Origin of the sequence: Nonomuraea salmonea (assembly GCF_042428605.1) — a bacterium.
Taxonomy (GTDB): domain Bacteria; phylum Actinomycetota; class Actinomycetes; order Streptosporangiales; family Streptosporangiaceae; genus Nonomuraea; species Nonomuraea salmonea.
Window position 1 is genome coordinate 55,032 of the sequence record NZ_JBHMCF010000041.1, and the last position, 56,420, is coordinate 111,451.

A 56,420-nucleotide genomic window follows, 5' to 3' on the forward strand; every position below is an offset into this window, starting at 1 on the left:
AGGCGAGCAGGAAGGCCGCCACGCCCGCCACGTTGCGGGCGTACCTGGCGCGGGCACGGCGGCCCGCGGCAGGCGCCGCCGTCATCCCTTGGGCGCCGCGTAGATCATGGAGCTGACGTCCATCTTCTGCTTGAGCAGCCCCGCCTCCAGCATCAGGTCGGCCACCCGCTGGATGTTGCGCGCGTCCAGCGTGGTCGGGTAGGCGCCCAGGTTGATCGTCGCGGCCGTCTCGGCCGGGATCTTCGTGTACGTCGGCAGGATCGCCGTCACCGCGCTCTTGTCCGTGGCCGCGATCTGCTGGGCCTTGGCCATGGCGCGCTGGAACGCGGCCAGCGTCTCGGGGTTGTCCTCGGCCCACTTCCCGGTGGCGGCCCAGCCGGTGATCGGCAGGTTGGCGGTCGGGCCCGACATGGTGTCGAGCAGCATGGTCGCGCCGAGCTGCCGTTCTGCCTGGCTGAGGTACGGGTCGGTCATCCAGACCGCGTCCACGCTGCCCTTGTCGAGCGCGGACAGCCACTCCGTCGTCGGGATCACCACGTACTGGACGTCGTCAGGGGCGAGGCCGGCCTGCTTCAGATGCGGGCTCATGGTGAGCGTGCCGAGCCCGCCGATCACGTTCACGCCGATCTTCTTGCCCTTGAGGTCGGCGACCTGCTTGATGGGGGAGTCCTTGGCCACCATGACGCCGAACGCGCCGGGCGCGCCCTGGTAGGAGTCGGCGATGTAGACGAACTTCTCGGTGCCCTGCTCCTGGATCGTCAGGATGGTGGCGTAGCTGCCGAGGACGACGTCCATCTGGCCGTTGGACAGTTTCGGGAGCACCGCCTGCGGCGCCTGGATGGGCTCCTGCTTGACGTCGAGGCCCTCTTCCTTGAAGAAGCCGCGCTCCATGGCGATGAACAGCGGCGCGGAGTCCGCGCCCGGATATTGCCCGACCAGCAGGCTGGTCTTCTTCTGCGGCGGGCCGCCCTCGTCGCCCGAGCCCCCGCCGCACGCGGTGAGGGCGAGTGCCATGGCCACGCCTGCTAACACGCTGAGTGCCGTACCACCTGGTCTCATGGCCTGACTCCTTGGGGCAAGGGAAAGTGACCGAGCTCGTGGTGACGCTGAGCCAAGAGTAGGCACGATCGGCGACCCCCGGTGTAACGATCATGTTCCATCCGGGGCCGCCGGGTCAGGTGACCTTGCGGCGGTAGGTGGCCATGGCGAGGACGTAGACGACGACGAGCAGGCCGGCGCACCAGGCGACGGCGGTCCAGACGTCGGCGGCGGCCGGATGACCGGCGAACAGGCCGCGGATGGCGTTGACGATGGCCGTCACCGGCTGGTGCTCGGCGAAGGCGCGCAGCGGGCCCGGCATCGTGGCGGTGGGCACGAAGGCCGAGCTGATGAACGGCAGGAAGATGAGCGGGTAGGAGAACGCGCTGGCCCCGTCGGCGCTCTTGGCGGTGAGCCCGGGGATCACCGCGAGCCAGGTCAGCGCGAGCGTGAACAGCACGAGCAGCCCGGCCACGGCCAGCCAGGCGAGCACTCCGGCCGGCGAGCGGAAGCCCATCAGGAGGGCGACGACCACGACCACCGCGAGCGAGATGAGGTTCGCGACCAGCGAGGTCAGCACGTGCGCCCACAACACCGACGAGCGGGCCACCGGCATCGACTGGAAGCGCTCGAAGATGCCGCTCTGCATGTCGAGGAAGAGCCGGAAGGCGGTGTAGGCGATGCCGGAGGCGACCGTGATGAGCAGGATGCCGGGCAGTAGGTAGTCGACGTAGGCGACCTGGCCGGTGTCGATCGCGCCGCCGAAGACGTACACGAACAGCAGCATCATCGCGATCGGCATGATCGTCGTGGTGATGACGGTGTCGGGGCTGCGGGAGATGTGCCGCAGTGAGCGGCCCAGCATGACGGTGGTGTCGGAGAGGAAGTGGCGGGTCATCTTGCGTCCTTGGAGTCAGCGCCGACGAGGGTGAGGAAGACGTCTTCGAGCGTCGGCTGCTTCTCGACGTACTCGACCTCGGCGGGCGGGAGCAGCCGCCTGAGCCCGTCGAGGGTGTCGTGCACGAGGATCCGGCCCTCGTGCAGGATGGCGATGCGGTCGGCGAGCTGCTCGGCCTCGTCCAGGTACTGCGTGGTGAGCAGCACCGTCGTGCCCCGGCCGGCCAGCTCCTTGACCGCCCGCCACACCTCGATGCGGGCCTGCGGGTCGAGCCCGGTGGTGGGCTCGTCGAGGAAGATGACCGGCGGATCGCCGATGAGGCTCATCGCGATGTCGAGGCGGCGGCGCATGCCGCCGGAGTAGGTGCCCACCCGGCGCCCGCCGGCCTCGGTGAGCGAGAACCGGTCGAGCAGGTCGTCGGCGATGGCCGCCGGCCCGTCGAGGTGGCGGAGCCTGGCGACCATCACGAGGTTCTCCCGCCCGGTGAGTATCTCGTCCACGGCGGCGAACTGGCCGGTGAGGCTGATCGAGGCGCGCACGTCGGCGGCCTGGGTGACGACGTCGAAGCCGTTGACGGCGGCGCCGCCGGCGTCGGGCTTGAGCAGCGTGGACAGGATCCGCACGATCGTGGTCTTGCCGGCGCCGTTCGAGCCGAGCAGCGCGAAGATGCTGCCGCGCGCCACCTCGAAGTCCACGCCGCGCAGCACGTGCAGCTCCTTGTACGCCTTCTCCAGGCCGCGCACGCTGATGGCCGGCCCCTGCTGAGCTGTCATGTCAGGTCCCTTCCGCGTCGGGCCTGTCGTCCGCGACGCCGTCGATGGAGGTGGTCAGCCGGGTGCGCTCGCGGCCCAGCCACTGGCCCTCGGGGTAGTTGCGCAGGAACGTCTCGGCGAACTCGACGGGGTCGTCCCCGACGGTCTCGCGCACCGACGTCCCGCTGGCCGCGCTCTGCTCGAAGAGGTCGGCGAGGTCCTCCAGCATCGCCAGCAGGCTCTCGCCGGTGCCGGGGCCGAAGTAGATCATGTAGCGCTGCAGCGCCTCGACGGCCGTGCGGTGGCTGGCGGGCAGCCGTTCGACGCGCGCCTTGTAGTCGCGGTAGCGCTTCTTGTGCTCAAGCGGGCCGGTGACGATTTCGACGTAGCGTCGCAGGCCCTTCCTGGGCTCGCCTTCGGCGGTCATGATGGGTGGCCTCCTTCGCGGAGCTGTTCGAGACGTTCGGCGAGGAAGCTCCAGGTCCTCCAGAACTCGTCCAGGTGGTCGCGTCCCCGCGCGTTGAGGGAGTAGACCTTGCGTGGCGGGCCCTTCTCCGACGGCACCTTCTCCACGTCCACGAGGCCGCGCTGCTCGATCCTGACCAGCAGCGCGTAGACGGTGCCCTCGGCGATGTCGGAGAAGCCCTGCTCGCGCAGCCACGCGGTGATCTCGTAGCCGTACGCGGAACGGCGGGACAGGATCGCGAGCACGATGCCCTCGAGCGTGCCCTTCAGCATCTCCGTCGCTTGTTTGCTCATGGACGCCCTTCATCTACCTAGCAGCGTTAGGTACTGGTACATAGTAACGCTGAATACCGGCGGCGGCGCAAGTCCCGGGCAACACGAAAACGGGCCCGTCCTTCCGGACGGGCCCGTCAGCGGCGGTGGATCAGGAGAGCTTCTCCAGGTCGGCACGGGTCAGCTTGATGGTGTTCTCCGGCAGCGGCGACGGGTTCTTCGCCCCGTCCAGCGGATACTTCCCCTGGACCGGGTTGAGCAGCGCGGCGGGGGAGTCGGGGTAGGTCTCCAGGAACAGCACGTAGCCGCTGTCACGCTGCAGCGCGGTCGTGTTCTCCTCCTTGTACGTCACCCCGCCGAAGACCCCTCCGAGCTCCTTGACCTCGACGGACTGCCCCACCTTGGCCTCGCCCTTGTAGACCTGGAGCACCTGGGCGGTGTAGACGGTGATGACGGTCGCCGGCGGCTCGGGCTCGTCGCCCGTCAGCTTGGCGGGGGCGCCGGCATTCGGGTTGAGCTTCGGATCCGTCGTCGTGGGGTCGGGTTCGGCCACCTCCTGCAGGTAGCGCGGCTCACCGACGATGCGCGCCTCGACCACCAGGTTCGCCCGGTCGAAGAGCGCGTCGGCGCTTTCGTACTGGGGGTAGTCGGCACGGTAGAGTACGGGCTCCTCGTGCATGGAGCACGCGGACACGAACAGCGCAGTCAGGACGAGCGCGCCGAGACGCCTGAGCATGCGGCGGCCTCCTTTAGTAATAGGCGTTGACGTCGGAGACATCGTGTGGCTGCGGCTTGATCATCCCGTTGCGATTGCGGCTGTGATTCATGATGGACGTCACGGAGTTGTGCGCCAGGTTCAGCGCGTGCCCCAGTTCGTGGACGAAGACGCTGGTGACGAAGTTCGCCCAATTGGACGCGTCCCTGTTGATGGTCCTCGAATTGAGCTTGACGTACATGCACATGCCGCCGCAGCGCGTGTAGTAGCCGTACCACGTGTTGCTGTACGACTTCACCGTCAGGGTCGATCCCGAATTGCTGCTCTTGTAGAAGTTGGCCGGGCTCGACGTGGCGTTCCAGTTGCTCAACGCCCTGTTCAGCGGCGTCTGCCAGGTGCTGTTGTAGCTGTACGGATAAATGTGGATGCTGGCGATGTCCTGGCCGGTGCCGTTCCAGTGCGCGAGTGCCGGAGTGGTGCTCGCGGCCATTGCCAGAACGAGGGCGGCCGCCACCGCGGTGCCCCGTCGTGTGATACGCCCTAACGCTCCCGAAGGCATGTTGAATGGTCACCCCTTGGGTGTCGGAGGAGCCGCGCCTGATTTCCGGTGATGCGCCTGAAAAGGATTCCACGGGCCCGTGAATATGTGCGGAAAAATCTGACCGAGGCGCGTTGATCGGAGTATGCAAGTGGGGTGATCTTGTGTCAAGAGGCGAAATCCCGTGCCGCTCGCCGAGTCGGAGGGCGCGGGGGCCGGCCCGCCGGAGCCGTCTCCGGCGGGAGGTGCGGCGACGGCATGACGGTGAAAATTTTCAGTGGAGTCAGGGTGGATGAAAAAATCTGTGAGCAGAAGGAGCAAAACTCTGGACCTACGGCTTGCCGCAGGTGACGATGCGATCACCATCGTGATCGTCTCCTCACCCCCGGCGAGACCCGCGAGGGTCTCGCACCTCCGCACGGTCCGCCGGGCACCGCACACTCGCCCGGCGGCCGTCACGTAGCCCTGGAGAGCCCTCATGGATCTGCCGGACGAGTTATCCCTGCCCGCCTCCCGATGGAACGGCCTGCGCCAGAGACCACCGGACACCCCTGAGAGCGCGGACCCGTCGTGGAACAGGTTCGCGACCGCGGAGGCCAAGCCGCCCTCCCGCTGGCCCCGCAGGCTGGCCCCCCTCCTCACCGTCGTCCTGCTGGTGGACATGGCCTACGCCGTGCCCGCCGAGGCGGCGCCCCGCACGGCGCCCGCCGTCCAGCGGGAGCAGCCCGTGCCCGGTGGCAAGGTCCCGGTCAAGGCCCCGCTGCCCGACCCCGCCGCCAAGCAGGCGTGGAAGGCGGCTCCGGCCGTCAGCTGGCCCAAGCCGCAGAAGGCGGAGCTGGGCGGAACCACAACCGGAACCACAACCGGCGCCACAACCAGTGCCACAACGGGCGACACAAGCGGCGACACCGCGAGGACCACCACGGGCGGCTTCCCCGTGCGGCTGGCCCCCAGCACCGGCAAGTCCGCGAAGGCCGCGCAGGCGGCGGACACGGCCCCGATCGCCGTCGAGCTGCTCGACACCGACCTGCTCGGCCTGGCCATGCGCGTCACACCAGGCCAGGGCGTCACGGCCAAGGCGGCGCAGAAGACCCGCGTGGAGGTCGACTACTCCGGCTTCCGCCACGCCTTCGGCGGTGACTACGGCTCCCGGCTGCGCATGGTGAAGCTGGAGGAGTGCGCGCTCACCGGAGCCGACGGCTGCGCCGCGCCGCAACCCGTCAAGAGCGAGAACAGCGCGACGGCCGGCACGGTCACCGCGGAGGTCGAGACCAACGCCCTGTACGCGCTGACCGCCGCGCCGTCCGGACCGTCCGGCGACCACGCCGCGACCTCCCTGTCGGCGGCCTCCGACTGGAGCGTCGGCACCCAGTCGGGCGACTTCAGCTGGAGCTACGACCTGCGGTTGCCGCCGTCGCTGGGCGGCGAGGAGCCGGAGATCTCGCTCGGCTACTCCTCGCAGAGCGTGGACGGGCGCACGGTCTCCACCAACAACCAGACGTCCTGGGCCGGTGAGGGCTTCGAGCTCAACCCCGGCGGCTTCATCGAGCGCCGCTACAAGTCCTGCATGCTCGACGGCAAGAAGACCGGCGACCTGTGCTGGGACCAGGAGAACGCCATCCTGTCGCTCGGCGACTCGTCGGTCGAGCTGGTCAAGGACGCGAGCACCAAGCAGTGGCGGCCCAAGCGCGACGACGGCACCAGGATCGAGCTGCTCACCGGCGCCACCAACGGCGACAACAACGGCGAGTACTGGCGGGTCACCACGCCCGACGGCACCCAGTACACCTTCGGCCTGAACCGGCTGCCCGGCTGGGCCAGCGGCAAGCCGGAGACCAAGTCGGTGCAGACCGTGCCGGTGTTCGGCAACAACAGCGGCGAGCCCTGCTACAGCGGCACCCCGGCCAACGCCTGGTGCCAGCAGGGCTACCGGTGGAACCTCGACTACGAGGTGGACACGCACGGCAACGCCACCACGTACTGGTACGAGCGGGAGACCAACTACTACGGCCGCAACATGAAGCCGGAGCAGGGCACCCAGTACGTGCGCGGCGCGTACCTCACCCGCATCGACTACGGCTACCTGGGCACCGAGCTGTTCACCAAGCAGCCGGCCGCCCGCGTGGTGTTCGAGGTGGCCGAGCGCTGCCTGCCGAGCGGCTCGGTGACCTGCGCGCCCGACCAGCTCAAGAAGGAGACCGCGAGCCACTGGCCGGACGTGCCGTTCGACCAGATCTGCAACAGCGGGGTGAAGTGCACCGACCGCCTGGCGCCGACGTTCTTCACCCGCAAGCGGCTGGCCAAGGTCACTACGCAGGTGCGCGACTCCGCCGGCCAGTTCACCCCGGTGGACTCGTGGGCGCTGACGCACCAGTTCCCGGCTTCGGGCGACGGCATGAGCCCGGCGCTGTGGCTGGCCTCGATCCGCCAGACCGGCCTCGTGGGCGGCACGATCACGTTGCCGCCGGTGACGTTCACCGGCGTGCAGCTGCCCAACAGGGTCGACTCGGACGAGGGCAGGGCGCCGCTGGTCAAGTGGCGGGTCCAGGCCATCAACAACGAGTACGGCGGCGAGCTGCGCATCAACTACTCGGCCGCCGACTGCAAGCCGGGCGACGTGCCCACGGCCGACAAGAACAGCAGGCGCTGCTTCCCGCAGCGCTGGGCCCCGCCGGACGAGGCCGAGGTCACCGACTGGTTCCACAAGTACCTGGTGACCCAGACCGTCGAGGTGGACCGGGTGGCCGGCTCGCCGAGCGTGGTCACCGACTACGAGTACCTCGGCGGCGCCGCCTGGCACTACGCCGACAACATCCTCGTCAAGCCCGCGCACCGCACGTGGGCCGACTACCGCGGCTACGGCCGGGTCCGCGTCCGCCAGGGCGACGGGCAGGACGGCAAGCGCACGCTGACGGAGTTCCGCTACTTCCGCGGCATGCACGGCGACAAGCTGGCCGACGGCTCCAAGCGCAGTGTCCAGGTGGAGGACTCCGAGGGCGTCAAGAAGGACGACCTCGACCAGCTCGCCGGGTTCGAGCGGGAGGAGATCCTCTTCGACGGTGACGGCGGCGCGCTGCTGACCGCGACCGTCCAGGACGCCTGGTCGGCCAAGACGGCCGAGTCCACGCAGGGCGGCGTCACCAAGGCCGCGCACGTGGTGCAGCCCAAGTCCATGGTCACCCGCACCGCGCTGACGGGCGACAAGTGGCGGCGGACCGGCGAGGACCGCACGTACGACACCAAGGGCCTGCTGCTGCAGGTCGAGGAGAAGGGCGACCTGGCCACCGCGGACGACGACCAGTGCATCCGCTACACCTACGCCCGCAACGACTCGAGCTGGATGCTCGACTTCCCGAGCCGGGTGCAGAAGGTCGCGACGACCTGCGACACCGGCACGGCCAGGCTGGCCGCCGAGGAAATCCTGTCCGACGAGAAGATCCAGTACGACGGCCAGTCGCACGGCCAGGCCCCGACCAAGGGCGACGTCACCGCAGTGCAGGAGCTGGTCTCGCCCGACGGGCAGACGATCACCGGCACCGCGCTGACGTACGACGCCTACGGCCGCGAGCTCACCGAGACCGACCCGGTCGGCACCAAGTCCGTCACCGCCTACAACCCGGCCTCCGGCGCCCTGCCGACGGAGACCACCGAGACCAACCAGCTCGGCCACACCGAGCGCACCCTGCTCGAACCCGCCTGGGGCGAGCCGACCGCCGAGATCGACGCCGCGGGCAAGCGCGTGGACATGGAGTACGACGCGCTGGGCCGGCTGACCAAGGTCTGGCAGCCGGACCGCAGCAAGGCCGCGGGCCAGTCGCCCAGCACCGAGTACACCTACGTGGTGCGCAACGACGGCCCCAGCGTCGTCACCACCAAGACGCTCAACGCCGACGGCACCTACACGACCAGCCACGAGCTGTTCGACGGCCTGATGCGCGAGCGCCAGACCCAGGAACCAGCGCCCGTCGACGAGACGGCGCAGGACCCCGCGCTGCGCAACGGGCGCACGATCACCGACACCCTCTACAACTCCCAGGGCGAGGAGTACAAGGCCAACACCGGCTACTTCGCCACCGGCACGCCGTCCACCGACCTGTTCGGGGTGGCCGACGCCGCCGTGCCCACCCAGGTCGTGTCCGTCTACGACGGCGCGGGCGAGGTGACCGCCGAGGTCTTCAAGTCCAAGGGAGCGGAGAAGTACCGCGTCTCGGTCAAGGAGGAGGGCGACCGGCTGCACATCACGCCGCTGCCCGGCGACACCGCCACCACCAGGATCGGCGACGCGCACGACCGGCTCATCGAGCTGCGCCAGTACAAGGGCTCGACCCCGACCGGTGAGTACGAAGCCACCAAGTACACCTACGACCGCGCCGGCCGGCTGGCGACGGTGACCGACCCGGCGGGCAACGTCTGGCGGCACCACTACGACCTGCGCGGCCGCGAGATCAGGACGGAGGACCCCGACAAGGGCGTCACGACCACCACGTACAACGACGCCGACGAGGTCGTCACCACCACCGACGCCCGCGGCAGGACCCTCTGGTACGGCTACGACGCGCTCGGCCGCAAGACGCAGCTGCGCGAGGGCTCGGCCACCGGCACGCTGCTGGCCGAGTGGAAGTACGACGGGCTGGCCAAGGGCCACATGCACGCGGCCGTCAGGTACGTGGACGGCCAGGCGTACACCGCCGAGATCAACGCGATCGACGCCGACTACCGCACGCTCCGCCAGACCGTGACCATCCCGGCACGGGAGGGCAAGCTCGCGGGTTCCTACCAGCTCAACACCCGCTACACGGCCGACGACCAGGTCCAGTCGATCAGCTTCCCGGCGGGCGGCGGCCTGGCCGAGGAGTCGGTCGTCTACAGCTACGACGGGCTCAGCCAGCCGGTCAAGGTCAGCGGCCTGTCGGCGTACGTGAGCGCGGCCCGCTACAGCAAGCTCGGCGAGACCCTGCAGTACGAGCTGGGCGAGGGCAGCAAGAAGACCTGGCTGACCTACACCCACGACGAGGCCACCCGCAGGCTCACCAGCATGCGGCTGGACCGGGCCGGCGCGCCCGCCAGCGACCTCGACCTGTCCTACACCTACGACGCGGCCGGCAACATCTCCAAGATCGCCGATCGGGCCGCCCAGGACACGCAGTGCTTCACCCATGACCATCTGCGCCGCCTGACCTCGGCGTGGACGGCCACCGACGACTGCGCGAGCGGCGCCCCGCAGTCGGGCACGATCGGCGGCGTGGCCCCGTACGCGGTCAGCTACGCCTACGACGTCACCGGCAACAGGACGAAGGAGACCGAGCACGCCTGGGGCGGCGCGGCCGAGCAGGTGCGCACCTACACCTACCCGGCGGCCGGCGGCAAGCAGCCGCACGCGCTGCAGAGCGTCGGCGCCGACCTGTTCAGCTACGACGCCGCCGGCAACACCACCAGGCGCAAGGTCGGCAACGCCGACCAGAGCCTGGTCTGGGACGCCGAAGGCAACCTGGAGTCGGTGACCGAGGGCGGCAGGACGACGTCGTTCATCTACGACGCCGACGGTGACCGGCTGCTGCGCAAGACGGCCACCGACGCCACCCTGTTCATCGACGACATGGAGCTGCGGCTCGACTACGCCAAGAACACCGTCGAGCAGACCCGGTACTACACCATCGGCGGCGAGGCCATCGCGGTCCGCACGCCGGACAACCAGGTCTACTTCATGGCCAACGACCACCAGGGCACCGCGCAGGCCATGGTGAACGCCGGCACCGGGGACGTGGCGATCCGCCGGCAGACCCCCTTCGGTGAGGATCGCGGGTCACCACCACCGTGGTGGCCGGGACAGCGCGGCTTCGTCGGCGGCACGAAGGACGCCACGACCGGGCTCGTGCACCTCGGAGCCCGCGAGTACGACCCGGCCAACGGCCGCTTCCTCTCGGTGGACCCGATCATCGACGAGGGAGAGCCGCAGCAGCTCAACGCCTACGCCTACGCCAACAACAGCCCCGTCACGATGAGCGACCCCGACGGCCAGCTCGTCTGGTTCGTGGTCGGCATCGCGGCGCGGATCGCGGCGCGGGCCATCGCGAGGAAGCTGGCGCAGGCCGCGGCGCGGCGGGCGGCAGCGGCGGCGGCCAGGCGGGCGGCGCTCGCCGCGGCCCGGCGCAGGGCCGCGGCCCTGGCCAGGAAGCGGGCCGCCGAGGCGGCCAAGCGACGGGCCGCCGAGGCCGCTCGCAAGCGGGCCGCAGCCGAGGCCAGGAAGCGCGCGGCGGCGGCCGCCAAGAAGCGGGCGGCGGCCGCGGCCAGGCGGAAGGCGGCGCTGGCCAGGCAGCGGGCCGCCGCGGCGGCGGCCCGGCGACGGGCGGCGGCAGCGGCACGGCGGGCCGCGGCGGCCCGGCGGCGTGCGGCCGCCGCACGCAGGGCGGTCACCCGGCGGGCCAGTAAGCCCAAGGCCACGGTCCGGCACCGTCCCGCCGTCCGGCCGACCAGCCGCAAGGCCGTGCAGCGGCAGTCGCCGCCCAAGGCTCAGCGCACGCCGCCGAACTCGTCTCAGCCGCGCGGGCTGAGCGAGACGCAGAAACGCTCGATCGACGAGCAGCTCGGGCGGGTGCGGCCCACCGGTTCGCACACCAGGACGACCCCCAGGGAAGCCGACGGCATCGCTCACCAGGGCACCGGGTGGGGCCCGGCGAGCAAGCCGTACTCCTCGGAGACGCCGCGCTCGAAGATGCCGACGGTGGCCTACCGCCTCTGGCAGATCTTCCGCTCGCCTGCGGTGCCGCCCAACTAGAAAGGAGTCAGCTCCCCGACGAGGAGACACCGAGCCCCCGCCCCGGACGAACACCCGTCCAGGGCGGGGGCTCCCCGCGTTCCACGGCCGCCCGTGAAGGGCAGGGGCTCCGCGCGCTTCACGGCTGCCCGCGTTTCACGGCATCCCGTGCGGCGGCTCTCCGTGCGGCGGCTTCCTGTGCTCAGGCGGGGGCCGGGGTGCGGTGGTGCAGGGCGAGGAGCATCGCCACGAGCAGCGCGACCAGGATCGCCAGCTCAGCCAGCCCCGCCCACAGACCCGCCAGGGCGGCGGCCGGCGCGGCGACCGCGACCACGCCCTTGACGCGCGCCCAAGGCAGCCGGAGCATCCGCCGGAACCAGAAGTCGCCCGCCAGGTAGAGGGTGACGCCCACGGCCAGGACGATCGCCGCCGACGGCTTGAGCGGATCGACGGGGTGCCCGATGACCTTCTTGATGCCGCCCGACACCGCCACCACGCCGAGCAGCATCGGGATGTGCCCGTAGAAGTAGGCGCCGAGGATCATCCTGGTCCGCCGTACCGGCTCGGTCGCGGCCAGCGTGTGCTCGGCGGCCCGCTCGTCCTCCCCGGCGAAGTACGCCCACCACAGGCACGCCGCCAGGCACAGGGCGAGCACCCCCGCGACGCCGAGACCGAGGTCGACCGGCAGGTCCTTGGCGCCGATGCCGAGCGCCAGCATCGACTCGCCGAGCACCACGATGACCAGCAGCCCGTGCCGTTCGACCACGTGGGCGGCGCGCAGCGCGAAGCCCTGCTGGCCGATGAAGTACGGGCTGCCCCACAGCAGGACGAGCGCGGCGATCCACGGCAGGTAGGAGTAGGGCGTCTCGAGGAACCCGGCGACGCCGATGAGCGCGGTCGCGGCCAGGTTGAACGGCACCACCCGCACGATCGCCCGGGTGGCCTGCGCGTACAGGGCGCTGTGCACCAGGATCAGCAGCAGGTAGCCGACGGCGAAGGCGACCCCGCCGCCCATGAACGTGCTCGGGATGGCCAGCGCCATGACGAGGAAGCCGGCCATGCCGAGCAGGACCAGGATCCGGCGGGCCGGCCGTACCGGTGGCACGGAGTTGAGCAGCCAGACGTACCCCGCGTACATCCACCACATCACGCCGAAGACGAGCAGCACCTGCAGCGCGCTCTCCCCGATGCCCACGGCGCGATGCCCGGGCGGCGGTGCCTCCATGCCGGCCACCAGCAGCGCGGTGAGCTGGGTGATGGTGAAGACGAAGACCAGGTCGAAGAAGAGCTCCAGGGTGGAGACGCGTAAGTCGGGCTCGGGAGCGGCGGCGGGCCGCTCGGCGAACCAGCTGGGCAGTCGCATGGGGGCCTTTCGATGTCTGTCAGGGCTGGTACGGCGGGGCGACGCCCCATCCCCAGCGGGGCACCGGCGCCTCGGCCGGCGGGGTCGCGCCGGGCTGCGAGTTCTGGACCGCGATGCGGGTGCCCCACTCGATGTAGCCGGCGAAGGCGGCACGGAACTCCGGGTCGCCGGGCAGCCCGGCCTCCTCGGCGGCGTCCATGAGCAGCGACACCCACCGCCGGCGCTGCTCCTCGCTCAGGTGCCGGTTGAGGTGGTGGGCCAGCATGCGGGGGTAGCCGCCCAGCTCGCGGGTGTAGCGGCCGGGACCGCCGAAGACCTCCGACAGCCAGATCGCCACGTGCCGGGGATGGTCGGGGCTCATACCCGCGAACAGGGGTCCGATCAGGTCGTCGGCGAGCACGTGGCCGTAGAAGACCTCGGTGAGCCGCTCGAACGCCGCCGCCCCGCCCGCCCACTCGTAGAGCGTCGGCTCGGTCTTGGTGATGAGCTGCTCGTAGTGCCGCATCTCCTCGATCGCGGAGACGTACGGCTTGATCTCGGCGAAGAACGCGGCGAAGTGATCGCTGTTCCTGAAGCCGTTCAGGTGGTCCTCGGCCGAGGTCCACTCGATGCGCAGGACGTAGCAGGCGGGCTCGTCCACGCAGCGCGACAGCTCGTGGCCGAGGCACTGGGGCGCCTCGCCGAGCGGGACGACGGCACGGCGGTAGGCGGCCTCGAACTCCCCGGCCGCTTCTGGGGGGACGCGGTAACGGATGTACTCGACGATCACCAGGTCCTCCAGAGTGTAATCAAGTAATCAAGCTCTTCGGGCATCGTAGGCGACAAAGAGGTTTTTGTCCGCCCACACCTGTCCGCGGCGGAATCATAGCGACCGTGCGGCCGCACGGTGATCGTCGGCCTCGCCGGACGTTGTCCGCGCGGGCGTCGGCGCGCATGGTGATGTCGTCCTGTGGGACCTGCGGCCGACGTACGAGCCGCGCCGTCACCTGGGCGAGACGGCGTGCCCGGTGACCGGCGGCGGCCTGGATCGGGAGCGATGGCCGCGTTACCTGCCCGATCTGCCCTATCGTGACACCTGCGGGTGATCATGACCGGCACCTTGACGGGCGTGACCGTTTGCCCGCTTACTGGTGACCCGGAGCTCGATCCAGGGGAGGTCATGGCGGGAGCGACGTTCGGCATCCTCGGTCCCGTCCACGCGTGCCGGGCGGACGGGCGGGAGGTCGCGCTCAAGGGCAAGGAGTGCGCGCTGCTGACCGCGCTGCTCCTCAACGCCAACGTGCCGGTCTCGCGCAGGCGGCTGATCGACGCGCTGTGGGAGACGCCGCCCGCCTCCGCGGTGCCTAACCTGCAGACGCACGTCGCACGCATCCGCAAGACGTTCGGCACCGACATCAGCCTGTCCACGGTGGGTCCCGGATACCTGCTGGAGGTCGCTCCCGAGGAGCTCGACCTGCTCGTCTTCGAGCAGGAGACGCGGCGGGCGCGGGCCGAGGTGGAGCAGGGCGACCTCGCCGCGGCCGTGCGCCGGTTCGAGCGGGCGCTGGAGGTGTGGCGGGGCCGGCCGGCCGAGGGCGTGCAGCTGCACGACTGGGCGCTGTCGCGGGTGGCGGAGCTGGACGAGCGGCTCGACGAGACGCGGCTCGACCGGGCCGAGGCGATGCTCGGCATCGGCCTGCACACCGAGGTGATCGGCGAGCTGCGGCCGTTCCTCGCCGAGCAGCCGCTGAGCGAGCGCGCCTGGCGGCTGCTCATGCTCGGCTACGCGCGGGCCGGGCAGCGGCACCGGGCGCTGGAGGCGTACCGGCAGGCGCGCGAGCGGCTGGTCGGCGAGCTGGGCATCGAGCCGGGCGAGGAGCTGCGGCGGCTGCACGCCGTCATCCTGGACGACGCCCTGCCGGCGGCCGGTCCCGAGCAGCGCAGGCCGGTCTGCCAGCTCCCGCCAGGACACGCCGACTTCGTCGGCCGGCACGCCGAGGCGGCCGCGGTGACGGCCGCCCTGCTGTCGGCGCGCGAGGACTCCTCCGCGCTGCCGGTCAGCGCCATCTCGGGGCCGGGCGGCGTGGGCAAGACCACGCTGGCCGTGCACGTCGCGCACCGGCTGCGAAGCGAGTTCCCCGACGGCCAGCTCTACATCGACCTGCGCGGCTGCGAGCGGCACCCGCTCGACCCCGCCGAGGCGCTGGCCAGGTTCCTGCGCGCGCTCGGCATGGACAGCTCGGCGCTGCCCGCCGACCTCGACCAGCGCGCCGAGCTCTACCGCGAGCGGATCGCCGACTCGCGCCACCTCGTGGTGCTCGACAACGCGGCCGGCGAGGCCCAGCTGCGCCCGCTGATGCCGGGCACACGCGGCTGCGCCGTCCTGATCACCAGCAGGCACCGGCTGGCCACGCTGCCCGCCGCGCAGCGCGTCGATCTCGGCGTGCTGCCCGTCGAGGACGCGGTCGAGCTGCTCGGCAACATCATCGGCGCCGACAGGACAGCGGAGGCGCCCGACGAGGCCCGCGACCTCGTACGCCTGTGCGGCGGGCTGCCGCTGGCCGTGCGCATCGCGGGCGCCAAGCTCGCCGCCCGCCCCTACTGGGACCTCGGTCACCTGGTCTCGCGCATGAGCGACGTCCGCGGCCGGCTCAGCCAGCTCGCCCACGGCTCCGACGAGGTCAGGGCCAGCATCGGCGTCGGCTACCAGGGCCTGCCGCCGCAGGCGCAGCGCATGTTCTGCCGGCTCGGCCTGCTGGAGGCTCCCGACTTCCCCGTCTGGGCCGGGGCCGCGCTGCTCGACGTCTCCGAGGACGCCGCCGAGCAGCTGATCGAGCAGCTCGCCGACGTGCGGCTGCTCGAAGTGGCCGGCCAGGGCGCCGACGGGGCCGTCCGGTTCCGCTTCCACGACCTGACCAGGGCGTACGCGCGCGAACGCGCCGAGGCGGAGGAGGACGAGCACGAGCGGGCGGCGGCGCTGCGCCGCGTGTTCAGCGGCTGGCTGGCCCTGACCAGGCACGCGCACGTCCGGCTGTGCGGCGGCGACTACCGGGTCGTGCACGGCGGCGGCATCGTCTGGCGGCCGGACACCCCCGGCCGCCTCGTACGCGACCCGCTCGCCTGGATCGAGGCCGAGCGGGCCAACGTCGTCGCCGGCGTCCGCCAGTGCGCCGCCCTCGGCTTCGGCGAGCTGTGCTGGGACTGGGCCACCAGCGCCATGAGCCTGTTCGAGACCCGCGGCCTGCGCGACGAGTGGCTCGCCACCCACGAGACCGCCCTGCACGCCGCCCGCCTGTCGGGCGACGTCCGCGGCCAGGCCGCCATGCTGCACGGCCTGGCCCGCCTGCACTTCGCCCAAGACGACCTGACCGGCTGCGCGGCCGCCCTGGAGGAGGCCCTGGCCCTGTTCGAGAAGGCCGACGACCGGTACGGGCACGCGCTGGCCCTGGTCACCCTGGCCGAGCTGGCCCGCCTCCAGGGCCGCAACGCCGACGCGCTGGCTCACTACGAGGCGGCGGCCGACGGTCTCGCGCGGGCCGGCGACCGCAGCACGGAGATCACCGTCGTGCGCGGCATCGGCCGCATCCACTTCAACCAGAACCGGCTGGAGCTGGCCGAGCCGTTCATCCGGCGGGCGATCGGGCTCGCCGACGACACCGGGGACGTGCGCTCGCGGGAGTTCACCAGGATCGTGCTGGGGGAGATCGAGCTGGCCCGCGGCGATCTGGCCGCCGCCGAGGGCAGTTTCCGCCAGGCGCTCGACGGGCTGGACGCGCTCGGGTTCCCGAGCGGCATCGCGTACGCGGCGCTGGGCCTGGCCGAGGCCAGGCTGGCACGGGACGACGTCGCGGGCGCCGAGCGGCTGCTGCTGCGCAGCCTCGCGATCTACCGCGACACCGACGACCACGTGGGTCAGGCCCGCGTGCTGTTCACCACGGCGCAGCTGTGGCGCAGGCAGGGCCGTACGAACGAGGCCGCCGCCACGCTGCGCGAGGTCATCGGCATCTGCCAGGCGATCCCCGCGCCGCGCCGGCAGGGGCTGGCGCTGCGCGCGCTGGGCGACGTGCACCGCGACACCGGGGACCTGGCCGCCGCCGTGGACGCGTGGCGGGAGGCGCTGGAGATTTTACGTGCGACGGGTGCGCCGGAGGCCGACGAGGTGGCCGCGCTGCTGGAGTCGTACGGCGCTCAACAGCAGTGATGGGGGAGTGGCGGGAAACCTCCGGCCAGTTTCACTTTATAGCAGATGAGCGCGCCTCATGAGAAACCGGGAAATGGTTCATACTGCCCGTTGCCATTCGCCCCGACGACACTCTGGAGCAACGGACGTGCCTTTTGTGCTGGCTTTCGACCAGGCCGACGCGACCGACGCCGCGCACACCGGCGGGAAGGGAGCCCACCTGGCCGAGCTCTCCCGCGTCGACGGCGTACGCGTGCCGGACGGCTTCTGCGTCACCACCGACGCCTACCGGCGGGTCGTGGCCGCCGCCATCGAACCGCACCTCGACCTGCTGGCCGCCGCCGACCCCGCCGACCGCGCGGCCATCGCCGAGCTGAGCGCCGCCGTGCGCCGGGCCGTCGAGGACGTCACCATCCCCGGGGACCTCGCCGCCGAGATCGCCGCCGCGCTCGCCCGGCTCGGCGAGCACACCCCCTGCGCGGTACGCTCCAGCGCCACCGCCGAGGACCTGCCGACCGCGTCCTTCGCCGGCCAGCAGGACTCCTACCTCAACGTCACGGGCCCCCAGGAGGTCCTGCGGCACGTACGGCGCTGCTGGGCCTCCCTGTTCACCGAGCGCGCGGTGACCTACCGCGCCCGCAACGGCTTCGACCACCGCAAGGTGCAGATGGCCGTGGTCGTGCAGCGCATGGTCGCCCCCGAGGCGGCCGGCGTGCTGTTCACCGCCGACCCCGTCACCTCCAACAGGAAGGTCGCCACGGTGGAGGCCGTGTGGGGGCTCGCCGACGCCCTCGTCTCCGGCCAGGCCCCCGCCGACGTCTACACCGTCCGCGACGACCGCGTGCTGACCGCGCAGGTCGCCACCAAGGCCCACGCCGTGCTGGCGGCGCGGGACGGCGGCACGCGGGACGTACCGGTCGAGCCCGAGCGGCAGACCGCGCCTGCGCTCACCGACGAGCAGGCCGTCGAGCTCGTACGCCTCGGCCGGCGCATCGAGGCTCACTTCGGCCATCCGCAGGACATCGAGTGGTGCCTGACCGGCGACGGCTTCCACATCGTGCAGAGCCGGGCCATCACCACCCTCTTCCCCATCCCCGACGCCGGCGACGAGGGCCCGCACCTCTACCTCTCCGTCGGCCACCAGCAGATGATGACCGACGCCATGCGCCCGCTCGGCCTGTCGGTGTGGCAGCTCACCACGCCGCGGCCGATGCAGGAGGCGGGCGGGCGGCTGTTCGCCGACGCGGCCCCCATCGTGGCCACTCCTGGCGGACGGGCCGCGTTCCTGGAGGCCATGCGCACGGCGGACCCGCTGTTCTTGGACGCCGTCCAGACCGTGCTCGACCGTGGCTTCGTACCGCTGCGGGAGGACGCTGAGACCGACCTGCCGCCCACCCTCGCCCCGCCCGGCGAGATCGAGACCGACCCGGAGATCGTCACCGAGCTGATCAGGACCAACGCCGACTCGGTGGCCGCCCTGAGGCGCGCGATCGCCGGGCTGACCGGGCCCGAGCTGCTCGACTTCATCCATGACGACTTCGGCGAGCTGCGGCGGCTGCTGTTCGACCCGCGCGGCACCCAGGTCATCATGGCCGGCATGAACGCCGCCGTCTGGCTCAACGAGCACCTCGAAGAGTGGCTCGGCGAGAAGAACGCGGCCAACGTGCTCTCCCAGTCCGTCCCGCACAACGTCACCGCCGAGATGGGGCTCGCCCTGCTCGACGTCGCCGACGTCGTACGCCCGCACGCCGAGGTCGTCGCGTTCCTCGGCCGCGTCGCCGACGAGCGTCCCGAGGGCGCCGCCTTCCTCGACGAGCTGGCCGGCCTGCCCGGCGGCCCCGAGGCCCGCGACGCCATCGTCGCCTACCTCGACACGTACGGCATGCGCTGCGCCGGCGAGATCGACATCACCAGGACCCGCTGGAGCGAGAACCCCGCCGAGCTGCTGCCCGCCCTCCTCGGCAACGTCGCCGGCTTCCCGCCCGGAGCGGGAAAGCAGCACTTCGAGCGCGGCCTGGAGGAGGCGCGGCGCAAGGAGCGGGACGTCCTGACCCGCCTGCGCGCCCTGCCGGACGGTGAGCACAAGGCCGAGCAGACCAAGCGGATGATCGACCGCGTCCGCACCTTCACCGGCTACCGCGAATACCCCAAGTTCGGCATGATCAGCCGCTACTTCGTCTACAAGCAGGCGCTGCTCGGCGAGGCCGGCAGGCTCGTCGCGGCCGGCGTGCTGCGCGAGCCGTCCGACCTGTACTTCCTGCGCTTCGACGAGCTGCGGGACGCCGTCCGCACCGGCAAGGCGGACGCCGCGCTCATCCGCGAGCGGCGCGAGGCGTTCCGCACCCACCAGACGCTCACCCCGCCCCGCGTCATCACCTCCGACGGCGAGGCGCTGACCGGCCAGTACCGCCGCGCCGACCTCCCGCCCGGCGCACTGCCCGGCATGCCCGTCTCAGCCGGCACCGTCGAAGGCCGGGCCCGCGTCGTCACCGACATGGCCCAGGCGAGGCTCGAAAAGGGCGACATCCTGGTCACCGCCTACACCGACCCCAGCTGGACCCCGCTGTTCGTGGCCGTCGCCGGACTGGTCACGGAGGTCGGCGGCCTCATGACGCACGGGGCGGTCATCGCCCGCGAGTACGGCCTGCCCGCCGTCGTGGCGGTCGACCGCGCCACCCACCTGATCCGCGACGGCCAACGCATCCGTGTTCACGGCAGCGACGGCTACGTCGAACTCCTCGACTGACGCTTCCACCTCGGCTCGGGGGGGCATCGGGCGCCGGCTCGCCCACGGCCGTGCTTGATCCACTCCAAACGTTCGCCGTAGCATCGACCGTCCCCTGCGCCCCTACATCGAGGACACGAGATGGCTGATGGTTCAGCTCGCGGGGTTCGCCTTGTGACGGCTTCGGGTGTGGCGGTCGCCGTGGCCATGGGCCTGTGCCCGGGGGCCGCCGCGCACGCTGGGGCCGCCGAGCCTCTGGAGAAGGTCGTGCATGAGGTGCCGCGGCGCCTGCCCGGTGGTGGGCAGGTGCGGCCGCGGCTCATGCTGGATGCCACCAGGCTGCTCCTGAGCGCCGGGAAGAGTCTGTACGTCCGCCACCTTCGCAGCGGCAAGACGGTGAAGCTCGCCGACGTCCCGCTGCCCAAGGGCACCACGCTCTTCCCGGCCGGCTTCACCGTGGGCAACGGCCGGATCGCCTGGTGGACGGCGCGGACGGCGCGTGGCGGCAAGAAGAGGACCGCCGATTTCTGGGCCGTGCCGGTGGGTGGGGGCACGGTGCGGCGGGTGGCGTCGGCCGTGCTGCCGCCGCCCTCACGGGCCGGGCTGGTCACCGGGCTCGCCGTCACGCCGAAGGGGCTTGCCTGGTCGGCGGGGGATGACGGGGTGTTCGTCGCCGCCGGGGGAGCGGTGAAACGGGTCGAGGGCACTCGGGGGCGGCACCTTCTGAGCTGGCCCTGGGCGGGCTCGCCCGGTCCTTCTGATCCGAGGCAGACGCCGTACCAGTCGGTCAAGAACGTCGAGACGGGGGAGACTCGCCGAGCGCCCGGTCCGGGTTCCGCCGTGGCGTGCGGCGTCACCCGCTGCATCGTGCGGGCGGACGGCTCGTTCTCGGCGCGGGTGCTGGGGCGCGACGGCCGTGCGCAGGGTGCGGTGGACGCGACGGGGATGCCCCCGCAGCCGTTGCTGCGCGATCGGTTCGCCGTGGCGTATGCGCTCGGCCGCGCGCTGGTCCACGACGTCACGACCAAGACCGCGGTCGTCGTCGAAGGGGTGGACACCGGCACCCGGTACCGCACGGCTCCGGGTGACGATCTCGTCGTGTTCAGGCGGGGCGACAAGTATGTGATCGTCGATCTGGCCGCCGTCAAATGACCTGCGGTTGCGCGGGCGACGCCGGGTAATTTGCGGGGATATCTGGCTATTTCCCGGGTGGTCTGGCGGCCAACAATTTCCGTTGGCGAGTTCATTCCGACGGTGCTTCCGAGCTCTTATACATAGACCGGATAACCGTCCCAGAAGGGCCCGCATATGGATACGCTCACCGCCGTGGTCACCATCATCTCGGTCGTCACCGCTCAGGCGGGTGCGCTGCTGGCGTTATGGCTGCGGCTGCGGTGGCAGCTGCGGCATGCCCGGGTCCAGGGGCGTCACCTCGTACGGCTCCCCGAGGTCGCCGCGGGCGAGGGGCGGCTACAACTCGTAGAAAAGCATGGAAAATCGCACCACGTCACGATAAATCTGACATTTTCCACGAGAGCAGATGCGGCCCCATGAGCGACCCCGACGCCCAGGAGGGGCTGAGCCCGTCGCGCCAGGAAACCAGGGCGGAGACCCTCCACGCCACCGATCTCGAATTCTCCTCGTTCTATCGCAGCGCCATTCACAGCCTGGTCGCTTTCCTCATCAACCAGGGCGCCAGGATCTGCGTGGCCGGTGACATCGCCCAGGACACGATGACGAAGGCGTACCAGCACTGGCCGGAGATCGACAACCCGCCCGCGTGGGTGCGGACCGTCGCCTCGCGGGCCCTGGTCCGGCACTGCACGGAGACGCGCGAGGAGGCGCTGGACCCGGTGCCCGAGCCGACGGCGCTCCTGCCCCGCCCCGAGGAGGCCGCGGCGTGGGAGGCCAGGCAGGACATCGAGCAGGCGCTGCGCACCCTGCCGCCCCGCCAGCGCCAGGTCATGGCCTGGACGCTCAGCGGCTACACGCCCGCCGAGATCGCCGAGGAGCTCGGCATCTCGCCCAACGCGGTGAGCGCCAGCCTCAAGAAGGCCCGCCGCGCCACCATCGCCCACCTCGCACGCGCGGAGGAGGATCGTGATGCTCGCCCCGGGCCAGGATGACGCAGGACGGCTCGACCTGTGGCCCAACGCGCTGATCGACGAGCTGCACGGCCTGCTGGACATCGAGGCCGGGCTGCGTGAGGTGCTGCTGCACTCCCGTCACGCCGCCCAGCTCGACGGCCTGGCCGAGGTGCTCGACGTCGAGGCGGGACTCGGCGCGATCCTGCTCGCGGGTGGCGGGGGCAGGGAGGAGGTGCCGAGGCCCGGCCGCGAGCACGCCTTCCCGTCCATCGACGCTAAGGAGCGGCTGGCCCTGCGGCAGCACCCGCGGGTCCGCACCGCGCACCGTCTCCTCACCCGCGCGCTCGACCACCACCACGCCCTGGGCCTCGACCTCCACCTGGCCCGCAAACTGACCTGCCACGTCGACCGCCCGCAGGCCGATCGCAGGCGGGCCTGCGTGCTCGCGCACCAGCTCGTCCGCCACCTGCACGCGGACCGCGAGCGCGCCGACGACCTGGCCCAGGCGATCGCCCGGTGCGCCGGCGCCGGGATCACCGCCGCCCACCTCGCCCACGCCCTCGACCACGCCAGGGAGCTCGGCCTGGTGCTCGACCTGGCCCACGCGCTCGAACGCGACCTCGACGGCGACCTCGCGGGCCAGCTCGTCCGCTGCCTCACCCGCGATCTCGGCGGCCTGCACGAGGGCACGCGTACGCTCGTCGCACACACGCTCGCCTGGGTGCTCGCCGCCATCAGGGACCGGCTGGGCCGCGAGGTCGCGCTGAGCCAGGACACGGTGTGCCAGTTCCTCGACGACTTCACGACCTCCGACCTGCGCGCGGTGCGGCTGTCGGACGTCGAGCTGGAGGGGGTGCGGTGGTCGGAGGCGGGGACGTGGTGGCCGGACGGCGTGGACGTCGAGCATCTCCGGGCCCGCTCCGACGTGATCGGCGGGGGCGACGGGGTCTGGGTGATCCGTTCCGGGGCCGCCACCGTGCGGGACCTCGCCGGCCACTGAGCTACTCCCCGCGCGGTACGGGCGGCTCATCCTTGAGAAGGATGACCCTCGATACCCCTAGGGGGCATGGTGGAAGGGACTGGCCGAGAAGAAGGACGCGAGATGCTGCTGATCGACGTGTACGTACCCAAAGGAGCCCTGAGCGAGCAGGAGCAGCAGGAGCTGGGCCGCCGCCTCATCGACACGCTCATGGTCGAGGACGACGGCAGCCACGCCAAGGAGGTGATCGACGCCCAGCGCACGATCACGCAGGTCCTGGTGCACGAGCCCGCCACCTGGGTGCTCGGCGACCGGCAGGCTCCCGCCGACCCGCCGCGCTACCTCGTCCGCGTCACCGTCCCCGCGTCGTGGCGCAAGGACATGTGCGAGCCCATCCCGCGCATCGTCACCGGAGTGCTGGCCGAGACCGAACGTGCCGCCGGCCGCGACCCGGGACGCCTGGAGCGCGAGCCGCACGCGGTCGTCCTGCTGGAGGGCGTCACGGAGGGCGGCATCGGCATCTTCGGCAGGGAGATGAGCAGCATGGACCTCATGGAACTGGTCTCCCGCCCGTACCGGGACAAGGGTGCCGAGAAGACGGAGGCGATCGATCCGGTCTGCGGTATGGCCGTGACGCTCGACGACCCGGCGCTCACCCTGGTGCACGAGGGCGTCCGGTACGGCTTCTGCAACGGCCTGTGCCGGCGGGCGTTCGCCGACGAGCACGGCCTGTCGCTCAGCCGGCGGGACGCGTCCTAGGCGGCGCGCGTCCAGCCGCGCATCGCGGACGGGCCCTTGGTTCCGGCTGCCTTGGCACTCATCAGATAACCGTGCGAGAGCTTTGGCGCATCTCGCCGTTCCCGGCACGGCTGTGACGTGCGATATCCCGGTGAAACCGGTGCTCTGTCGGCTCGTGGTGCCGACTGCTCGGTGTGGATTTATCAGATATGTATGTCAGTCCTAGTCGTGAGAAGGTCGAGCAGTGGCAGGGAACCGGACGGACCGGGGCCCGACATGCCGGACTCGGCAGGGGAACGATGGCCGATGACACTGAGCTGAACGGCGAGTCGCGCACCGCGGGCGTGGTGCGGCACCTGGAGGAGCTGATCTTCGACGGCGACCTGCGGCCGGGTCAGTTCCTCCCGTCGGAGGGCGAGCTGGCCACCGCGATGGGCGTCAGCCGGCTCACCGTCCGCGAGGGCGTACGCACGCTGGAGGCCCGCGGCCTGCTCGAAGTGCGCCGCGGCCGGCGTCCCGCCGTCGCCCACCCCAACGCGGCCCCGCTGAGCGGCTTCTTCGCCGCCTCCCTGCGCCGCGACCCGCGCAACCTGCTCGAACTCGTCGAGGTACGCCTGGCGCTGGAGGTGCACGCCGCCACGCTCGCCGCCCAGCAGGCCACCCGCACCGCGCTGTCCTCGCTCGAGCTGGCCTACGACACCATGCGGCAGGCCATCGACGCGGAGTCGTTCAACCAGGCCGACGTGCGCTTCCACGCCGTGCTCGCCGCCGCGAGCGGCAACCAGATGATCAGTTTCCTCATCGAGGCGATGGACGAGCCCATGCACGAGAGCCGGCTGCGCAGCCTGCGCGGCCACCTCGCCAGGGGGCGCTCGATGGGCGACATCATGGACGAGCACGCCCGCATCCTGGCCGCCGTACGCGAGCGCGACGCCCGCGCCGCCGCCGCGGCCATGCGCGAGCACCTCGTCCAGACCCGCATGGACCTGCGCGCCTTCCTCGCCCTGCCCATCGCCGACGGCCAGGGCCGACCCCGCTCCGGGCAGCCGCCTGCTCATCCCTTGGAGACACAGTGAAGATCACCGAAGTCGAGACCATCGTCGTCGGCACCCCGTGGCGGGAGCCGACGTTCGTCGAGCTCACCACCGACGACGGGCTACGCCGCGTCGGCGAGGCGCGCCCCGCGCATCCCCGTACGGACGCGCACTTCAACCTCGTAGGCGACGGCTGGGAACGCCGCGACGGCGCCGACATCGGGGCGGTGCGGTCATGACCGCGAACCTGCCGCGCCCCGCCGAGCTGCTGACCGCGCTCGGGCTGCCGGACGGCGACCGGCACGACCTGCCCGCCTCGTCACGCCGGTTCCCGGACGGCGCGCAGTACCGCGTGGAGATCCCGAGCGTCGAGGGCCCCGAGTGTCTGGCGGCCGTGCTGGAGGCCGCGCGCACACTCGACGTGCCGGTCACCCGCGTCTCCCAGGGCACCGGCGTTGGCCTGCTCACCGATGCCGAGCTGGGGGAGATGGCCGCGCTGGCCGCCTCAGCGGGTGTCGAGGTCAGTCTCTTCGCCCGGCCCTGCGCGGGCTGGGACGCCTCCGCGATGGCCCGCAGCCCCGCCGGCTCCATCCTCGCGCCGGCCGCGCGCGGCCAGGACCAGGTCGCGGCGGTGCTCGACGAGATCCTGCGGGCCGCCGAGCACGGCTTCCGCAGCGTGCTCATCGCCGACCTCGGCGTGCTCTCGATCTTCGGCAGGCTCAGGGCCGCCGGGCACCTGCCGCCCGACATGCAGGCCAAGGTCTCGGTCATGCTGCCCGCCGCCAACCCCGAGTCGGCGCGCGTGCTGGAGGACCTCGGCGCCGACAGCCTCAACCTGCCCACCGACCTGACGCTCGCGCAGATCGCCGCGATCCGCGCCGCCGTGGACATCCCGCTCGACGTGTACGTGGAGGCGCCCGACAACGTCGGCGGCTTCGTCCGCCACTACGAGCTGCCCACCCTCGTCGAGGTCGCCGCGCCGGTGCACGTCAAGTTCGGCCTGCGCAACGCACCCGACGTCTACCCGGCGGGCACCCACCTGCTGCCCACCACCGTGGCGCTCTCCCGCGAACGGGTGCGCCGCGCCCGCCTCGGCCTCGACCTGCTGGCCCGCCACCGGCCCGGCGCGCACGGCACCGCGCCGGGAGACGAGGGCGCGCGGCTGCGCATCCCCATGCCCTGAACGGCCTGCCGCCCCTGCCGCCCCTGCCGCCCCGGTCCGTCCCCACGGGCCGGGGCGGTCGCGTGCGTCAGGTGTAGAGGAAGTAGTAGCGGTAGCGGCTCTCCCACTCGCACTTGTAGGCGTGCCACCAGCCCTGGGCGACGCCCTGGCGGCCGACCCGCTCGCAGTCTGACTGGTTCTTGAAGACGCCGACGAGCTGGGTGGTGGCCTGTGCCGGAGTGGCGCCGATCGTCAGCGACAGTGCGAGCGCCATGATGGTGGTGCTGACAACTGCGCGGGCCTTACGCATTCGTCCTCCTGGGACTGGGGGGATCATGACGCCGGACAATATCACTTACCCAGCGCCGTGAGAATTGTCAGGCGTGATTCAACAGCAGCCTTTTCCAGCCCTTTTCCAGCATGATCACCGCTGGTAATGTCAGCGTCACTGTTTCGGGATGTAGGAAAACGGCCGTCGAACGCCTCGGGGGCGGGTATCCGACCTCCTGTACACTCCCGTGCTGATCTTGGTGCTTAAGTACGATTTATGCAGGTTTATCGTTGCATTGGAGGGCGGGCGGGAAAACTTTGACCATTCTCGCTCCGGTGTCATATGGTCGGCGCCGCCCATATCGAGTGAGCCGATCATCCGGAGCCGCACCATGCACGCTCGACCCCGCACGGCCACGATCGTCTGCATGGCGATGGCCCTGCTGGCAGCCGTCGGTCTCTCAGCAGCCTTACCCCGGCCGGCGCACGCAGCGCAGGTCGTCACCGATATCGCGTACGCACCCGCGCAGCCCGCCGGCAGCCGAGGGCACCTGCTCGACCTCTACCTCCCCGACACCGGCACCGCGCCGAGACCGCTGCTCATCTGGCACACCGGCTCGGCCTGGAGCAGCGACGACGGCAAGGCGGGCGCCGACGCGATCGCCGCCATCTTCAACCCGCTCGGCTTCGCCGTGGCCGGTGTCAGCGTCCGCAGCAGCACCCAGGCGATCTTCCCCGCCCAGGTGCACGACATCAAGGCGGCCATCAGGTGGCTGCGCGCCAACGCGGCCACGTATCAGCTCGACCCCAACCGCTTCGCGATCGCGGGCGACTCGTCGGGCGGCTGGCTGACCGAGATGGCGGTCTTCTCCGGCGGCGTCGCCGCGCTCGAAGGCAACATCGGCGTCACCGGCGTCTCCAGCGCCGTGCAGACCGGGCTCGCCTTCTACAGCCCCACCGACTTCCTGCAGATGAACGCCCAGAACCTGCCGGGCGGCGGCCTCGACCACAACTCGCCGGCCTCTCCCGAGTCGCTGCTGGTCGGCTGCGCGATCCAGACGTGCCCGGGGACGGTCGCGCAGGCCAACCCCATGACGTACGTCGACGCCAACGACCCGCCGCTGCTGTTCCTGCACGGCCAGGCCGACTTCCTGGTGCCGCACGGGCAGAGCGAGCTGCTCTTCAACCGCATCAAGGCGCAGTGCGGGCGCGCCACGTTCGTCTCGGTGCCGGCCGCCGACCACATGATGGACCAGATCATGGACCCCGCTCAGTACGGCGCCGAGACCGTCCGCACCACCGCCAACTGCAGCGAGACCAGCCGCGTCGGCACGCTCAACGCCACATGGAGCAACTTCACCACGTTCCTGCGCGGCGGCCTGCAACTGGGCACCTCCTGCGAGGTCACGTACGCGACCGGCGCGTGGAACGGCGCCTTCAACGGCAGCGTGACCGTCAGGAACACCGGCACCACCCCGGTCACCGGCTGGACCATCACCTGGACCTGGCCGGGCAACCAGGCGATCAGCAGCGCATGGAACGCCACCGTCACCCAGGCCGGCGCCCAGGTGACCGCCCGCGACGCGGGACACAACACCTACATCGGCCCCGGCTCCAGCCAGAGCTTCGGCTTCTCGGCCACCGCCACCGGCTCGAACAACCCGCCCGCCCAGTTCAAGATGAACGGCGTCACCTGCACCAGGGTGCTCGGCTGAGACCGCCGCGCCGGGCCCGCGCGGAAAGGCGCGGGCCCGGCGCCGCACGCATTCCGAATTGCATTCGGCGAAACGCCGTGGAAAAGCGCCGGTAATGCAATACGTTCCGTCCGGCGCCGGTCACGATATGTCGCCGACCAAATACTGGACACCGCCATTGCCTCGCCCGGCGGGCCGCCCCTATCCTTGCCGTGAAAACGGCCCGCCGGCCCATTTCACGGTTTCTCACCCACCGGGCGGGCCCTTGATATCCCCGGACCCCGCGCCATTCAGCAGCGGCCGCCTTCCCGTGCCCGAGGGCCGTCGTCCGGGATCGTCGATGAGTAAAGGGGACGTGTGCGTACCTCGAATATGTTCGTCAGAAGCCTCGGCGTCCACGTACCGGAGAGCGTGAGCGTCGAGCACGCGGTCCGCGAGGGCTGGTACCCGGCGGAGGAGGCGGAGCGCTACCGGCAGCTCGGCGCGGCCGTGGCAGGAGACATGCCGGCGCCCGAGATGGCGCGGCTCGCCGTCCTCGACGCCTACGACCGCTGGGACGAGTCCGCGCCCCGCGACCTCGACCTGCTGCTCTACCCGTCGGTCTGGCACCAGGGCCCGAACGGCTGGCAGCCCCAGCACTACCTGCAGCAGCACCTGCTCGGCGGCCACGTGCCCGCCTTCGAGATCAGGAGCGGCTGCGTCGGCATGATCAGCTCGCTGGAGCTGGCCGCCGGCTACCTGCGCGCCGACGACGCGCGCGAGACGGCGATGGTCGTCTCCGCCGACAACCACGGCACCCCGCTGGTGGACCGCTGGCGGATGACCCCGGGCGCGCTCATCGGCGACGCCGCCGCCGCGATGATCCTCGGCAAGGAGTACGGCATGGCCGAGCTCCTGTCGGTCAACGTCGCCGTGATCCCCGAGGCCGACGCGGTCAACGACGGCGCCTACCCGCTGTTCCCCCCGGACGCCACCGTCGGGCGCGGGCTCAGCTTCTCCGACCGGCACGAGGAGTTCCGCCAGAAGCTGCTCGAGAAACAGGGCACCGGCATCCACCTGACCATCCAGAAGACGATGATGCAGCAGGTAGAGCAGACCCTCGACGAGGCCGGCATCGAGCTCGGCGACATCACGCGGGTGGCCTTCCCGCACGGCAGGCGCGAGGACCTCGACGGGCAGATGTCCTGGCTGGGCATCGAGGAGGACCAGACGACCTGGGACTACGGGCGGCGCGTCGGCCACTGCGGCGCCGTCGACCAGTTCATCGCCTTCGAGCACCTGCTCGCGACCGGCGGGCTCAAGGCCGGCGACCACCTGCTCATGGTCGGGTTCGGCTCCGGCACCTCCGTCGCCGCGGCGGCCTTCCGCGTCCTTTCCCCCCGCCCCGTCACGAAGGAAACCCGCGCATGACCGAGCTCACCGAAAAGCTGATCGCCTTCATCCAGGACAACCTCGTCCAGGACGGCGACGACCTCACCATCGACGCGACCACCCCGCTGCTCGCCTCCGGCCTGCTCGACTCCCTGCGCACCGCGCGGCTGCTCAACTACCTCCGCAAGGACCTCGGCGTCCTCGTCCCCGCCGCCAAGCTCGACCCCGAGAACTTCCGCGACGTCGCCACCATCGCCGCGATGGTCACCGAACTCGAATCCGTGTAGCGGGGAGCAGGCATGCGGTACGCGGACACCTACATCGGCGGCGTGGGAACCTACCTCCCGCGCACCGTCGTCAGCGTCGAGAAGGCCGTCGCCAAGGGCTGGTACCCGGCCGAGGAGGCCGACCTGCACCAGCTCGGCGGCGCGGCCGTGGCCGGCGACACGCCGGCGCCCGAGATGGCCCTGCACGCGGCGCGCAGCGCGCTCAAGCGCAGCGGCCGCGCGCCCGGCGACCTCGGCCTCCTCCTGTACGCCTCCACCTGGCACCAGGGCCCCGACGGCTGGCCACCGCACTCCTACCTGCAACGCCACCTCGTCGGCGGCGACGCCCTGGCCACCGAGATCCGGCAGGGCTGCAACGGCATGTTCATCGCCCTCCAGCTCGCGGCCGGCCACCTGCACGCCGACCCCGCCCGGCCCGCCGCCCTGCTGGTGGCCGCCGACAACTACGGCACCCCGCTCATGGACCGCTGGCGCATGGGCCCCGGCTACATCGGCGGCGACGCCGCCGCCGCGCTCGTCCTGACCAAGGAGCCCGGCTTCGCCCGCCTGGCGTCCGTCTGCACGACGACCGTGACCGAGGCCGAGGAGCTGCACCGGGGCAGCGAACCCCTCTTCCCGCCCGGCGTCACCGTCGGCAGGAAGATGAGCTTCGCCGCCCGCAACGACCAGTTCCGCCGCCAGGTCATGCCCACCGGTGAGGCCACCGCCGCGCTGTTCTCCATCCAGCGGGCCCTCGAAGAGGTCGTCGAACAACTGCTCGCCGAGAGCGGCATCCAGGCCGCCGACCTCACCCAGGTCGCGTTCATGAACTACTCGCGGGAGATCGTCGAGCAGCGCTGCATGGCCCTGCTCGACCTGCCCATGTCCCGCTCCACCTGGGACTACGGCCGCACCATCGGCCACTGCGGCGCCGCCGACCAGGTCCTGTCCCTCGACCACCTGCTCATCACCGGCCGGCTCGGCCCAGGCGACCACCTGCTCATGCTGGGCACCGGGCCCGGCGTGACCGTCTCCGGCGCCGTCATCGAGATCATCGACACCCCTCAATGGCTCTGAACACCGAAGGGAAACCGACGCGCATGGCCGACAGCCCCCGCGCAGACCGTCCAGAACCCGTGGCGGTGATCGGCATCGGCTGCCGCCTGCCCGGCGACGTGCACGCACCGGACGAGTTCTGGGACCTGCTGCGCGCCGGCCGCAACACCACCGCGCCGCTGCCCGGCGGCCGGTGGCGCCCGTACGAGCGGCGCAGTCCCGAGGACGCCGCCGCGCTGCGCGACGCCGTACGTCATGGCAGCTTCCTGCGCGACATCGACGGCTTCGACGCCGAGTTCTTCGGCCTGTCGCCGCGCGAGGCCGAGCTGATGGACCCGCAGCAGCGCCTGCTCATGGAGACCGCGTGGGAGGCCCTGGAGCACGCCGGCGTGCCGCCGCACACGCTGGCCGGCACCGACGCCGGCGTGTTCGTCGGCGTCTGCACCGCCGACTACGGCGGCCGGCTGCTCGAAGACCTGCCCCAGATCGAGGCGTGGACCGGGATCGGCGCCGCCACCTGCGCCGTCGCCAACCGCGTCTCCTACTCCCTCGACCTGCGCGGCCCCAGCATGGCGATCGACACCGCCTGCTCGGCGTCGCTGGTCGCCCTGCACCTCGCCGCCCAGAGCCTGCGGCTCGGCGAGAGCGACGTCGCCCTGGCCGGCGGCGTCAACCTGCTCGCCACGCCCGGCCAGACCCTCACCCTCGGCACCGCGGGCGCCCTCGCGCCCGACGGGCGCTCCAAGTCGTTCGACGCCGCCGCCGACGGCTACGGGCGCGGCGAGGGCTGCGGCGTCGTCGTGCTCAAGCGGCTGTCGGACGCGCGGCGCGACGGCGACCGCGTCCTCGCGCTCGTCATCGGCAGCGCCGTCAACCAGGACGGCCACACCAACGGCATCATGGCGCCGTGCGGCAAGGCCCAGGAGCACGTGATGGCCCGCGCCTGCCGGCAGGCCGGGGTCGAGCCGTCCACCGTCGACTACGTCGAGGCGCACGGCACCGGCACCCGGCTCGGCGACCCGCTGGAGGCCGCGGCGCTGTCGGCCGTCTACGGCGCCGCCCGTCCCGTCGGCGACCCGTGCCTCATCGGCTCGGTCAAGTCGAACATCGGCCACCTCGAAGGCGCGGCCGGCATCGCCGGCGTCATCAAGGCCGTGCTCGCCCTGCACCGCGCCGAGATCCCGCCGACCGTCCTGACCACCCTGAACCCGGCCATCCCATGGGAGAGCTCGGGCCTGCGCGTGGTGACCGAGCCCACCGCCTGGCCGGCCCGCGACCACCCCCGCAGGGCGGGCGTGTCCAGCTTCGGCTACGGCGGCACGGTGGCCCACATCCTCCTCGAACAGGCGCCTCCCGTCGAAGAGCGACCCGAGGAAGGGGATGCGGGCGAGCGCCTCTTCCCCCTGTCCGCCGCCTCCACCCAGGCCCTGCGCGGGTACGCGGCCCGCCTCGCCGGCCACCTCGAAACCGGACCCGGTCCGGCGTCGTCCGAGCCGGGCTCTCCTTGGGGCGGGTCCGGGCCGGCGTCTTCCGATGCCGGAGCTGGGCCGGCGTCGGTCGGGCACACGCTGGCGCTGCGCCGTACCCACCTGGCGCGCCGTGCGGTCGTGACCGCCGCCGGGCGGGACGACCTCGTCGCCGCACTGCGCAGGCTTGCCGACGACGTGCCCGCCGAGACCGTCATCACCGGGGACGTGCTGCCGGACCTCGGGCCCGGGCCCGTATGGGTGTTCGCCGGGCAGGGGTGCCAGTGGCGCGGGATGGGGCGTGAGCTGCTGGCCGTGCCGGAGTTCGCCGCGCTGGTCGACGAGGTCGAGCCGATCTTCGACGAGGAGATCGGGTTCTCCCCCCGCCAGGTCCTGACCGGCGGCGACCTCGACGCCATCGACCGCGTCCAGACCATGATCTTCGTCATGCAGCTCGGCCTCGCCCGGCTCTGGAACGCCTACGGCGTCGAACCCGTGGCCGTCATCGGGCACTCCGTCGGCGAGATCGCCGCCGCGGTGACCGCCGGCGCCATGAGCGTCGCCGACGGCGCCCGTCTCATCTGCCGCCGCTCCCGGCTGCTGCGCCAGGCCGCGGGCAAGGGCGCCATGGCCATGGTCGGGCTGTCGTTCGAGGAGGCGTCGGAGCGGCTGGCCGGGCGTACCGACCTGGTGGCGGCCATCGCGTCGGCGCCCGGGTCCACGGTGCTGTCCGGCGACCCGGCCGCCGTCGAGGCCGTGCTGGACGAGTGGCCCGCCGAGGGCATCATCGTCCGGCGGGTCGCCTCCGACGTCGCCTTCCACAGCCCGCAGATGGAGCCGCTGGCCGTCGAGCTGGCCGCCGCCACCGCCGGGCTCGCGTTCGGCGCGCCGCGCATCCCCATGTACACGACCACGCTGCCCGACCCCCGGTCCACGCCGGTGCTGGACAGCGCGTACTGGGCGGCCAACCTGCGCGACCCCGTACGGCTGGCCGCGGCGACGGCGGCCGCCGCCGAGGACGGCCACCGCGTGTTCCTGGAGATCTCACCGCACCCCGTGGTCGCGCACTCGGTCACCGAGACGCTGTCGGAGCACGGGTACGAGGACGTCTTCGTCGGCACCACCCTGCGCCGCAACCAGCCCGAACTGCCCACCTTCGAGATCGCGGTCGGCACCGCCCACTGCCACGGCGTCGAGGTGGACTGGCGGCGCCTCCAGCCGTCCGGCGGCCTGACCACGCTGCCCCCGTACGCCTGGCAGCACCGCCGCCACTGGCGCGACTCCTCGGCCTCGAACGACCACCCGGGCCACGACGCGGACTCCCACACCCTGCTGGGCGCCGTGACCAGCGTCGCCGGCAGCGACGTCCGCGTGTGGCGCACCAGCCTCCAGGACGCCGACCGCCCCTACCCGGGCAGCCACGCGCTGAACGGCGTCGAGATCGTGCCGGCCGCCGTCCTGGTCAACACCTTCCTGCGAGCGGCCGCCCAGGGGCCGGACGAGGACGTCACGCTGACCGGCGTCGAGATGCTGCACCCCCTGATGACCGCGGAACGCCGGGAGATCCAGGTCGTCCACGAACCCCCGGCCGTCCGCCTCGCCGCCCGCACCCCGGCGGCCCCCGGCGAGCCTGAACCGGCCTGGCTCGTGCACGCCGCCGCCGACGTGTCGGCCGCCCGCCAGGTCAAGCCAGACGTCCTCCCGGACGCCGGCGACCTGCGCCCCCTCGACCCTGGCTACGTCCACCAGCGCCTCGCCTCCGTCGGAGTCCCGTCCACGGGCTTCGACTGGACGATCGGGACCCTCCTCGGCGCCGAGGGCGCCCTCCGCGCCACCGTCCATGGGGAGCGGGGGAGCTGGTCGGCGGCGCTGGACGCGGCGATGTCCGTCGCGCCCTGCGTGTTCCCCGGAGAGCCGGTGCTGCGGATGGTGGTGCGGATCGACGAGGTGGTCCTGACCGGCACGCCGCCGGCCACGGTGATCATCGACGCGGCGATGGACCCCGAGGCGGAGGACACCGTACGGGCGCTGATCGCAGACGTGGACGGCCGCGTGCTGGGCCACCTCACGGGCCTGCGCTACCCGGTGATCGACGCCCCCGCCCCGGCGGAGGACGACCCGCGCGGCCCCGCCGAGTCGTTCACCGGCCTGTCACCCGAGGAGCTGCGCGAGCGCGTGCAGCCCGAGGTCCGTGCGGAGATCGCGGCCGTGATGCGGCTGGACCCCGACGATCTGGCGCTCCGGCGTCCGCTCGTCGAGCAGGGGCTGGACTCGGTGATGACCGTCATGGTCCGCCGCCGCCTGGAACGGCGCTTCGGCTGCCGCCTCCCGGCGACCCTGCTGTGGCAGCAGCCCACCATCACCGCGATCGCCACTCACCTGGCCGAACTCCTCACCGCTCCCCGCCCGGAGCCGGAGGCCCAGGACGGCCCGACCCTGATCGCCGGCTGATCGCCGGCTGAGCGGCGGGCGGTCCGAGCCTCGGGCCGCCCGCCCAGGTCATCAGGCCTTTCTGGTGGCGTCGGCGATCTCGGCGGGGGAGGCGTGCCAAGGGGCGCCGTGTCCGGGCAGGACCCAGGACGCCTGCAAGCCGGCGATGCGGTCAAGCGAGGCGAGGGCCTCGGCCGGGTCGTCGGTGAAGGGGGCCGGTTGGGGGCCGGTGCGGCCGGTCAGGACGTGGCGTGTGGTCAGGGCGTCGCCGACGCAGACCGCGTCGGCGATCGGGACGTGCACCGCCACGCTCCCCGGCGAGTGCCCCGGCATGCCCACGATGACCGGGCTGCCGGGCAGGTCGAGGACGTCCCCGTCGGCGATCTCGGTGACCTCCTTGACGTAGCGGGTGCGCAGGCCGTTCTTGCGCAGGGAGTAGGCGAAGAACCCGACCGTGGGGCCGATCCGCATGGGACCCGCCGCGACCTTGGGCTTCTGTCCCGTACGGGCGCGCACGGCGTCACCCGCGTGCACGAACACCGGCACGCCATGGGTGCTGCGCAGGCGCTCGGCGAACCCGAGGTGGTCGGAGTCGCCGTGCGTGAGGATGAGCCCGCGGATGTCGTCCTCGGTCTTGCCGAGGGAACGCAGCTCGTCCTGCAGGTCCTGCCAGTGCCCCGGCAGGCCCGCGTCGATCAGCGTGATGCCCTCGGGGGTGTCGATGAGGTAGCACGCCACGATGTCGTTGCCGAGGCGGTGCAGATGAGGTGCGAGTCGCATGGTCTCTTCCGGGGGCTGTGTGGAACTGATTCAATGGCTAATGTAGTTAGCCATCATGGCTAACGTCAATAACTTTTAGTAGGAAGGGAAAACGGGTGCCGGCTCCCGAGAAGACCTCGCTGAGCAAGATCGTCGCCGCGGGACGCGAGTTGCTGGAGGAAGTCGGCCGGCAAGGACTGACGATGCAGAACGTCGCCGAGCGGGTCGGCGTCCGCGCGCCGTCCCTGTACAAGCACGTCGCCAACCGCGCGGCGCTGCTGACCGCCGTCGCGGAGGCCACCGTCGACGACCTGAGAGCCCAGGCGGAGGCGACCGACGGCTCGCTGGAGGAGCTGATACGCAGTTACCGGCGCTTCGCCCACGCCAGGCCCGAGGGTTTCAGGCTCATGTTCGACGCCTCGACCGAGGCGCTCGCCCGGACGAGCGAACCGGTGCTGCGCGCCTCGGGGCGGCTCGTCGGCGAGCAGCACGCCCTGGAGGCCGCACGTACGGTCACGGCCTGGGCCACCGGCTTCATCAACATGGAGCTCAGCGGCCACTTCCGGCTCGGCGGCGACGTGGAGCAGGGCTTCGAGTACGGCCTGGCCACCATCTGCCGCGCGCTCGGCAACGGAGCCGGTCAGGGGTAGACGCCCGATACGGGGGAAATGGCCAGGTACAAGGCCCGTGCGCGGCGGGGGCCACCAGAGGAACGCCGCGCACGCACCGCCTCGGGGAGGAGGCGCATGATGCCCGCATCCATCGTGGCCGGGTTCGACGACTCGCGGTCGGCGTGGTCGGCGCTCGGCTGGGCGGCCGCCGACGCCGCCCGCCGGGGGCTGCACCTGCGGATCGTGCACGTACGCGAACCCTGGTGCGCCGAGCACCCGATGGACGCCTCCGTCGAGACCGACACCCTGACCGCCCGCTGCGAGAGCATGCTGGCCGGCGCGGCCGCCCACGCCCGCGACACGGCCCCGGACACGCCGATCTCGACCGCGCTGGTGACGGGGGCGGTGACGGAACGGCTGGTGACCGAGTCCGAGGCGGCCGACACCGTCGTGGCGGGCAGCAGAGGGCTGGGCGGGTTCGCCGGGCTGGTGCTGGGCTCGGTCGGGCTCGGCCTGGCCGCGCACGCCGCGTGCCCGGTGGTCGTGGTCAGGCGGCTGCCCCGAGCGCCCACCGGCGAGGTCGTCGTCGGGTACGACGGGTCGCCGGCGGCCGAGCGCGCCCTGGAGTACGCCGCCAAGCAGGTCGTCGCCCGCCAGGGACGCCTGCACGCGCTGCACGGCCTGCGCAGCCCGCCCGCCGCCCCGCACCCCGTCGGCTTCGGCCCGATCATGGTGGACGACGGCGACGACATCGCCCGCCGCCTCGCCGAATGGCGCGAGGCGCACCCCGGCGTCGAGCTGTCGGTGTCGATGAGCTTCGAACACCCCATCGCGGCCCTGTCGGCGGCCTCCCGCACCGCCGACCTCGTGGTGGTCGGCTCGGTGGGGCTCAGCGGGCTGCCCGCGAACCGGCTCGGCTCCGTCGGCCACAGCGTCCTGCACCGAGCCCACTGCCCGGTGGCCGTGGTCCCCGGCCCGAGCGCCGCAGCCCAGCCTTAACCCTGGCGGGGGCGTACCACCGCGACAGGGCACACCGCGTGGTGGAGCAGGCCGTGGCTGACCGAGCCCAGGACGGCGGAGGTGAAGCCGCCGCGGCCCCGCGAGCCGACCACGACCAGCTCGGCGGAGGCGGAGGCGTCGGCGAGGGCGGCGACCGGGTGCGCATGCACCTGCGAGCCGTCGAAGCGCACGTCAGGGTACTCCCGGGCCCAGGACGCGAGCCGCTCCTGCGCGGCGGCGCGATCCTCCTCGAAGGAGTCGGTGAACAGGTCGGCGAACTGCGGGCCGTAGGTGGCCAGGATGGGCTGCGACCAGGCGTACACGGCGAGGATCCCGGCGTCCCTGGCCCTCGCCTGCGCGACGGCGTACCGCATGGCCTCGCCGGCGGTCGCGGAGCCGTCGTCGCCCACCACGATCCTGCCGTGCTCGGGCGCGGCGGCGCCCGCCCGTACGACGACCACCGGCCCCTCGGCGTGCCCCGCGACGGCGAGGCTCACCGAGCCGAGCGCCAGCCCCGCGAACCCGCCCACGCCCCGGCTGCCCAGCACCACGCAGTCACCGGTCACCGCCTGCCCGAGCAGCGCCTCGACCACGTTCCCCTCGAGCAGCTCGGTCTGCACCTCCAGGGCGCCCGCCGCGCGGGCCCGGTCGGCGGCGGACTCCAGCGTGCCCGCACAGTACTTGAGCCCCTCGGTGCCCCGCTTCTGCTCGCACACGTGCACGAGCCGCAGCGGCAGGCGCCTGCGCCGGGCGTCGGCGGTCGCCCACTCCACGGCCGTGTGCGCAGGCGTGGAGCCGTCCACGCCCACCACGATGGGTCCGCTCACGTGCTCACTCCTCAGTACGTCAGTCGGGCTCAGTACGTCAGTCGGGCTCAGTACGTCAGTCGGGTTCGGTACGTCAGTCGGGTGGGATGCGCGGTCGCATGACGGTCGCCGGGGTGACCGCGACCGGGCACCAGGCGTGCAGCAGCGCGCTCTGGGTGACCTGCCCGAGCAGCAGGCAGGGCGGGGAGTCGTTGCCCCGGTTGCCGAGCACGAGCAGCGCCGCGTCCTTGGTCGCGTCGAGCAGCGCACGCTGGGGGCGTTCCGTGACGAACCGCGCGGCCACCGGCACGTCGGGCCGCCTGCGCGCCAGATGCGCGGTGACCTGGTGGAAGCGCGCCTCGGCGCCGGCCCGCAGCGCCCGGGAGTCCACGAACGGCAGCGGCTCGGGCCACGACGCCGAACCGCAGTCGCTCCAGCAGCACAGCACCGTCACGCTGCCGAGCCGCAGCGCGGCCTCGTCCAGCGCGAACTCGACGGCCGCGAGGGCGGCGGGCGAGCCGTCCAGGCCGACCACGATCCGCGCGTCCTGGCCCGACTGCGCCTCGAACTGGGACGGGATGACGACGACCGGCCGAGAGCAGTGCGCCGGCACCTGGACGGCGGCCGACCCCACCGGCAGGCCCTCGAACCCGCCCTGCCCGCGCGACCCCAGCACCGTGATCTCCGCCTCGTGCGCGCTCTCCAGCAGCACGGCGGCGGGGGTGCCCGGCTTCACCAGCGGCCTGACGTCCAGCTCGGGGGCGAGCTCGCGGGCGCGGCGGGCGCCGTCCTCCACGACGCCGCGGGCGACCTGCTCGATCTGCGCCATGACCTCGTCGGAGACGGGCCGGAGCGCGTACGGCCAGTGCAGCGCATGGCAGACGAGCAGGGGCCGGTTGCGCAGCCGCGCCTCCTCGACCGCCCAGGTCAGGGCATGCCTGCTGGCGGGGGAGTCGTCGTAGCCGACCAGCACGGCCCGGCCATCGCTCATCGCCTGCCTCCCGGTGAGTACCCGTCGCGGTCCGGCTGCCCAGAGGCGGAGCCGCGAGCCTCACGGGACGGTAAAGGCTCGACCGCGCCATGCTTGCCCCGAGCCGCGTTTGCCGGGAACGCCCCCGGTGAGGGGACCGGAATGAGCGGTCTCGTGATCGTGGGCACCGACGGCTCCGCTCCCGCCGCCGCGGCGGTCGAGTGGGCCGCCGACGACGCCCTGCGTAAGCGCGCCGAGCTGCGCATCGTGCACGCGCTCGACCGCGGGCCCTACGCCATCACCGGGGTGGCCGTCCCCGGGCCCTACGTCATCGCGGGAGCGGACGTCCCCGAGCTGGACGAGGCGCTGAGACGCGCGGCGGCGAAGGTGCTGGAGGCGGCCGAGGCCACCGCGCGCGCCCGGCGGCCCGAGGTGCCCGTCACCACGCGGGTCGTCGACGGGACGCCCGCCGCCGTGCTCATGGACCAGGCGCGGGACGCGGACGAGCTGGTCGTCGGCGACCGCGGGCTAGGCGGCTTCACCAGGGCGCTGCTCGGGTCGGTGACGATGAAGGTGGCGGGGCAGGCGCCGTGCCCGGTGGTCGTGGTGCGTGACGGCCCCGGTGATCGTACAGGCGATGGTACGGGTGAGATCGCCGTCGGCGTCGACGGCTCCGAGAGCTGCGAACCGGCCATCGCCTACGCCTTCGAGCAGGCCGCCCTGCGCGGCGCCACGCTCCACCTGGTCCACGCGTGGGAGGTGCCGGTCCACGCGTTCGCGCCCGAGATCTCCTACGACGCGGACGAGGTCCGCGCCGCCAAGCAGGAGCTGGTCCGCGCCCGCACCGAGCGGTGGCAGGCGGAGCACCCCGAGGTGCCCACCGTCATGGACATCCAGTGCGCGCACCCCGTGGACGCCCTCACCGCCACCCCGTGCGACCTGATGGTCGTCGGCTCCCACGGCCGGGGCGCGATCGGCGCGCTGCTGCTCGGCTCGGTCAGCAGAGGCGTGCTGCAGCACGCGCGCGGCACCGTGGCGGTGGTGCGCCCACCGGCGTGAGCACGGGACCAAAGACGGTCGCCCGCGGGACTTCCTACCCGGGCGCCGGGGCCTGCGACAGGGGAGGGTGAGAGCAGGAAGGAGGGGTCATGAACATCGAGTCGCTGACCGCGTCGCAGGTGATGAGCAGGGTCCTGGTGGTCGTCACGCCGGACGAGTCGCCGCTGATGGCATGGGAGCTGATGCGCAGGGCCGACGTGCACCACCTGCCCGTCGTGGAGAACCGGCACGTGCTCGGCATCCTGAGCCGCGAACACCTGGCCGCCTCCTGGTCGGGCAGCCCTGAGGAGCAGTCCACCCGTCCCGTGCGGTCGTTGCTGCAGCGCGTGCCGCTGCCCCGGGTACGCCCTGACACGCCGCTGCCCAGGATCGCCGCCCTGATGCTCGACACCTGCTGCGACGCCGTGCCCGTGCTGTCGGGCGACGGGCTGGTCGGGCTGGTCACGGCCAGGGACGTGCTGTCGGCCGTCGCAGGGCGGGCCAGGCCGGAGGCCGGTCCGGGTGAGGTCGTGACCGGAATGTTCCACCTTGAACCCGTCCTTCCCGGCGGGAAGCGCTGAAGGAGAGGTGACGTCATGCCGATCCCCGTCAAGGACGTCATGGGCCGGGTGGCCATCGCCGTCCTGCCGGACGCGACGTTCGCGGAGATCGTGGCCGCGATGAGACGGTACGCGGTCGGCGCGGTGACCGTGATCGACGCGGAGCGGCGGCCGATCGGCGTGGTCTCGGAGGACGACCTGCTGCTCAAGGAGGTCGATCCGGTACGGCACCGCGTGTCGATGTTCGAGTCGCGCACGCAGCGGCACGAGCACGACAAGGCCGCCGGGGTCACCGCGGGCGAGCTGATGACCTCGCCGGCGATCACCGTCACCCCCGAGACCCCCGTACGCGGCGCGGCCCGGATCATGCACGCCAAGCGCATCAAGCAGCTACCGGTGGTCGACGAGGAGACCGGCCGGGTCGTCGGCACCCTGCACCAGCGCGACGTGCTGCGGGTCTTCACCCGGCCGGCCGCCGACCTGGAGCGGGACGTACGCGCCGTGCTCCCGGATGACGGCTCGTTCACCGTCCAGGTGGACGCGGGCGTGGCGCGGATCGGCGGGCGGGTGCGCCGCAGGTCGCAGGCCGTCGCGCTGACCGAGGCCGTCCGCGCGGTCGAGGGCGTGGTGGACGTGGCCTGCGACGTGACCTACGACGACGACGACCTCATCGGCGTCCCGCCGCTGCTGTGACCGGGGGAGGCAGGTGATGGGCGGACACATCGTGCTCGGCTACGACGGCTCCGACTTCTCCATGCAGGCCCTCGACTGGGCGCTCGACGAGGCCGAGCTGCGCAACCTGCCGCTGCTGGTCGCGCACGCCTGGCAGTGGCCGTACGGCGAGGCGGACGAGGAGGCCAAGTCCCACCTGCGCAAGGCGGCCGAGCACGTGGTGTGGCACGGCGCCGACTGCGCCCGGCACACCAGTGCCGGCGTCAATGCCGAGACCGACCTGTACGAAGGGCCGGCCGCCGAACGCCTGATCGAGCTCTCCCGCGACGCCGAGCTCGTCGTGGTCGGCTCGCGAGGGCTCGGCGCGCTGCCGAGGGCGGTCGTCGGCTCGGTCGCCGACCGCACCGCCCTGTACGCCGCCTGCCCCGTCATCGTCGTCCGCGGCCCTGGGCCGCTGCCTCTCGCGCCCAGCCCAGGGCCCGTCGTCGTGGCCGACCCCGAGCCGGGCGCCGCCGTCCTGGAGTTCGCCGGCCAGGAGGCGCTCCTGCGCCAGGTCGGGCTGGCCGCCCAGAGCGACCTCACGGAGTGGTCGGCCAGCCATCCCGGCGTACGGATCGAGCCCGCCGGCCACGCACCGGCCACGCTCATGGTCGTCCGCCGCGCCACCGCCGCCCGCGACGGCCTCGCCCGCCACCTCCTCCAGCACGCCCCCTGCCCCGTCGCCGTGGTGGGCGCGGGGACGGACGCCGGCCACTAGCCGAGCCACTAGCCGAGTCACGAGCCCGTCGCGGGCGGGCAGGTGGGCGCCGGCCACTGACCGGAGTGGGCGCTGCGGAGGCTCCGGCTAGTCGGTCTTGGCGGGTGTGCGGGTGAGGCGGGCGTCCAGCGTCCGCACGCCCTTCTCGTGCGCGATCCCCTCGAACAGGCTCCTGGCCTCCTCCCAGACGGCTCTGGCCGTGCCGTGGTCGCCTGCCGCGCCGTGCGCGTCGCCGAGATCCTTGAGCGCGTGCGCCAGGTACGGCACCCAGCCACGTGTGCGCCACATCGCGACCGAGCGTTCGAGGGTGGAGATGGCGCCGGCCACGTTCCCCTCGGCCAGGTCCAGCCGGCCGAGCACGGCCAGCGAGTCGGCGACGTAGTGGCCGTAGTTGCCCTCCTCGCTGTAGGCCAGCGTCAGCTCCGCGGTGGCCCTGGCCCGCTCGTCGCCGACGGCGGCGTACAGCTTGGCCAGATACAGCAGCGAGAACGTCTCCTGGTAGCGGTAGTTCGCCCGCCGCGCCATCTCCCGCGACCTCTCCAGCAGCTCCTGCCCGCCGGCGAAGTCGCCGCAGAACGCCTTCGCCGCCCCCAGGAACTGCATGATGGTCGTCCTGTAGTGCGGGTTGCCGAGCGCCTCGGCCACCTTCGTCGCCCGCTCCAGCACGGAGTGCGCCGCCCGCGGGTCGTCCTCGCCGTGGATGATCGCCATCACGTGCAGCGCCCGCGCCTGGCCGCCGAGGTAGTCCGCCTCGACGGCCGTCCGCAGGGCCCGCTCGGCCAGGGCGAGCGCCTGCGCGCTGCCGTTGCCGTCGGCGGTCATGCTCCAGGCCAGGCTGGCCAGCGCGTCGGAGATCCCGATCGGGTTGTCCAGCTCGGTCCACAGGTCGAGGAGCCGCGTGGCGCCGGTCCGCATGCTGATCATCGCCGGCCCCTGGCCGGGCGGCGAGTTCCAGGTGGTGACCTCCAGCAGGCCGCGCATCAGCACGCCCTCGCCGCGCCTGTCGCCGGTCTCGCGGCAGAGCGCGAGCGCCTGCTCGTGCATCCGCTGCCAGCCGTCGTACAGGCCGCGCGCGTTGAGGTACTTCTCGGTGGAGCCCGCGAGGTCCCACGCCAGCTCGGTCAGCCGCGCCTCGCACGCCTGCGCGACCCCCGCCATCAGCGCGGCGTGCTCCGCGCCGAACCAGGCCATGTGATCGGCCACCAGCGGGCCCGAGAACCGCGCGGGCAGCCGCCAGCGGGGCGCCTCGCTGTGGATGGACGCGTAGCAGGAGCCCGGCACGCGCTCCGCCGCGACCTCCGCCAGCGCCAGCCACGCGCCCAGGGCCCGCCGCAGCGCGGCCTGGCGCTCGGGCTCGGGGTCCTCGCGCTGGGCGCGTTCGCGGGCGTACAACCTGATGAGGTCGTGGAAGCGGTACCTGAGCCGGCCGGTCTCGTCGGGTCCGGTCTGCGCCAGCAGATGCGTGTCGACCAGGGTCTCCAGCTCGCGCTCCGCCTGGCGTACCGAGACGTCGAGCAGCGCCGCCACCGCCCACGAGGCGAAGTCGGGCGCGTCGAGCAGCCCGGCCAGGCGGAAGGCCCGCTGCGCGCCCGCGGGCAGCATCCGGTAGCTCAGCTCGAACCCCGCGCGCACGTCGAGGTCGCCCGCCACCAGCTCGTCGAGCCGGTGGCGCTCCTCGCCGAGCACGCCGGCGAGGTGCGACAGGCTCCAGTGCCTCCTGCTGAGCAGCCTGGCCGCCGAGATGCGGACCGCCAGCGGGACCCGCCCGCACAGCCGCATGATCTCCAGAGCCGCGTCCATGTCGTCCTTGACGCGGTCGTCGCCGACGATGCGCTTGAGCAGGTCGATGGCCTGGCTCGCGGGCAGCACGTCCAGCTCCAGCAGGCTCGCGCCCTCCAGGCCGACCAGCCGGACCCGTCCCGTGAGCAGCACCGCCGTGCCGGGCGCCCCCGGCAGGAGCGGCCGCACCTGCTTCTCGCCCGCGACGTTGTCGAGCAGGATGAGCATCCTGCGGCCCGCCATGCAGCTACGGAAGAGCGCCACGCGCTCTTCCAGGGACTCGGGGATGCCGTGAGTGCTGACGCCGAGCGCGAACAGGAAGCGGCTGAGCACGTCCTCGGGGCGGGCCGGGTCGGAGGAGGCGCCGCGCAGGTCGGCGTAGAGCTGGCCGTCGGGGAAGCGCTCGGCGATGCGGTGCGCGACGTGCACCGCCAGCGTCGTCTTCCCCAGGCCGCCGATGCCCGCGATGCTGGCGATGGCGACGGTGCCGGGCCGCGGCCTGGTGAGGACGTCGGTCAGGTGCAGCACCTCGTCGTCCCTGCCGGTGAAGTCAGCGATGTCCGGCGGCAGCTCGGCCGGCGTCGGAGCCGCCCGCGTAGCCGTTGCCGTGACCTGGGCGGGCGCTTCGGCGGGCTCCTCGGCCGGCTCGGCGGGCGGCGTCGTGCCGCGCGGCTCCAGGTCGAGCGAGGGGTCCTGGGTGAGGATCCGGTGATGCAGGTCCTGCAGCTCCTCGGCCGGGTCGAGGCCGGTCTCCTCGACCAGGGTCGCGCGGGCGCGGGCGTACTCGGCGAGCGCGTCGGCCCGCCGCCCACACCGGTACAGCGCCAGCATCAGCTGCGCTCGTAACCGCTCCTGCAGCGGGTACGCGGCGGTGAGCGCGGTCAGCTCGCCCAGCAGCCCAGCGTGCCGGCCCAGCCGCAGGTCCACGGCGATCCGCGACTGCAGCACCGACAGACGGACCTCCTCCAGCCGCGTGGCCTCGGCCGCCAGCATCGGCACGTCCACCAGCCCCGCGAACGCGGGCCCGCGCCACAGGTCGAGCGCCTCCCGCAGCAGCCGGCTGGCCTCCGCCAGGTCGCCCGCGGCCTCCGCCGCCTGCCCCGCGCCGGCCAGCTCCTCGAACCGGGTCGCGTCCAGGTCCTCCGCGGCCACCGGCAGCAGGTAGCCGGCATGCTGGCGGACGACGAGGTCCGGCGCGCCCAGCCGCCGCCTGAGCCGGTGGATGTACGTCTGCACGTTCTTCGTGGCGCTCTTCGGCGGGGTGCTGCCCCACAGCGCCATGACGAGCTGATCCTGCGACACCGGGTGATTGGCATGGCACAGCAGCACCGCCAGCAGCACCCGTGACTTGGGCGTGCCCACATCGAGCCGCGCGCCGTCGCGCCACACCGCCAGCGGACCAAGTATTCCGAACTCCATGGCGCCCCCTCGGTCGGGACGCACTGTAAACCTTGACGGAGCGCTTCGTCGCTTCTTCCGGGATATAGAAATTATTGCGATCCGGCCGGGAGCCCGACCCTCAGCCGTGGCGGGCGACCGGCTGGGTGGAGACGGCGTCGAGGACCGCGTCGCCGTGCTCGCGCGCCCACTCCGTCAGCACGTGGATCGGCTCGATCAGCGTCGCACCGAGCGGCGTCAGCTCGTACTCGACCCGGGGCGGCGCCTCCGCGTACGCCTGCCTCCGCACGAGCCCGTGCGACTCGAGGCGCCGCAGCGTCTGGGTGAGCACCTTGCGGGAGATCCCACCGATCAGCTCCACCAACTCGCCGTGACGCACCGGGCCCGCGCTGAGACCGGCGAGCACCACCACCGTCCACTTGTCGGCGATCAGCTCGACCGCCAGCCGCCCCGGGCAGTCGGCGAGGAAGAAATCGCAGGAACCGCTCATGGAGCCAAAGGTACCTGGCGGTTCCTATCGGATACCTAGCGTTGATTCCGCCACCTCCATCTACAGGCAGGAGAGTCATCATGCGCGTCATCACCCAGCGGCGGCTCGGCGGCCCTGAAGTGCTCACACTCGAAGAAGCCCCCGCGCCTCGGGCCATGCCGACCGAGGTGCTGGTCCGGGTCGAGGCGGTCGGGCTGAACCCGCTGGAGGCGCGGCTGCGGGCAGGGGAGTTCCCGCTGCTCGGCGCGCCGCCGTTCGTCCTCGGCTGGGACGTCAGTGGCGTCGTCGAGGAGTCGCTCAGCTGGCGGTTCAGGCCCGGCGACGAGGTGTTCGGCATGCCGCTCTTCCCCCGTGCGGCGAACGCGTACGCCGAGCTCGTCGCCGCCCCCGCACTGCACCTGGCGCTCAAGCCGGCCGCGCTCTCGCACGTCGAGGCCGCGGCGCTGCCCGTCGTCGGCCTGACGGCGTGGCAGGGCCTCGTGGACGTCGGCGGCGTGACAGCGGGCGACCGCGTCCTGGTGCACGGCGGCGGCGGTGGCGTCGGGCACGTCGCGATCCAGATCGCGAAGGCGCTCGGCGCGTACGTGATCACCACCGCCGGCGGAAGCAAGCGGGCCTTCGCCGAGGGACTGGGAGCGGACGAGGTGATCGACTACACGACGACCGACTTCGCCGAGCAGGTCCGCGACGTGGACGTGGTGCTCGACACGATCGGCGGCGACGCCGTGGAGCGGTCGCTCGGCGTGCTGCGCCCCGGCGGTCACCTCGTGACGGCGGTCGCCGAGGAGGACGCCGGGCTCGCGGCGGCCTACGAGGCGGCCGGGATGCGCTTCAGCGGCATCGCCGTGGAACCTGACCCGATCGCCCTGCACCGCCTGGCCGACCTCGCCACCCAGGGCCGCCTCCGGGTCCACGTCCAGGAGACCTTCCCCTTCGACCGCGTCACCGACGCCCACCGCCTCCTGGACACCGGCCACCTCCAGGGCAAACTCGTCCTAACCCCCTGACAGCGCTGACGGGGATGATCACCTCCCGCCATCCCCACCCCTGGCCCCCTGTCGCACGCACCCACTGAAAGTCCGCGTGCGGCCACCCTGCGTGCGGCGGGATTGGGTGGGGCGGAGCTGCGTGCGGCGGATCGGGGGGCTTCTGGGGCTTGTCCGGATGCGGCGGTTTGGCTCCCGGGTGTCTGCTTACTGTCTGTGTCGTGTTCGTTTCCAGCGCCAGCCTGGGTCGGGGTGACGGGCGCGGGTGAACGTGGTCATCGCGGCTGTGAACGCGGCCCGGTCTGCGGCCCGGTCTGCGGCCCGGTCTGCGGCCCGGTCTGCGGCCTGGTCTGCCGCCCGGTCTGCGGCCTGTGATGGGGGCGGCGGGTGCGTGCTGGCGGGTGGTGGGTTCGGGAAAGCCGCCAGAGTCGGGCGGCCCAGGGGAGCGGCGTGTGTGGGCAGCCTGGTCATCAGCCAGTAGGTTCCGCCCAGAATGCCGGCTGTGCCCGCGATGGCCGTCAGCGCGATCAGGGCCGTCGACGGGTGGTCGGTGGCGGAGCTCTTCGAGTCGTGGGGGACGGTGCTGTTGCGGGGTGCGCTGGCTGCGTCAGTGGCGCCAGCCTCCAGGTGCGTCGCGCCGGAGCTCAGGTCGGTCGCTCCGGGCTCCGATCTTGTGGTGCTGGGCTCTCGTTCTGCGACGCCGGGCTCTGGTCTTGTGGTGCCGGGTTCTGCTCTTGTGGCGCTGGGATCTCGTCCCGTGCCGCCGGGCTCTGCTCCTGCGAGGCCGGGTTCTGCTCCTGTGAGGCCGGGTTCTGGTTTTGTGAGGCCGGGTTCCGCTCCTGCCAAGCTGGGTTCTGGTCCTGTGGGGCCGGATGATGCCCCTGTAGTGCCGGGTTCGGGTCTGGTGGCGGGGTCTGGTTTTGAGGGTTCGGGGGTGTGGGCCTGGGGGGAGTGGGTCTTCTGGGGTGGCTTGTCGTTTGCGGTCCGTGTGTGTGGCTGCTGGGCGCCGCGCAGGGTTCTGCCCGTGCCGGTTCTCGTGCCGCCACGAGGGCGCTCGCGGCCGATGCGGGCTCGTGGTGCGGCGTTCTCCCCGTCGTCGTCATCATCGCTGCCGTCGTCATCGTCATCGTCGTCGTACGCGGCGACGTGCAGGACCGCCGCGGACGGCGAACCGGCGTCCGGCCAGATGGCCGGGAGTGGAGCGTCGGCGAGGGCGAGAACGATCGCGATCACCGGCAGCCGCCACCGCAGTCCTCGCACCACCGCACGCTCCTCATCTGTCGACTGTGCTCCACCATGAACGCCGGTGGTTGGACCAAGGTGAGGCCCGGATGAGAACGCCCTCATGTGCATGCGGCTCAGCCGAAGGCGCCGCCGTGATCGGGCCGAAGTGACCGAGCCGATATTCCTACTGGCTTGATTGGGTATAGTTCTCCATCAAACCTACGGAAATAATCGGAAAGCCTGCGATATGTGCCCTGAATGTGCCAGAGTCCGGTCATGAGCCTGGACGAGCTGCGCCCCATGAGCGCTCGTGCCCACTCTCCGATGACGGCCGCCCTCTCGACCGCGCGCTGGATCAGGTCCGCCGCCGTGGACGACGAGCACGGCAGGCACTGGCGGGCCAACCCCGATCGGCACGGCAGGCCGGCGCTGCCGCCGCGGCCCCGGTCCCTCTACTCGGGAGCGGCCGGGATCGTGCTGTTCTTCCTGGAGCTGGCCGCCGCCACCGGGAACGACGCGTACCTGGAGGACGCGCTGAGCGGCGCGCGGTGGCTGGCCGCCACCTGGCGGCAGGACGACGACCTGACCCTGCACCACGGGCTGACCGGCACGATGATCGCGCTGATGGAGGCCGGCTGGGCGCTCGGCGACGACCGGCTCGACGCCGAGGCCGCGGCGATCGCCGAGTCCATCGTCGAGCGCGGCCGCACCCGCGTGGACGGCCTCGGCTGGACGTTCGACCCCGCGCAGAGCGGTGACGGCGGCATCGTGCTCGGGCTGCTGCGCGCCGCCGCCCGGTTCGGCGAGCCCGCGTACGAGGTCGCGGCCGTCGGCGCCGGCCTGCGCATCGCCGGGCTGCCCGTGCCCGGCAGCCGGCACGGCGGACTCGACGGCCTGCCCTCCGACGCGATCATCCCCGGCTTCCTCGCCGGCTCCGCCGGCATCGCCTTCCTCATGGCCCGCCTGTACGGGGTGAGCGGCGACGAGCGTTTCCTGCGCGCCGCCCGCAGCGGGGCCGGCTTCGTCCGCGAGGTGAGCGTGACGGCCGACGGCCGGGCGCTGGTCCCCCACCACGTGCCCAGCTCGGGTGAGCTGTACTACGCCGGGTTCTGCTCCGGCGCGGCCGGCGTGGCCAGGATGTTCTACGAGCTGCACCGGGTGACGGGCGACCTCGACGACCTGGACTGGATGGAGCGGCTGGCGCACGGCGTGGTCGACAGCTCGGCCCCGCCGCGCCGCACCCCCGGCTACTGGAACTCAGCCTGCCAGTGCTGCGGCACGGCCGGGCTGGTGGAGCTGTTCGTCGGGCTCTGGTCGGTCACGGGGCGCGCCTCCTGCCTGGAGTTCGCCCGTACGCTCGCCGCCGACCTGGTGGCCAGGGCCGACGACCACGACGGGCGCGGCTACCGCTGGTACCAGGCCTACCGCCGGGTCAGGCCCGGTGAGGTGAGCGCGGACACCGGGTACATGGTCGGCGCGGCCGGCATCGGCGCGGCCCTCCTCCATCTGGACGCGGCCGGTCAGCCCGACCAGGCGCGCCGGGTGCTCCTTCTGCCCGACAACCCGTTCCCCGTCCTCCCGATCCCCCGCATCACCACCCAGAACGGCTGACCTCTGCGAGCGGCTGCCCGGCGATCACCCCGGCGCGGCGTACCGGGATCTCAGCTCTCCGCCAGCGCGATCGCCGATTCGAGCACGGTGGCGAAGTTCGCCGCGACGCCCGGCCGCACGTAGGAGGAGGCGGGCTTGAGGTAGATCTCCGAGGGGCGCGCGGCCCTCGTCAGGGCCTGGTGCCGGTGTGCTGCGGGCGAACACCGGTATGGCGCCCGATAAGGTCGCTGCATGACCGCGCCCACGTCTCCCTGCGTCGCGCTCCACGCCTCCCCGCCGGCCGGCCCCTTGGACGACCCGGTACGCGCCGCGCTGCTCGGAACGCACGCTCACCTCGCGGAACAGCGCGGCAGGGTGCTGCGCTACCCGCTCGACGTCTCCCCGTTCGTGTCGCTGCCGCCCGACCCGGGCCCCGCCGACTGGGCGGACGCGGCGGCGCTGGCCGGCGCGGACGGCACCGTGGTGATGACCGGCCCGGCCCCCGCGCCGCCCGCCGACGTGGCCGAGTCCATGCTCATCCCCGGCGTCCAGCTCACCGGCGAGCACGTCGCCGGGGCACACGACGACGCCGTGGTACGCCTGGGGCCCGCGGACGTGCCGGAGATGCTCGACCTCGTCGCCCGCACCCAGCCGGGGCCGTTCCTGCTCCGCACCGTCGAGCTCGGCGTCTACCTCGGCATCCGCCGCGGCGGCGCCCTCGTGGCGATGGCCGGCGAGCGGTTCCGCCCGCCCGGGTGGACGGAGATCAGCGCCGTCTGCACCGATCCCGCCCACCAGGGTCAGGGGCTGGCGCGGCGGCTGGTGCTCGCGATCGTCGCGGGCGTCAAGGAGCGCGGCGAGCAGCCGTTCCTGCACGCCGCCGACACCAACACCGGCGCGATCCGCCTGTACGAACGCCTCGGCTTCCGGCTGCGCCGCCCGGTCGAGTTCCGCGTGGTGAAGCTACCGCCGGCCGCCTGACACCCGGCTCGGCGGAGGCGAGCCGTCCGGCCGCCTGTCTCCCGGGCGGCGGCTCAGAGGGAGGCGAGGAGGGACAGTTTCTCCGCGCTGCCGGTGCCGGCGTCGGGGTGCATGACGACGAGCGTCTGGCCCGGCGCGCCGTCGAGGCTCAGCCGCTCGCGGTTCAGCCACAGCTCGCCGACCTGCGGATGGTCGAGGTTCTTGGGCGTGCCCGCGCACGTGTTGACGTCGTGGCGGGCCCACAGCCGGGCGAAGAGCGGGCTGGCCAGCGACAGCTCGCCGACCAGCTCGATGAAGCGGGGGTCGTCGGTGTCGGTGCCCACCGACTTGCGGAACCCGGCGACCATGCCCGCCGCGCCGTCCTCCCACCGGGGGAGCAGGGCCTGCTCGGCGGGATCGAGGAACATGTCCCGCAGCCGGTTGCGGCCCGCCACGAGCCGCGGTGACACGGCGGTGGCGAGGGCGTTGGCGGCCAGCACGTCGAAGTAGCGGCCCTCCACGTACGCGGGGAACGGCATCGTGCCGATCAGCTTGGCGACCCCCGGCGGCACGGTCTCCTTGCGGGCGCGCCGCCGTCGCCGCCCGGGCTGCTTGGCCCCGAGGCGCAGCAGGTAGGCCGTGGCGTCGTCGTCGAGCAGCAGCGCGCGGGCGAGCGACTCGAGGACCTGCGGCGAGGGGTTGCGGTCGCGGCCCTGTTCGAGCCGCAGGTAGTAGTCGGTGCTGATGCCCGCGAGCATCGCGACCTCCTCCCGGCGCAGCCCGCGCACCCGCCGCACGCCGGTGGCGGGGATGCCGGCCTGGCCGGGGGTGACGAGCTCCCGGCGAGCGCGTACGTAATCGCCCAGAAGGTTCATGACCCCCACGGTACGCGGTGCCGGTGCGGCCGTGCCTGGCCCTGCCGCCCCCAGGATGACGGGGGCTCTGGTTGTGTCACCGCGTGCCCGGCAGCCTCGTGTCCTGCACGAACACCGCAGATGAGCGAGGAGCATCGAGCATGTCGACGTACGTACTGGTCCACGGAGCCTGGCACGGCGGGCAGTGCTGGGAGCGGGTCGTCCCGCTGCTGGCCGAGGCGGGGCACCGGGTGTTCGCGCCGTCGCTGACCGGCCTCGGTGACAAGGTCCATTTGCGCGGCCCGGAGGTGAACCTGGACACCCACGTCGATGACATCGTGAGCCTGCTCACCGAGCAGGACCTCACCGACGTGATCCTGGTGGGCCACAGCTACGCCGGGCTGGTCATCACCTCCGCCGCCGACCGCGTGCCCGAGCGCGTCGGCCGGCTCGTCTACCTCGACGCCATGGTCCCCGAGGACGGCGAGAGCGCGCTGGACGTGCAGCCCATGACGCGGGCGCTCATCGACCGCGCGGCCGAGACGGAGCCCGGCTGGCTGGTGCCGCCCATGCCCGAGATGCCGCCCATGGGGCTGTTCGGGGTCACCGACCCGGCCGACGCGGCGTGGCTGCGGGAGATGCTGACGGACCAGCCGGTGGGCTGCTTCGTGCAGCCGGTACGGCTGACCGACCCGGCCCTGCGCCTCATCCCGCGGACCCACATCCACTGCGTGGCCGGCGTGCCCGAGGGGATCGAGCGGCGGCCTGTCCCGGCCTCCGCGCAGGTGTGGGAGCTGCCGACGGGACACGACTGCATGATCACCATGCCGGCCGAGCTCACCGAGCTGCTGCTCAAGCTGTGACGCAGGTGGCGCCGGCGATCACGTCGCCGCCGTTGGCGAGCACCACGGGCCGCCCGCGGGGAACACGTTGAAGATGATCGGCGCGAGGGTGGCGTACAGGGCGAGGATCACCCACCGCTTGACAGAGCGCCCGTAACGATTCTCATGGCTTGACCCGTCGCCCGATGACCGCGATCGGCCACCTGAGAATCGCCCGCGCACACGGCAGCGTTACAGCGCCGCCCCGGCCGGGGCGGCGCTGTGAACGTGCTCAGCCCAGCCTGGCGGCCAGCAGCGAGGTCAGCCCGTCGACGGTGACGCTCTCCAGCTCGGCCACCACCGCCCCGTGACCGTCGCCCAGCGCGGCGCCGTCCTCGGGCACGGCCACCACCAGGCAGCCCGCGGCCAGCGCGGACGCGACGCCGGGCACCGAGTCCTCCAGCGCCACACAGCCGCGCGGATCGACGCCCAGCCGCCGCGCCGCCGTCAGGTACGCTTCAGGGTCCGGCTTCGGCCGGCTCACCTCGTCGCCGCAGACCACGACCTGGAACGTGCCGGGGTCGAGCTGGGCCAGCACCTCGTCCACCAGGACGCGGTGGCTCGACGTCACCAGCGCCGTGGGGATGCCCCGCCGGCGTACGGACTCGACCATGGCCTGCGCGGCCGGCCGCCACGGCACGCCGAGGGCGAACAGCTGCCTGGTACGTTCCAGCAGCCATGCCGCCGACTCCGCGGCGTCCGCCGCGATGCCCAGGTCGTCGTGGAGGAGCTGCGCGGTGTCGCGCAGGTTCTTGCCGACCACCTGGCGGCGGATCTCGGGCCGCAGCTCGCCGCCGAGCCTGGCGGCCAGGCCGGCGAGGCTGACGTCCCAGAGGGGCTCGCTGTCGAACAGGGTGCCGTCCATGTCGAACAGCACCGCTTCCATCCCGGCCGTCTTCACGGTCAACGCAGTGCCTCGGCCAGCCAGCGCTGCACCGTGCGGGGGTCGTCGCCGGTGGTGCCGTCCACGCCGAGCTCGACCCAGTGGCGCAGGTCGTCCTCGGTGCGGGTGGGCCAGCCGTGCACCGGGAAACCCTCGTCGTGCAGCCGCCTGACGACGTCGGCGGTCAGCCCCTCGCCGCCGCTGTGGATGCGGCTGGAGCCGGTGTCCTTGAGCAGCTGCCGGTAGCCGCCGGGGTGGGCCTCGGCGGTGGTCCACTTGGAGACGATGATGCCGCGCGGGATGTCCGGCAGCTTCTCGGCCACCGTGGCCATCGCCTCGACCGAGAAGCCGGTGAGGATCGTGCGCTCGGCGTACTCGGGATGCTGGGGGAAGAAGTCGGTCAGGCCGTCGATGGCGGCCAGGTCCTTGATCTCCAGCTGCACGAACCTGGTCGTCGCCTGATACATCTGCTCCAGCGTGGGCACCCGCTCACCCCCGCCCACGTCCACCGCGCTGATCTGCGCCCAGGTCAGCTCGGCGACCGGCCCCAGGCCCTGGCCTTCGGGCCCGGCGGCGGTCCGGTCGAGCGTCGCGTCGTGCAGCATGAACAGCTGCCCGTCCGCGCTGATGCGGACATCGGTCTCCAGCTCGTCGACCCCGACCTCCTCGGCCACCCGGTAGGACGCGATGGTGTTCTCGGGTGCTTCGGCCATGGCGCCGCGGTGTCCGACGATGGCAAATGCCACGATCTTCCTTCCTCGTTTCTTCTCTTTGTCCGTGACGTCCCGTGGGGGGCGGCCGTCGGAGCGGCGGCACGAGAGGTCCGAAATCAGGGCGCCACCAGCCGGTGATACTTCGGCATCACCCGCTGGACGGCGGGGTCCAGGTTGCGCATCGCCTCGCGCAGCGTCTCGGCGGGGTCGGCGTTGGCGGAGTAGACCTTCTGCAGGACGATCAGCATCTCGGAGATCGTCTCGTTGACGTAGCGACGCATGACGTCCGCCTGGCGGGCCCGGCTCAGCTGGTCCTGGGCCACCTGGTACTGCGGCGACTTGGCGTTGCGCTCCTTGATCTTCGGCGAGTTGAGCGAGCTGGTCGTCACCGGGAGATAGCCGGTGTTGAGGCTCCACTCGGGCGCACCCGTGCCGGCCAGGTACTTGACCAGCTCCCAGGTGGCCTGCTTGCGCTCCTTGGCCGCGTTGCGCATGATCGCCAGGCCGCTGCCGCCGGTCGGCACGCCGGGCTGGTCCTGCTCGGGCAGGAAGGCCGCGCCGATCTCGAACGTGGCCGCCTTGAGCAGCGAGGTGAGCGCGCCGGTCGAGTTGCAGATGGTCGCGGTCACGCCGGCCGCGAAGTCGGCGTTCACGTCGCTGGTCAGGTAGGCCATCTTGTCGTCGTGGATGAAGGCCCGGTCGAACTCCAGCGCGGCGACCGTCTGCTCCGACTCCAGCATCGGCGTCATGCCGTCGGAGTACGCGCCGCCGAAGGCCCAGGACGAGCCCTGGAAGTACCAGTCGTCCTTGCCGGTGTAGGCGCGCATCCTGATCGGCGCGCCCTTGTGCTTGTAGCCCTTGAGCTGCTGTCCCCACTCGCGCAGTTCGGTGAAGGTCTTGGGGCCGCGGTCGGGCAGACCGGCGCCGGCGAAGATCTCCTTGTTGTAGTAGAACAGCGGCGTCGAGCGGGCCCAGGGCAGCCAGAAGATCTCGTTCCTGATCGTGCCCTCGGCCAGGAACGTCGGGTGGTAGGCGTCGGGGCGGAAGCCCGCGTCGAAGTAGCCGCTCAGCGGCTCCAGCGCCTCGGCGAGGTAATAGCGGTTCCAGTTCACGTCGCTGAGCGTGACGAGGTCGGGCACCTGCGCCACCGCGAAGCTGGCGGCCAGCTTCGAGTCGAGCGCCGGGTAGCCGGGGAACAGCTGGATCTCGCAGTAGATGTCCTGCTGTGACGCGTTGAACCCGTCGATGATCGTCTGCAGGACCTCGGCGTTGTGCGCGGTGAACGCGCTCCACAGCACCACCCGCTCGCGGCGGGCGAACTTGTCCGGCACCTGACCGCTCACCTGGGCGTACTCGCCCTCCTTGCGGCCGGCGCAGGCGCTCAGCGCCAGGCCGGCCGCGGCCGCGGTGGCGGCGGACAGGAGCCGGCGACGGCTGAAACTCGGTCCCGTCACGCTGCTTCCTTTCTCAAGTACGTGATGCTCATCGGCGCAGCGCGCTCCCGGCCAGGCCGGCGACGATGTAGCGCTGCGCCAGCAGGAAGACGATGGTCACCGGAAGGACGACGAACAGGGTCCCGGCCATCAGGGCGCCCCAGTCGTTGATGCCGTCGTTCTCCTTGAGGTAGAGCAGCCCGATCGGCAGCGTCCGCATGTTGACCGAGTTGGTGACGATCAGCGGCCAGACGAAGTTGTTCCACTCGTCGATCAGGGCGATGAGCCCGACCGTGATGATCGCCGGCCGCGACATCGGCAGGATGAACGACCAGATCGTCCGCAGGTGCCCGGAGCCGTCGATCTGCGCCGCCTCCAGCACCTCGTACGGCAGCGACCGGAAGAACTGGTGGAGCAGGAACGTGCCGAACGCCGAGGCCACACCCGGCAGGATGAGGCCGGCGTAGGTGTTCAGCAGGTTCAGCTGGCCCACGGTGATGTAGTTGACCAGCAGCGTCACGTGCCCTGGCACCATCAGCGCGCCGAGCATGAAGACGAACAGCCAGCGCTTGCCGGGGAAGGGCAGGAAGGCGAAGGCGTAGGCGGTGAAGACCGCCAGCACCACCTTCAGCACCGTCCCGACCGCGGCCACCACGACCGAGTTGACCAGGAACTGCCCGAACGGGGCCAGCTCCCAGGCAGTGACGAAGTTCTCCAGCGTCAGCGACTGCGGGATCAGCCGCATCGGCCAGGTGTTGATGTCCTCGTTGGTCTTGAACGCCGTGGTGACGAACAGGTAGATCGGGAGGAGGAAGATCAGCGCGGTGACCACCAGGCCGAGCACGCCCCACCAGGGCGTGCGCCGGGAGGTCGGCGACTTGGGGCGGGTGGGCTCGGTGGCCGCCGCGGTCGGCATGACCGTCATCAGTAGTGAACCCTCCGCTCGACGAATCGGAACTGCAGGACGGTGATCGCCATCAGCACCACGAACATGATCATGGAGGCCGCGCTGGAGACACCGACGTTGGTGCGGTTGAACGCCTCGTCGTAGATGAACCAGCTCAGCGTGGTCGTGGAGCGGGCGGGCCCGCCGCTGGTCATCATGGCGATCACGTCGAACGCCTGGAAGGCCGAGATCGTCTGGGTGATGACCAGGAAGAACGTGGTGGGGGAGAGCAGCGGGAAGATCATGCGCCGGAACTGCGTCCACCGGCCGGCGCCGTCGATCCTGGCCGCCTCCAGCACCTCCGAGGGGATCTGCTGGATGCCCACCAGGTAGACGATCGCGACGAAGCCGAGGCCCTTCCAGATGGAGACGATGATCAGCGCCCACAGCGCCCATGAGTCGTCGTTGGTCCAGGCCGGCGAGGTGGCGCCGAACGCCTCGAACACCATCCGGCTCAGGCCGTGGTTGGGGTCGAAGATGAACAGCCAGATGGTCGCGATCGCCGCCCCGGACAGCACGTGGGGGGCGAAGGCGAGCGTCTGCACCGAGGTGGTGCCGCGTATGCGTTGCGCGAACAGCATCGCCAGCGCCAGGCCGAGCACCAGGGTCACGACCACGACGACGACCACCCACACCAGCGTGCGGAGCAGTACGTCGGGGAATGACCAGCTGCTGAACAGGGCTTGGTAGTTGAGGAACCCGGCCCACTCGGCCGCCGGCGAGATGAAGTCCCAGGTGGTGAAGCTGAGGTAGATGTTCTGGATGATCGGCCAGTACGCGAAGACGGCGATCAGCACCAGGTTGGGCATCGCGAAGGCGGCGAACAGCAGGTAGCCACGCCGGCGACGGCGTGCCGCAGCCTGTTGGCCGGACGCCTT

50 protein-coding genes (2 of these 50 cut by a window edge) are annotated in these 56,420 nt (G+C 72.1%); 27 read left to right on the top strand and 23 right to left on the bottom strand.

Features of this window, described 5'->3' with window-relative positions; translation table 11 throughout:
- The 8 genes from ACFFR3_RS37680 to ACFFR3_RS37715 all read right to left on the bottom strand — a co-directional run.
- Nucleotides 1-85, bottom strand: the 5' portion of a protein-coding gene (locus ACFFR3_RS37680) for an ABC transporter permease (RefSeq protein ID WP_345385182.1). The gene continues 701 nt to the left of window position 1, outside the view; only the first 85 of its 786 coding nucleotides appear in the window; the start codon lies at nucleotides 83-85; its stop codon lies off the left edge, out of view.
- Entirely contained in the window at nucleotides 82-1,059 is a 978-nt protein-coding gene (locus tag ACFFR3_RS37685) for an ABC transporter substrate-binding protein (protein ID WP_345385181.1), read from the bottom strand. The genes ACFFR3_RS37680 and ACFFR3_RS37685 overlap by 4 nt, the downstream gene beginning before the upstream one ends.
- Nucleotides 1,060-1,174: 115 nt before the next feature.
- Nucleotides 1,175-1,936, bottom strand: coding sequence for an ABC transporter permease (locus tag ACFFR3_RS37690; RefSeq protein WP_345385180.1), 762 nt, complete (start codon nucleotides 1,934-1,936; stop codon nucleotides 1,175-1,177).
- On the bottom strand, nucleotides 1,933-2,709 hold the full coding sequence (locus ACFFR3_RS37695) for an ABC transporter ATP-binding protein (protein ID WP_345385179.1): 777 nt from the start codon (nucleotides 2,707-2,709) through the stop codon (nucleotides 1,933-1,935). Before ACFFR3_RS37695 ends, ACFFR3_RS37690 begins: the two co-directional genes overlap by 4 nt.
- Before the next feature lies 1 nt (nucleotide 2,710).
- Complete coding sequence (locus ACFFR3_RS37700; protein ID WP_345385178.1) at nucleotides 2,711-3,115, bottom strand: DUF1048 domain-containing protein; 405 nt, start codon at nucleotides 3,113-3,115, stop codon at nucleotides 2,711-2,713.
- Nucleotides 3,112-3,447: a PadR family transcriptional regulator gene (locus ACFFR3_RS37705; RefSeq protein WP_345385177.1), complete on the bottom strand. Its 336-nt coding sequence runs from the start codon at nucleotides 3,445-3,447 to the stop codon at nucleotides 3,112-3,114. Before ACFFR3_RS37705 ends, ACFFR3_RS37700 begins: the two co-directional genes overlap by 4 nt.
- A gap of 130 nt (nucleotides 3,448-3,577) precedes the next feature.
- A complete protein-coding gene (locus ACFFR3_RS37710) occupies nucleotides 3,578-4,162 on the bottom strand; it encodes a hypothetical protein (protein ID WP_364383965.1) in 585 nt (194 codons plus the stop codon).
- Nucleotides 4,163-4,175: 13 nt separating this feature from the next.
- On the bottom strand, nucleotides 4,176-4,655 hold the full coding sequence (locus tag ACFFR3_RS37715) for a zinc metalloprotease (RefSeq protein ID WP_345385175.1): 480 nt from the start codon (nucleotides 4,653-4,655) through the stop codon (nucleotides 4,176-4,178).
- A 502-nt stretch (nucleotides 4,656-5,157) separates the two neighbouring features.
- On the opposite strand from ACFFR3_RS37715, the gene ACFFR3_RS37720 reads away from it, so the two are divergent.
- A complete protein-coding gene (locus ACFFR3_RS37720; protein WP_379484684.1) occupies nucleotides 5,158-11,454 on the top strand; it encodes an RHS repeat domain-containing protein in 6,297 nt (2,098 codons plus the stop codon).
- Between the two features lie 181 nt (nucleotides 11,455-11,635).
- Here the strand turns inward: ACFFR3_RS37720 and ACFFR3_RS37725 are convergent, their stop codons facing one another.
- Nucleotides 11,636-12,796, bottom strand: coding sequence for a low temperature requirement protein A (locus ACFFR3_RS37725; RefSeq protein WP_379484685.1), 1,161 nt, complete (start codon nucleotides 12,794-12,796; stop codon nucleotides 11,636-11,638).
- Between the two features lie 19 nt (nucleotides 12,797-12,815).
- Nucleotides 12,816-13,565 (bottom strand): group II truncated hemoglobin, encoded by a 750-nt coding sequence (locus ACFFR3_RS37730; protein WP_345385172.1) that lies wholly within the window; start codon nucleotides 13,563-13,565, stop codon nucleotides 12,816-12,818.
- A 390-nt stretch (nucleotides 13,566-13,955) separates the two neighbouring features.
- Between ACFFR3_RS37730 and ACFFR3_RS37735 the strand changes: the two genes are divergently transcribed.
- The 10 genes from ACFFR3_RS37735 (at nucleotide 13,956) to ACFFR3_RS37780 (ending at nucleotide 25,701) form a co-directional block, all read left to right on the top strand.
- Nucleotides 13,956-16,976, top strand: a complete 3,021-nt coding sequence (locus tag ACFFR3_RS37735) for an AfsR/SARP family transcriptional regulator (protein WP_345385171.1) — start codon at nucleotides 13,956-13,958, stop codon at nucleotides 16,974-16,976.
- 127 nt (nucleotides 16,977-17,103) lie between these two features.
- A complete protein-coding gene (rph, locus tag ACFFR3_RS37740) occupies nucleotides 17,104-19,701 on the top strand; it encodes a rifamycin-inactivating phosphotransferase (RefSeq protein WP_379484686.1) in 2,598 nt (865 codons plus the stop codon).
- A gap of 153 nt (nucleotides 19,702-19,854) precedes the next feature.
- Nucleotides 19,855-20,832, top strand: coding sequence for a hypothetical protein (locus ACFFR3_RS37745; RefSeq protein WP_379484687.1), 978 nt, complete (start codon nucleotides 19,855-19,857; stop codon nucleotides 20,830-20,832).
- Nucleotides 20,833-21,006: 174 nt separating this feature from the next.
- On the top strand, nucleotides 21,007-21,234 hold the full coding sequence (locus tag ACFFR3_RS37750; protein WP_379484688.1) for a hypothetical protein: 228 nt from the start codon (nucleotides 21,007-21,009) through the stop codon (nucleotides 21,232-21,234).
- On the top strand, nucleotides 21,231-21,806 hold the full coding sequence (locus tag ACFFR3_RS37755) for a sigma-70 family RNA polymerase sigma factor (protein WP_364382003.1): 576 nt from the start codon (nucleotides 21,231-21,233) through the stop codon (nucleotides 21,804-21,806). The genes ACFFR3_RS37750 and ACFFR3_RS37755 overlap by 4 nt, the downstream gene beginning before the upstream one ends.
- Complete coding sequence (locus ACFFR3_RS37760) at nucleotides 21,781-22,767, top strand: hypothetical protein (protein WP_364382006.1); 987 nt, start codon at nucleotides 21,781-21,783, stop codon at nucleotides 22,765-22,767. The genes ACFFR3_RS37755 and ACFFR3_RS37760 overlap by 26 nt, the downstream gene beginning before the upstream one ends.
- A 102-nt stretch (nucleotides 22,768-22,869) precedes the next feature.
- A complete protein-coding gene (locus tag ACFFR3_RS37765) occupies nucleotides 22,870-23,505 on the top strand; it encodes a hypothetical protein (RefSeq protein ID WP_345385164.1) in 636 nt (211 codons plus the stop codon).
- Between the two features lie 278 nt (nucleotides 23,506-23,783).
- Nucleotides 23,784-24,560 carry a FadR/GntR family transcriptional regulator gene (locus tag ACFFR3_RS37770; protein ID WP_364382009.1) on the top strand — a complete coding sequence of 259 codons (777 nt, stop codon included), beginning with the start codon at nucleotides 23,784-23,786 and terminating at the stop codon, nucleotides 24,558-24,560.
- On the top strand, nucleotides 24,557-24,757 hold the full coding sequence (locus tag ACFFR3_RS37775) for a hypothetical protein (protein ID WP_364382012.1): 201 nt from the start codon (nucleotides 24,557-24,559) through the stop codon (nucleotides 24,755-24,757). The genes ACFFR3_RS37770 and ACFFR3_RS37775 overlap by 4 nt, the downstream gene beginning before the upstream one ends.
- The gene (locus tag ACFFR3_RS37780) at nucleotides 24,754-25,701 is read left to right on the top strand and encodes a U32 family peptidase (RefSeq protein WP_345385162.1); all 948 of its coding nucleotides are present in this window, start codon (nucleotides 24,754-24,756) and stop codon (nucleotides 25,699-25,701) included. Before ACFFR3_RS37775 ends, ACFFR3_RS37780 begins: the two co-directional genes overlap by 4 nt.
- 67 nt (nucleotides 25,702-25,768) lie before the next feature.
- Here the strand turns inward: ACFFR3_RS37780 and ACFFR3_RS37785 are convergent, their stop codons facing one another.
- Nucleotides 25,769-25,990, bottom strand: coding sequence for a hypothetical protein (locus ACFFR3_RS37785; protein ID WP_355426658.1), 222 nt, complete (start codon nucleotides 25,988-25,990; stop codon nucleotides 25,769-25,771).
- 352 nt (nucleotides 25,991-26,342) lie between these two features.
- Here ACFFR3_RS37785 and ACFFR3_RS37790 point away from each other — a divergent pair, with 352 nt between their 5' ends.
- The 5 genes from ACFFR3_RS37790 to ACFFR3_RS37810 all read left to right on the top strand — a co-directional run bounded on the left by ACFFR3_RS37790 (nucleotide 26,343) and on the right by ACFFR3_RS37810 (nucleotide 34,254).
- Nucleotides 26,343-27,665 (top strand): cellulose binding domain-containing protein, encoded by a 1,323-nt coding sequence (locus tag ACFFR3_RS37790; protein ID WP_345385160.1) that lies wholly within the window; start codon nucleotides 26,343-26,345, stop codon nucleotides 27,663-27,665.
- Between the two features lie 336 nt (nucleotides 27,666-28,001).
- Nucleotides 28,002-29,054 carry a ketoacyl-ACP synthase III family protein gene (locus ACFFR3_RS37795; protein ID WP_364382019.1) on the top strand — a complete coding sequence of 351 codons (1,053 nt, stop codon included), beginning with the start codon at nucleotides 28,002-28,004 and terminating at the stop codon, nucleotides 29,052-29,054.
- Entirely contained in the window at nucleotides 29,051-29,302 is a 252-nt protein-coding gene (locus tag ACFFR3_RS37800; RefSeq protein WP_379484689.1) for an acyl carrier protein, read from the top strand. The genes ACFFR3_RS37795 and ACFFR3_RS37800 overlap by 4 nt, the downstream gene beginning before the upstream one ends.
- Before the next feature lie 12 nt (nucleotides 29,303-29,314).
- Nucleotides 29,315-30,358 (top strand): ketoacyl-ACP synthase III family protein, encoded by a 1,044-nt coding sequence (locus ACFFR3_RS37805; protein ID WP_345385158.1) that lies wholly within the window; start codon nucleotides 29,315-29,317, stop codon nucleotides 30,356-30,358.
- Between the two features lie 23 nt (nucleotides 30,359-30,381).
- Nucleotides 30,382-34,254, top strand: coding sequence for a type I polyketide synthase (locus tag ACFFR3_RS37810; protein ID WP_379484690.1), 3,873 nt, complete (start codon nucleotides 30,382-30,384; stop codon nucleotides 34,252-34,254).
- A gap of 51 nt (nucleotides 34,255-34,305) precedes the next feature.
- On the opposite strand, the gene ACFFR3_RS37815 is transcribed toward ACFFR3_RS37810, so the two are convergent.
- Nucleotides 34,306-35,013, bottom strand: a complete 708-nt coding sequence (locus ACFFR3_RS37815; protein WP_379484691.1) for an MBL fold metallo-hydrolase — start codon at nucleotides 35,011-35,013, stop codon at nucleotides 34,306-34,308.
- Between the two features lie 95 nt (nucleotides 35,014-35,108).
- Here ACFFR3_RS37815 and ACFFR3_RS37820 point away from each other — a divergent pair, with 95 nt between their 5' ends.
- Complete coding sequence (locus tag ACFFR3_RS37820) at nucleotides 35,109-35,642, top strand: TetR/AcrR family transcriptional regulator (protein WP_345385156.1); 534 nt, start codon at nucleotides 35,109-35,111, stop codon at nucleotides 35,640-35,642.
- Between the two features lie 96 nt (nucleotides 35,643-35,738).
- Entirely contained in the window at nucleotides 35,739-36,602 is an 864-nt protein-coding gene (locus tag ACFFR3_RS37825; RefSeq protein WP_364382035.1) for a universal stress protein, read from the top strand.
- Here ACFFR3_RS37825 and ACFFR3_RS37830 read toward each other — a convergent pair.
- Nucleotides 36,599-37,429, bottom strand: coding sequence for a universal stress protein (locus ACFFR3_RS37830; protein WP_345409195.1), 831 nt, complete (start codon nucleotides 37,427-37,429; stop codon nucleotides 36,599-36,601). The two genes, ACFFR3_RS37825 and ACFFR3_RS37830, sit on opposite strands and share 4 nt — an antisense overlap.
- A 73-nt stretch (nucleotides 37,430-37,502) precedes the next feature.
- A complete protein-coding gene (locus ACFFR3_RS37835; protein WP_364382041.1) occupies nucleotides 37,503-38,399 on the bottom strand; it encodes a universal stress protein in 897 nt (298 codons plus the stop codon).
- Between the two features lie 141 nt (nucleotides 38,400-38,540).
- Here ACFFR3_RS37835 and ACFFR3_RS37840 point away from each other — a divergent pair, with 141 nt between their 5' ends.
- The 4 genes from ACFFR3_RS37840 to ACFFR3_RS37855 all read left to right on the top strand — a co-directional run bounded on the left by ACFFR3_RS37840 (nucleotide 38,541) and on the right by ACFFR3_RS37855 (nucleotide 41,405).
- Nucleotides 38,541-39,437, top strand: a complete 897-nt coding sequence (locus ACFFR3_RS37840; RefSeq protein WP_345385153.1) for a universal stress protein — start codon at nucleotides 38,541-38,543, stop codon at nucleotides 39,435-39,437.
- Nucleotides 39,438-39,526: 89 nt separating this feature from the next.
- Nucleotides 39,527-39,997: a CBS domain-containing protein gene (locus tag ACFFR3_RS37845; protein WP_345385152.1), complete on the top strand. Its 471-nt coding sequence runs from the start codon at nucleotides 39,527-39,529 to the stop codon at nucleotides 39,995-39,997.
- A gap of 15 nt (nucleotides 39,998-40,012) precedes the next feature.
- Nucleotides 40,013-40,669 (top strand): CBS domain-containing protein, encoded by a 657-nt coding sequence (locus ACFFR3_RS37850; RefSeq protein WP_364382050.1) that lies wholly within the window; start codon nucleotides 40,013-40,015, stop codon nucleotides 40,667-40,669.
- Nucleotides 40,670-40,685: 16 nt separating this feature from the next.
- Nucleotides 40,686-41,405, top strand: a complete 720-nt coding sequence (locus ACFFR3_RS37855) for a universal stress protein (RefSeq protein ID WP_345385150.1) — start codon at nucleotides 40,686-40,688, stop codon at nucleotides 41,403-41,405.
- 87 nt (nucleotides 41,406-41,492) lie between these two features.
- Here ACFFR3_RS37855 and ACFFR3_RS37860 read toward each other — a convergent pair whose 3' ends face one another.
- Together ACFFR3_RS37860 and ACFFR3_RS37865 are read right to left on the bottom strand one after the other, a co-directional pair.
- Nucleotides 41,493-44,603, bottom strand: a complete 3,111-nt coding sequence (locus ACFFR3_RS37860) for an AfsR/SARP family transcriptional regulator (protein ID WP_379484692.1) — start codon at nucleotides 44,601-44,603, stop codon at nucleotides 41,493-41,495.
- 100 nt (nucleotides 44,604-44,703) lie between these two features.
- Nucleotides 44,704-45,072: a winged helix-turn-helix transcriptional regulator gene (locus tag ACFFR3_RS37865; protein ID WP_345385147.1), complete on the bottom strand. Its 369-nt coding sequence runs from the start codon at nucleotides 45,070-45,072 to the stop codon at nucleotides 44,704-44,706.
- Nucleotides 45,073-45,152: 80 nt separating this feature from the next.
- Between ACFFR3_RS37865 and ACFFR3_RS37870 the strand changes: the two genes are divergently transcribed.
- The 3 genes from ACFFR3_RS37870 (at nucleotide 45,153) to ACFFR3_RS37880 (ending at nucleotide 48,893) form a co-directional block, all read left to right on the top strand.
- A complete protein-coding gene (locus ACFFR3_RS37870; RefSeq protein ID WP_364382059.1) occupies nucleotides 45,153-46,079 on the top strand; it encodes an NADP-dependent oxidoreductase in 927 nt (308 codons plus the stop codon).
- A 969-nt stretch (nucleotides 46,080-47,048) separates the two neighbouring features.
- The gene (locus ACFFR3_RS37875) at nucleotides 47,049-47,393 is read left to right on the top strand and encodes a hypothetical protein (protein ID WP_345385144.1); all 345 of its coding nucleotides are present in this window, start codon (nucleotides 47,049-47,051) and stop codon (nucleotides 47,391-47,393) included.
- Between the two features lie 165 nt (nucleotides 47,394-47,558).
- Entirely contained in the window at nucleotides 47,559-48,893 is a 1,335-nt protein-coding gene (locus tag ACFFR3_RS37880) for a lanthionine synthetase LanC family protein (protein ID WP_345385143.1), read from the top strand.
- Nucleotides 48,894-48,943: 50 nt separating this feature from the next.
- Here ACFFR3_RS37880 and ACFFR3_RS37885 read toward each other — a convergent pair whose 3' ends face one another.
- Entirely contained in the window at nucleotides 48,944-49,126 is a 183-nt protein-coding gene (locus ACFFR3_RS37885) for a hypothetical protein (protein WP_345385142.1), read from the bottom strand.
- On the opposite strand from ACFFR3_RS37885, the gene ACFFR3_RS37890 reads away from it, so the two are divergent.
- Nucleotides 49,125-49,853, top strand: a complete 729-nt coding sequence (locus ACFFR3_RS37890; RefSeq protein ID WP_379484693.1) for a GNAT family N-acetyltransferase — start codon at nucleotides 49,125-49,127, stop codon at nucleotides 49,851-49,853. The genes ACFFR3_RS37885 and ACFFR3_RS37890 overlap by 2 nt on opposite strands.
- A gap of 53 nt (nucleotides 49,854-49,906) precedes the next feature.
- Here the strand turns inward: ACFFR3_RS37890 and ACFFR3_RS37895 are convergent, their stop codons facing one another.
- A complete protein-coding gene (locus tag ACFFR3_RS37895) occupies nucleotides 49,907-50,707 on the bottom strand; it encodes a helix-turn-helix transcriptional regulator (protein WP_364382074.1) in 801 nt (266 codons plus the stop codon).
- Between the two features lie 140 nt (nucleotides 50,708-50,847).
- Here ACFFR3_RS37895 and ACFFR3_RS37900 point away from each other — a divergent pair, with 140 nt between their 5' ends.
- Entirely contained in the window at nucleotides 50,848-51,549 is a 702-nt protein-coding gene (locus ACFFR3_RS37900; RefSeq protein ID WP_345385138.1) for an alpha/beta fold hydrolase, read from the top strand.
- Nucleotides 51,550-51,799: 250 nt separating this feature from the next.
- Here ACFFR3_RS37900 and ACFFR3_RS37905 read toward each other — a convergent pair whose 3' ends face one another.
- The 5 genes from ACFFR3_RS37905 to ACFFR3_RS37925 all read right to left on the bottom strand — a co-directional run.
- Nucleotides 51,800-52,468 carry an HAD family hydrolase gene (locus ACFFR3_RS37905; protein ID WP_379484710.1) on the bottom strand — a complete coding sequence of 223 codons (669 nt, stop codon included), beginning with the start codon at nucleotides 52,466-52,468 and terminating at the stop codon, nucleotides 51,800-51,802.
- Between the two features lie 2 nt (nucleotides 52,469-52,470).
- The gene (locus ACFFR3_RS37910) at nucleotides 52,471-53,196 is read right to left on the bottom strand and encodes a glycerophosphodiester phosphodiesterase (protein WP_345385136.1); all 726 of its coding nucleotides are present in this window, start codon (nucleotides 53,194-53,196) and stop codon (nucleotides 52,471-52,473) included.
- Nucleotides 53,197-53,279: 83 nt separating this feature from the next.
- A complete protein-coding gene (locus ACFFR3_RS37915; RefSeq protein WP_345385135.1) occupies nucleotides 53,280-54,617 on the bottom strand; it encodes an ABC transporter substrate-binding protein in 1,338 nt (445 codons plus the stop codon).
- Between the two features lie 28 nt (nucleotides 54,618-54,645).
- Complete coding sequence (locus tag ACFFR3_RS37920; protein ID WP_379484694.1) at nucleotides 54,646-55,521, bottom strand: carbohydrate ABC transporter permease; 876 nt, start codon at nucleotides 55,519-55,521, stop codon at nucleotides 54,646-54,648.
- Nucleotides 55,521-56,420, bottom strand: partial view of a carbohydrate ABC transporter permease gene (locus tag ACFFR3_RS37925; RefSeq protein WP_364382084.1) — the 3' portion only. The gene runs 78 nt beyond the window's last position; 900 of the gene's 978 nt are visible here — the last part of the coding sequence; the start codon falls outside the window, past its right edge — the gene reads right to left on this strand; the stop codon is at nucleotides 55,521-55,523. The genes ACFFR3_RS37920 and ACFFR3_RS37925 overlap by 1 nt, the downstream gene beginning before the upstream one ends.

What these genes read in the sequence shown, in the direction of transcription:
- ACFFR3_RS37690 (WP_345385180.1), bottom strand. Translation starts at nt 1,936, where the DNA reads ATGACCCGCCACTTCCTCTCCGACACCACCGTCATGCTGGGCCGCTCA.
- ACFFR3_RS37770 (WP_364382009.1), top strand. Translation starts at nt 23,784, where the DNA reads ATGGCCGATGACACTGAGCTGAACGGCGAGTCGCGCACCGCGGGCGTG.
- ACFFR3_RS37840 (WP_345385153.1), top strand. Translation starts at nt 38,541, where the DNA reads ATGAGCGGTCTCGTGATCGTGGGCACCGACGGCTCCGCTCCCGCCGCC.
- ACFFR3_RS37805 (WP_345385158.1), top strand. Translation starts at nt 29,315, where the DNA reads ATGCGGTACGCGGACACCTACATCGGCGGCGTGGGAACCTACCTCCCG.
- ACFFR3_RS37890 (WP_379484693.1), top strand. Translation starts at nt 49,125, where the DNA reads ATGACCGCGCCCACGTCTCCCTGCGTCGCGCTCCACGCCTCCCCGCCG.
- ACFFR3_RS37825 (WP_364382035.1), top strand. Translation starts at nt 35,739, where the DNA reads ATGATGCCCGCATCCATCGTGGCCGGGTTCGACGACTCGCGGTCGGCG.
- ACFFR3_RS37870 (WP_364382059.1), top strand. Translation starts at nt 45,153, where the DNA reads ATGCGCGTCATCACCCAGCGGCGGCTCGGCGGCCCTGAAGTGCTCACA.
- ACFFR3_RS37885 (WP_345385142.1), bottom strand. Translation starts at nt 49,126, where the DNA reads ATGCAGCGACCTTATCGGGCGCCATACCGGTGTTCGCCCGCAGCACAC.
- ACFFR3_RS37895 (WP_364382074.1), bottom strand. Translation starts at nt 50,707, where the DNA reads ATGAACCTTCTGGGCGATTACGTACGCGCTCGCCGGGAGCTCGTCACC.
- ACFFR3_RS37725 (WP_379484685.1), bottom strand. Translation starts at nt 12,796, where the DNA reads ATGCGACTGCCCAGCTGGTTCGCCGAGCGGCCCGCCGCCGCTCCCGAG.
- ACFFR3_RS37845 (WP_345385152.1), top strand. Translation starts at nt 39,527, where the DNA reads ATGAACATCGAGTCGCTGACCGCGTCGCAGGTGATGAGCAGGGTCCTG.
- ACFFR3_RS37800 (WP_379484689.1), top strand. Translation starts at nt 29,051, where the DNA reads ATGACCGAGCTCACCGAAAAGCTGATCGCCTTCATCCAGGACAACCTC.
- ACFFR3_RS37865 (WP_345385147.1), bottom strand. Translation starts at nt 45,072, where the DNA reads ATGAGCGGTTCCTGCGATTTCTTCCTCGCCGACTGCCCGGGGCGGCTG.
- ACFFR3_RS37685 (WP_345385181.1), bottom strand. Translation starts at nt 1,059, where the DNA reads ATGAGACCAGGTGGTACGGCACTCAGCGTGTTAGCAGGCGTGGCCATG.
- ACFFR3_RS37850 (WP_364382050.1), top strand. Translation starts at nt 40,013, where the DNA reads ATGCCGATCCCCGTCAAGGACGTCATGGGCCGGGTGGCCATCGCCGTC.
- ACFFR3_RS37765 (WP_345385164.1), top strand. Translation starts at nt 22,870, where the DNA reads ATGCTGCTGATCGACGTGTACGTACCCAAAGGAGCCCTGAGCGAGCAG.
- ACFFR3_RS37860 (WP_379484692.1), bottom strand. Translation starts at nt 44,603, where the DNA reads ATGGAGTTCGGAATACTTGGTCCGCTGGCGGTGTGGCGCGACGGCGCG.
- ACFFR3_RS37700 (WP_345385178.1), bottom strand. Translation starts at nt 3,115, where the DNA reads ATGACCGCCGAAGGCGAGCCCAGGAAGGGCCTGCGACGCTACGTCGAA.
- ACFFR3_RS37780 (WP_345385162.1), top strand. Translation starts at nt 24,754, where the DNA reads ATGACCGCGAACCTGCCGCGCCCCGCCGAGCTGCTGACCGCGCTCGGG.
- ACFFR3_RS37710 (WP_364383965.1), bottom strand. Translation starts at nt 4,162, where the DNA reads ATGCTCAGGCGTCTCGGCGCGCTCGTCCTGACTGCGCTGTTCGTGTCC.
- ACFFR3_RS37755 (WP_364382003.1), top strand. Translation starts at nt 21,231, where the DNA reads ATGAGCGACCCCGACGCCCAGGAGGGGCTGAGCCCGTCGCGCCAGGAA.
- ACFFR3_RS37835 (WP_364382041.1), bottom strand. Translation starts at nt 38,399, where the DNA reads ATGAGCGATGGCCGGGCCGTGCTGGTCGGCTACGACGACTCCCCCGCC.
- ACFFR3_RS37855 (WP_345385150.1), top strand. Translation starts at nt 40,686, where the DNA reads ATGGGCGGACACATCGTGCTCGGCTACGACGGCTCCGACTTCTCCATG.
- ACFFR3_RS37735 (WP_345385171.1), top strand. Translation starts at nt 13,956, where the DNA reads ATGGCGGGAGCGACGTTCGGCATCCTCGGTCCCGTCCACGCGTGCCGG.
- ACFFR3_RS37880 (WP_345385143.1), top strand. Translation starts at nt 47,559, where the DNA reads ATGAGCCTGGACGAGCTGCGCCCCATGAGCGCTCGTGCCCACTCTCCG.
- ACFFR3_RS37695 (WP_345385179.1), bottom strand. Translation starts at nt 2,709, where the DNA reads ATGACAGCTCAGCAGGGGCCGGCCATCAGCGTGCGCGGCCTGGAGAAG.
- ACFFR3_RS37815 (WP_379484691.1), bottom strand. Translation starts at nt 35,013, where the DNA reads ATGCGACTCGCACCTCATCTGCACCGCCTCGGCAACGACATCGTGGCG.
- ACFFR3_RS37785 (WP_355426658.1), bottom strand. Translation starts at nt 25,990, where the DNA reads ATGCGTAAGGCCCGCGCAGTTGTCAGCACCACCATCATGGCGCTCGCA.
- ACFFR3_RS37705 (WP_345385177.1), bottom strand. Translation starts at nt 3,447, where the DNA reads ATGAGCAAACAAGCGACGGAGATGCTGAAGGGCACGCTCGAGGGCATC.
- ACFFR3_RS37810 (WP_379484690.1), top strand. Translation starts at nt 30,382, where the DNA reads ATGGCCGACAGCCCCCGCGCAGACCGTCCAGAACCCGTGGCGGTGATC.
- ACFFR3_RS37790 (WP_345385160.1), top strand. Translation starts at nt 26,343, where the DNA reads ATGCACGCTCGACCCCGCACGGCCACGATCGTCTGCATGGCGATGGCC.
- ACFFR3_RS37900 (WP_345385138.1), top strand. Translation starts at nt 50,848, where the DNA reads ATGTCGACGTACGTACTGGTCCACGGAGCCTGGCACGGCGGGCAGTGC.
- ACFFR3_RS37920 (WP_379484694.1), bottom strand. Translation starts at nt 55,521, where the DNA reads ATGACGGTCATGCCGACCGCGGCGGCCACCGAGCCCACCCGCCCCAAG.
- ACFFR3_RS37720 (WP_379484684.1), top strand. Translation starts at nt 5,158, where the DNA reads ATGGATCTGCCGGACGAGTTATCCCTGCCCGCCTCCCGATGGAACGGC.